Genomic DNA, 52,837 nt, shown 5'->3' on the forward strand with positions numbered 1-52,837 from the left:
GGTGAGAACGTAACCATTACCGTAGAACTGATTGCCCCGATTGCGATGGAAGAAGGTCTGCGCTTTGCGATTCGCGAAGGTGGCCGTACGGTAGGTGCCGGTGTGGTTGCTTCTGTGATTGCTTAAGAAGGATAGCGAATAAATGGCAAACCAAAAAATCCGTATCCGTCTGAAAGCTTATGATTACAGTCTGATCGACCGTTCGGCTCAGGAAATCGTTGAAACCGCCAAACGTACCGGTGCCGTGGTAAAAGGCCCGATTCCGTTGCCGACCAAGATCGAGCGTTTCAACATCCTGCGTTCTCCGCACGTGAACAAAACTTCCCGTGAGCAGTTGGAGATCCGTACCCACTTGCGCCTGATGGACATCGTGGATTGGACTGACAAAACTACTGATGCGCTGATGAAGCTGGATCTGCCGGCCGGCGTGGATGTGGAAATTAAAGTTCAGTAATCGCTGCTTGCAGATTAAAAGCCGAACGACTTTTGTTGTTCGGCTTTTTGTTTGATGGATGGCTTGGTATTTTCAGGTAGCCTCTTTATAGATGCTAGGAATTGGCTACCTGAAAACAGGTAACAGGAATGCGTGGTTGCAGAAGTTTAATGTTGCGTATGTTGCTGCCAAAGGGAAAGAGTATGAGGAAAACGGAAGTTCTTCTTGAAAAGATTAGTGAAAATGTAGTATAGTTCACAACTTGGCATTTAAAGCCGAGTTTTTTGTTTTGTCCATTGGTCGGCCAATCGTAGCTGACCCCTTGTTATATAAGGAAAAATCATGACTTTAGGTCTGGTTGGGCGCAAAGTGGGGATGACCCGCGTGTTTACCGGGCAAGGTGTTTCCGTGCCGGTAACCGTGTTGGAAATGTCTCCTAATCGCGTCACTCAGGTAAAATCCAAAGATACCGACGGCTATGCTGCCGTTCAGGTTACCTTTGGTCAGAAAAAAGCAAGCCATGTGAATAAGGCGGGTGCCGGGCATTTTGCGAAAGCAGGTGTTGAGGCAGGTCGCGGTTTGCACGAGTTTGCTTTGTCTGAAGAAAAATTGGCTGAGCTGAAAGTTGGCGATGAAGTAACTGTTGCTATTTTCGAAGCTGGTCAGTTGGTGGATGTAACCGGTACCTCTAAAGGTAAAGGTTTCGCTGGTACGATTAAACGCCATAACTTCGGTGCGCAGCGTGCTTCTCACGGTAATTCCCGTTCCCATCGTGTTCCTGGTTCTATTGGTATGAACCAAGATCCGGGTCGAGTGTTCCCTGGTAAGCGCATGGCTGGTCAGTATGGTAACACTACTTCGACTGTGCAGTGCTTAGAGGTGGTTCGTGTGGATGCGGAGCGCAACCTGCTGTTGGTTAAGGGTTCTGTGCCTGGTGCTGTCAATGGTGATGTGGTTGTGCGCCCTAGCGTGAAAGTAGGTGCATAATGGAATTGAAAGTAATTGATAGTAAAGGCCAAGTTTCAGGTAGCCTTGCTGCTTCCGATGCCCTGTTTGCGCGTGAGTATAATGAGGCTTTGGTTCATCAGCTGGTTACTGCGTTTTTGGCAAATGCCCGTTCCGGCAATCGCGCACAGTTGACTCGTGCTGAAGTGAAGCACTCTACTAAGAAACCGTGGCGTCAAAAAGGGACTGGCCGTGCTCGTGCCGGTATGACTTCTTCTCCTTTGTGGAGAGGGGGTGGTCGTATATTCCCGAATAAGCCTGAAGAGAATTTTACTCAGAAGGTAAACCGTAAGATGTATCGTGCAGGTATTGCAACGATCTTGTCTCAGCTGGTTCGGGATGAACGTTTGTACGTTATTGAAGAGCTGTCTGCTGCTACGCCGAAAACCAAAGCTTTTGCCGAGCAGGTAAAGAATTTGGGTATGGAACAGGTATTGTTTGTTACCAAGCAATTGGATGAGAATGTGTACTTGTCTTCTCGCAACCTGCCTAATGTGCTGGTTTTAGAAGCTCAACAGATTGATCCGTATAGCTTGCTGCGTTACAAAAAAGTGGTGATTACCAAAGAGGCAGTTGCGCAACTTGAGGAGCAATGGGTATGAATCAACAACGCTTGATGAAAGTAATTTTGGCTCCTGTTGTATCTGAAAAGAGCAATCTGCTGGCCGAAAAACGTAATCAGATGACTTTTAAGGTACTGCCTGATGCTACTAAAGCTGAAATTAAAGCAGCTGTAGAGTTGTTGTTTGGTGTTCAGGTAGCCTCTGTAACCACTGTTGCAATCAAAGGCAAAGTGAAACGTTTTGGCCGCTCTTTGGGTCGGCGCAGTAACGTTAAGAAGGCTTATGTTGGCTTGGCTGCCGGACAGGAGCTGGATTTGGAAGCCGTTGCAGCAGCTGTAGATAAGGAATAAATACTATGGCTATTGTAAAAATGAAGCCGACTTCTGCAGGTCGCCGCGGTATGGTGCGCGTTGTTGCAGAAGGTCTGCATAAGGGTGCACCTTATGCGCCCTTGCTAGAAAAGAAAAATTCTATTGCTGGCCGTAATAACAATGGACACATCACTACTCGCCATAAGGGTGGTGGCCATAAGCATCATTATCGTATCGTGGATTTTAAGCGTGATAAAGATGGTATCCCTGCTAAGGTTGAGCGTATCGAATATGATCCTAATCGAACTGCGTTCATTGCTTTGCTCTGCTATGCAGATGGTGAGCGCCGTTATATTATTGCGCCACGTAATGTGGAAGCAGGTGCAGTATTGGTTTCTGGTTCGGAGGCGCCGATTAAAGCAGGTAATGCTTTGCCCATCCGTAATATTCCGGTAGGTACTACTGTACATTGCATCGAAATGAAACCGGGTAAAGGTGCACAGATTGCACGTTCTGCTGGGGCTTCGGCTGTTTTGCTGGCTAAAGAAGGGATTTATGCTCAAGTTCGCCTGCGTTCTGGTGAGGTTCGTAAGATCCATATCGATTGTCGGGCTACCATTGGCGAAGTTGGCAATGAAGAGCAAAGCCTGAAAAAAATTGGTAAAGCCGGTGCTAATCGTTGGCGAGGCATTCGCCCGACGGTTCGTGGTGTAGTGATGAACCCTGTTGACCATCCGCATGGTGGTGGTGAAGGTCGTACTGGTGAAGCTCGCGAACCTGTTAGCCCGTGGGGTACGCCTGCTAAAGGTTACCGGACTCGTAATAATAAGCGTACGGATAATATGATTGTCCGCCGTCGCTACTCAAATAAAGGTTAATTGATATGGCTCGTTCATTGAAAAAAGGCCCATATGTAGACCTGCATTTACTCAAAAAGGTGGATGCTGCTCGTTCAAGCAATGATAAGCGTCCGATTAAAACATGGTCGCGCCGTTCTACAATTTTGCCTGATTTTATTGGGTTGACGATTGCTGTACACAATGGGCGTACGCATGTCCCTGTATTTATCAGCGATAATATGGTAGGACATAAGCTGGGTGAGTTTGCATTGACTCGTACCTTTAAGGGACATTTGGCTGATAAAAAAGCCCAGAAATAAGGTGAATCATGAGAGTATCTGCACAACACAAAAATGCCCGTATTTCTGCTCAAAAAGCACGGTTAGTAGCTGATTTGGTCCGTGGTAAAGACGTAGAGCAAGCCTTGAATATTCTGACTTTTAGCACTAAAAAAGGTGCTGAGTTGATCAGAAAAGTGTTAGAGTCAGCTATTGCAAATGCCGAACACAACGAAGGTGCTGACATTGATGAGCTCAAGGTTGTTACTATTTTCGTTGATAAAGGGTCTAGTCTGAAACGGTTCCGTGCAAGAGCAAAAGGTCGCGGTAATCGTATTGAGAAACAAACATGTCATATTAACGTGACGGTGGGAAACTAAGGAAAAGCTATGGGACAAAAAATTAATCCAACTGGCTTTCGCTTGGCTGTAACTAAAGATTGGTCATCCAAGTGGTTTGCTAAGAGCACGGAGTTTTCTGCTGTTTTGAAGCAGGATATTGAGGTACGTGAGTATCTGCGGAAGCGGTTAGCTAATGCCATGGTAGGGCGTGTGGTGATTGAACGCCCTGCTAAGTCTGCCCGTATTACTATTCATACTGCTCGACCGGGTGTGGTTATTGGTAAGAAGGGGGAGGATATTGAAATATTAAAGCGCGATTTGCAAGGTTTGATGGGCGTTCCTGTGCATGTGAATATCGAAGAAATTCGCAAGCCTGAATTGGATGCTCAAGTAATTGCGGATGGTATTGCACAGCAACTAGAGAAACGTGTGCAATTTCGTCGAGCCATGAAGCGTGCAATGCAAAATGCTATGAGGACTGGAGCCAAAGGTATCAAAATAATGACCTCTGGTCGGTTGAATGGTGCTGATATTGCGCGTAGTGAATGGTATCGAGAAGGTCGCGTGCCATTGCATACTCTGCGTGCGGAAGTTGACTATGCTACCAGTGAAGCTCATACCACTTATGGTGTAATTGGATTGAAAGTATGGGTGTATAAAGGTGAAGCTGGTCAAGTAGTAGAAAATTCCGACCAAGAACATAAACGCAGAAAAGGAGGTGGTCGTCATGCTACAGCCGGTTAGAATGAAATACCGTAAGCAGCATAAAGGCCGTAATACAGGTATTGCTACTAATGGATATGATGTAAGTTTTGGTAACTTTGGATTGAAGGCTATTGGGCGAGGACGATTAACTGCTCGTCAAATTGAAGCTGCTCGCCGTGCCATGACTCGTCATATTAAGCGAGGTGGTCGTATTTGGATTCGAGTTTTCCCTGATAAACCTATTACTGAAAAGCCGATTCAGGTTCGTATGGGCGGGGGAAAGGGTTCTGTTGAATATTACGTAGCCGAAATTAAGCCTGGTAAAGTACTCTATGAAATGGATGGAGTGTCTGAAGCTTTGGCTAGGGAGGCATTTGCGTTAGCTGCTGCAAAATTGCCTATTCGTACAACTTTTGTGTCTCGGCAGGTAGGTAAATAATGAAGATGCTTGAGCTAAAAGATAAATCGCGAAGCCAACTGGAAGCTGATTTGATTGATTTGTTGAAGACGCAGTTTAGCTTGCGTATGCAACATGCAACAGGCCAACTGAATAAGAATAGTGAGCTAAAAAGAATTCGTCGGGATATTGCACGAATTAAAACTAAATTGGCTGAGAAAGGGAGTTCAGAGTCATGAGTAACGCGAGAATTGTTCGGACGTTGCAGGGTAAAGTTGTCAGCGATAAGATGGACAGAACAGTGACTGTTTTGGTTGAGCGTCGCGTGAAACACCCGCTATACGGAAAAATTATCCAGCGTTCTACGAAAATTCATGTGCATGATGAGCATAACGAGTGCAAGGTAGGAGATATAGTTGTGATTGCTGAGCACCGTCCTCTTTCAAAGACAAAAGCTTGGGTAGTTGAGCGCGTGATTGAAAAATCCCAGATAATTTAGTTGTAAATTTGATGTATTTTTAGCGAGCGGGACTTGCAGCGTTTTTTGTAAGACTGTATACTCCCGCTCTCTTCACTTCTATTTTTCTTTAGAAGTCTCTCCCTAAGCGGGGCCAATACTGATTTATTTATGGTTATCAGATAAATAGATTAAGTTGGTTAGTTGATAAAGGTAAGTTAAAAATGATTCAGATGCAGACAATTTTGGATGTTGCTGACAACTCTGGTGCGCGCCGAGTAATGTGTATTAAGGTGTTGGGTGGATCCAAGCGTCGCTATGCTAGCGTGGGCGACATTATTAAAGTGTCCGTAAAAGATGCTGCGCCTCGTGGAAGGGTAAAAAAAGGCGATGTGTATAATGCTGTTGTAGTGCGCACGGCAAAGGGTATTCGTCGCCCTGATGGTGCATTGATTAAGTTTGATAATAATGCAGCTGTTCTATTGAATGCTAAGTTGGAGCCTATGGGTACGCGTATTTTTGGCCCCGTTACGCGTGAATTGCGTACGGAAAGGTTTATGAAAATTGTGTCTTTGGCTCCTGAGGTTATTTAGAAATCAGTAATCCAAGAGGTGTGGTGATGAATAAAATTATTAAAGGCGACCAAGTCGTTGTTATTTCTGGCAAGGATAAGGGGAAAAAGGGTCAAGTGCTCAAAGTTATTGGGGATAAGGTAATTGTTGATGGGGTAAGCTTGGTTAAGCGCCACCAAAAACCGAATCCGTTGCGTGGTGTGGAAGGTGGTGTGATCGTGAAGAGTATGCCGATCCATATTGCTAAGGTGGCGCTTTTAAATAAAGAAACGCAGAAGGCTGACCGTGTGACTATTAAGATTGTTGAGACTGGTGGTCAGGTCAAGCGAGTCCGGGTGTTTAAGTCAACGGGTTCTGATGTTGCGTAAAGGCAATTAAGAGGATAATTTGAGATGGCACGTTTGAAAGAGTACTACATCGATACTGTGGTTCCTGCCTTAATTAAGCAGTTTGAATATAAGTCAATTATGGAGGTACCACGGATTGAGAAAATTACCCTGAATATGGGGGTTGGGGAAGCTGTTGCAGATAAGAAGGTGATGGAGTATGCGCTTGCTGATTTGGAAAGGATTTCTGGTCAGAAGCCTATTGTGACTTTGGCAAGAAAATCTATTGCCGGTTTTAAAATACGAGATAATTATCCTGTAGGCTGTAAAGTTACTTTGCGAAAAGAGAGAATGTTTGAATTTCTGGATCGCTTAATTACTATTGCTTTGCCGCGAGTAAGAGATTTCCGTGGAGTAAATGGAAAATCTTTTGATGGGCGTGGTAACTATAATATGGGTGTTCGAGAACAGATCATTTTCCCCGAGATAGAGTATGATAAAATTGATGCTCTAAGGGGCTTGAATATCACTATTACGACTACAGCTAAGACAGATGAGGAAGCAAAGGCTTTGCTTTCCCTTTTTAAATTTCCATTTAAAGGATGATCATGGCGAAAAAGGCGCTTATTAATCGAGAGGCTAAACGCGTTGCGCTCGCTCGTAAATACTCAGCAAAAAGGGCAGAGATTTTTTCAGTGATTCATGATTCTGCTGCTACAGATCAAGAGAAGTTTGAGGCTAGGTTAAAGCTTCAATCTATTCCGCGTAATGCTGCTCCTGTAAGGCAGAGAAGGCGATGTGCATTAACGGGACGTCCGCGTGGAACATTCCGTAAATTTGGATTAGGGCGTACAAAGATCAGAGAGATAGCTATGCGTGGCGAAATTCCTGGTGTTATTAAGGCTAGTTGGTAAAGTAGAGGATAGATAACAAAATGAGTATGCATGATCCTATTTCTGATATGCTGACGCGTATCCGTAATGCGCAGCAAGCAAGGAAAACGTCTGTTCTTATGCCTTCTTCTAAGCTGAAAAAAGCACTCGCTCAGGTATTGAAAGAAGAGGGGTATATAGAGGATTTCGCGATTTTGGTGGAGGGAAAACCTACGCTAGAAATTCGTTTGAAGTATTACTTGGGTAAGCCAGTTATAGAAAAAATTCAACGGGTTTCTAGGCCTGGTTTGAGAGTGTACAAGGCAGCAGATGCTATTCCTAATGTAATGAATGGTTTGGGCATTGCTATTGTTAGTACATCAAAGGGTGTAATGACTGGCCATAAGGCTCGTGCCTCTGGTGTAGGCGGCGAGTTGTTGTGTATTGTGGCTTAAGGTGGGTCGGAGGAGCATTTTAAAATGTCTAGGATAGCAAAAAGCCCAGTGGTAATTCCTACTGGTGTTGATGTCATTGTTGATGCTGGCAAGTTGATTGTAAAGAGTAAAGAAAACCAGTTAGTCTTGGATGTGCCTCAAGGAGTTTCTGTTCAATTTATTGATAATCACCTTGTCTTTGCTGCAGTAGATGATAGGAAAGAATCTAATGCATTATCTGGTACCGTCCGGGCGACTGCTGCGAACATGGTAAAAGGTGTGCTGGAAGGCTTTGAAAAAAAACTGCAGTTAGTTGGCGTTGGTTATCGTGCTCAAGCTCAAGGGCAAGTTTTGAATTTGTCACTTGGATTTTCACATCCTGTTGTGTATTCAATGCCGGAAGGTATTGTGGTTCAAACTCCATCGCCAACAGAGATTGTCTTGAGAGGAGTTGATAAGCAAATGGTTGGGCAAGTGGCTGCAGAGATTCGTGCCTTTAGGCCGCCTGAGCCTTATAAAGGTAAAGGAGTTCGCTACTTGGATGAGGTGGTTCTTCTTAAAGAAGCCAAGAAAAAATAATTAAGGAATTGCTAATAATGGATAAATATACTAGGAGAGTTCGTCGTGCATATAAAACGCGGGCTCGTATTAGGCAGCTAGGAATGGCTAGATTATGTGTTTTCCGCAGCAATAACCATATTTATGCGCAAATAATTGATGCTAGCGGATCTCGCGTACTATCTCAAGCTTCGACATTGGACAAAGAAATTCGAGAGAAAATCCAAGCGGGAAGTAATATTCAGGCAGCATTAGAGGTTGGCAAAGTAATTGCTGAAAAGGCTAAAGCGCTTGGTATAGAAAGGGTTGCTTTTGACCGCTCTGGTTTTCAATATCATGGACGCGTAAAAGCATTGGCTAATGCTGCACGTGAACATGGGTTGAATTTCTAATCTCAGAAATTTAACTCATAAGTAAATCAATTCATTAAGGATTAGAAATAATGGCAAAGCACGATATAGAAGAGCGTGGAGATGGCCTGATTGAAAAGATGGTTGCAGTGAATCGTGTCACCAAGGTAGTGAAGGGTGGACGGATTATGGCATTTTCTGCATTGACTGTGGTTGGTGATGGTGATGGACGTATTGGCATGGGGAAGGGAAAATCCAAAGAAGTACCTGTTGCTGTGCAGAAAGCCATGGATCAGGCCCGTCGCTCTATGATAAAGGTTTCTCTAAATAATGGAACGATTTATCATGAAGTCATTGGAAAGCATGGGGCGACAAAAGTTTTTATGCAGCCAGCAAAAGAAGGTAGTGGGGTGAAAGCTGGTGGGCCTATGCGTTTAATATTTGAAGCGATGGGGATCCATAATATCTCTGCCAAAGTGCATGGCTCTACTAACCCTTATAATATTGTGCGTGCTACTTTAGATGGGTTAGCAAAGTTATATACTCCTGCTGAAATTGCAGCAAAAAGAGGTATAACTGTAGAAGATTTGGGAGTTTAAGTATGGCAGAACAAAAAAAAATTACTGTGACGTTAGAAAGAAGCTTAATTGGCACTATTGAAGCACATCGTAAATGTGCTCAAGGGTTGGGCTTGCGATATAGGCAGCATTCGGTAGAGGTTCTTGATACTCCAGAGAATCGTGGAATGATTAATAAAATAAGTTATCTTTTAAAAGTTGGAGATTGAAGATGCTCTTGAATACTATTCAACCGGCTATCGGTTCTACTAAGAAAAAGCAACGAGTTGGTCGTGGCATTGGTAGCGGATTGGGGAAAACCTGTGGACGTGGGCACAAGGGGCAAAAAAGTCGAGCTGGTGGTTTTCACAAAGTAGGATTTGAAGGTGGGCAGATGCCTTTGCAGAGACGTTTACCAAAACGTGGGTTTAAGCCTATACAGATGAAACGGGTTAAGGTAATTACTTTATCTGACTTGAATAAAGTTGTTACCCCGGAAGTAAATTTGCTGCTCCTAAAGCAAAGTGGCTTGGTTGGCTCTAATGTTTGTGCAGTTAAAGTAGTTGCTACGGGTTCACTTTCTAAAGCTGTTATTGTGCGTTCAGATGTTAAAGTGACATTAGGCGCAAAACAGTCTATAGAGGCTGCTGGCGGTTCAGTTGAGTGAAGTTAACATTAAGTTGAGCTAAATAACTAGGTGGTAGATAAACAATAAGGTTGCAGAAGTGAAGGATTTAAAGAAAAGATTGTTATTTTTGCTCGGTGCTCTTATTGTTTTTCGAATAGGGGCCCATGTTCCTGTTCCGGGGGTTGATGCAGGGAAACTTGCAGAATCATTAGGAGGAGGGGCTGGAATCATAGGGATGTTTAATCTGTTCTCTGGTGGTTCCCTACAGCGATTTAGTATTTTTGCTATAGGGATAATGCCCTATATATCTGCTTCTATTATCATTCAATTGGTTGCAGAAGTTGTACCTTCTTTGAAGGCTTTAAAAAAGGAAGGTGAGGCAGGTAGGCGAACGCTGACCAAGTATACTAGGTGGGCAACTTTAGTTTTGGCAATTGTTCAATCTTCAGCTTTCCTTGCTTTTATTTATCAGCCTTCTATTGTCACAGTTGGCCGACTTGAGTTTGTTATTTCTGCAGTTGTTTGTTTAGTCACAGGTACTATGTTTTTGATGTGGCTAGGGGAGCAAATGACGGAGAGAGGAATTGGTAATGGAATTTCATTGCTGATTACAGCAGGCATCGTTGCTGCGCTTCCTAGCGCAATTGGTCAATTACTAGATTTAGCGAAAAATAACAGTAGTGTAATGATGGTGTTGTTTGTTTTGCTGGGAAGTCTGGGTTTGATTTATCTAGTTGTGTACATTGAAAGCGCACAAAGAAAAATTCCGGTTCATTATGCTCGTCGGCAGTTGGGCAATCGAATAGTACAAGGTCAAAAAACTCATTTGCCATTTAAAATTAATATGGCAGGGGTGATCCCACCAATTTTTGCATCTAGTATTATTTTATTCCCTTCCCAGATAATCGGGTGGCTAGGTAAAAGTGCCGATAATAATACATTAATTGAGTTCGTGGTAACGAATTTATCTCCAAATAAGCCAATGTATTCTATAGTATTTGCTATAGCAATTGTTTTCTTTTGCTATTTTTATACGGCGTTGGTATTCAGTCCTCGTGAAATGGCTGAGAATTTAAAGAAGAGTGGCGCCTTTGTACCAGGTATTCGCCCAGGGGAGCAGACATCTAATTATTTAGAAAAAGTGGTGATGAGGTTAACATTATTTGGAGCTTTGTACATTACTATCATATGCTTGATCCCTGAGTTTGTTACTGGAGTGCTGGGAATACCGTTTCACCTTGGAGGTACATCGCTGTTAATTTTGGTGGTTGTAACTATGGATTTTGGTACTCAAGTTGCATCATATCGGATGAATCAACAGTATGAGCATTTAATGAAAAAAAACTCCTCTAGAAAGTCTTTGTCGCAGTGAATAATTATGGCTAAAGAAGATACTATACAGCTGCAGGGTGAGGTGTTGGAAACTTTACCTAATGCAACGTTTAAAGTTAAACTCGAAAATGGTCATGAGGTTCTTGGGCATATCTCTGGGAAGATGAGAATGCATTACATCCGGATCTCACCAGGAGATAAAGTGACTGTAGAAATGACCCCTTATGATTTATCTCGTGCCCGTATTGTTTTTCGGGCTCGCTAATTAGAAAAGGAAATTAAATGCGTGTTCAACCGTCAGTGAAGAAAATTTGTCGGAATTGCAAAATTATTCGGCGTAATCGTGTTGTGCGAGTGATTTGTACCGATCCTCGTCATAAACAGCGGCAAGGTTAATTTGCTTCAAAATGGAAAATATGCTACTTTAACTAGCTTTTGGTCTTAAAGGAAACTAAAGAATGGCTCGTGTTGCAGGGGTAAATATTCCTAATAACGCCCATGTGGTGATTGGCTTACAAGCGATCTATGGGATTGGTGCAAGTCGTGCAAAATTAATTTGTGATAATGCACAGGTAGTGCCTACTACAAAAGTAAAGGATTTAACGGAAGGTCAGTTGGATGCTTTGCGTGAACAAGTGGCGCAGTATGAGGTTGAAGGTGATTTGCGTCGAGAAGTTACGATGAGTATCAAACGGTTAATTGATATGGGCTGCTATCGTGGATTTCGTCATCGTCGCGGGCTTCCGTGCCGTGGGCAGCGGACTAGAACTAATGCTCGTACAAGAAAAGGTCCACGTAAGGCAATTGCGGGTAAGAAAGGCTAGGAGAAATTTGAATGGCTAAAGCATCTACATCTACGCGTGTGCGTAAAAAAGTACGAAAAGTTGTAAGTGATGGCATTGTTCATGTGCATGCATCTTTCAACAATACAATCATTACAATTACTGATCGTCAGGGTAATGTTTTATCTTGGGCTACCTCTGGTGGCGCTGGATTTAAAGGATCCAGAAAAAGCACCCCGTTTGCTGCCCAAGTCGCAGCTGAGGCTGCGGGCAAGGCTGCTCAAGAGTATGGCGTCAAAAATTTAGAAGTCAAAATTAAGGGGCCGGGACCTGGTCGAGAGTCTTCTGTTCGTTCCCTGAATGCTATGGGTTTCAAAATTGTAAGCATTACAGATGTTACTCCATTGCCTCATAATGGATGTCGCCCTCCCAAAAAACGTCGTATTTAATCTGGAGTAATTAAGTTATGGCACGTTACATCGGCCCTAAATGTAAGTTGGCTCGTCGTGAAGGCACTGATCTTTTTTTGAAGAGTGCTCGTCGCTCACTTGAGTCTAAATGTAAGCTGGAAAATGCACCAGGGCAGCATGGTGCAAGAAAAGGTCGTCTTTCTGATTACGGCATTCAGTTGCGTGAAAAGCAAAAAATTCGCAGATTGTATGGTGTTTTAGAGAGACAATTCCGTCGCTATTTTGTTGAAGCTTCACGTCGTAAAGGTGCAACAGGTGAGCTTTTGCTACAATTGCTGGAATCACGCTTGGATAATGTGGTATACCGGATGGGGTTTGGTTCCACTCGTACTGAAGCTAGACAATTGGTATCTCACAAGTCTATTCTGGTGAATGGCCAGCTTGTTAATATCCCTTCTTATCAAGTTAAGGTTGGTGATGTTGTTTCTGTTCGCGAGAAAGCCAAGAAACAGGTTCGTATTCAGGACTCCTTGCAATTGGCAACGCAGATTGGTTTGCCGGGTTGGGTTTCTGTAGATGTTGATAAGCAGGAAGGCGTGTTTAGAAATGTACCGGATCGCGCTGACTTGTATAGTGATATTAACGAGCAGTTAGTGGTTGAATTCTATTCGAAATAATTTCATTGGCTCAAAAAAGGGGCAGTTAAATGCAAAACAGCACCTATGAATTTCTGAAGCCGCGACAAATTGATGTGGATGCTTTATCTGCAACGCGTGCGAAAGTTTTTATGGAGCCATTTGAGCGGGGTTTTGGTTATACATTAGGCAATGCGTTACGCCGCATATTGTTATCGTCAATGAATGGTTTTGCACCAACAGAAGTGGCGATTGATGGTGCATTGCATGAATATTCTACATTAGATGGTGTTCAGGAAGATGTGGTAGATATCTTGTTGAACATTAAGGGAGTGGTTTTTAAGCTGGAAGGACGCGACTCAGTTCAGGTCAGCTTGAATAAGGCTGGTAGCGGGGAAGTTACGGCTGCCGACTTGGAATTGCCCCATGATGTGGAAGTGATTAATCCAGAACATGTAATTTGCCGCTTATCAGATAATGGCAAAATTAATTTAACCATTACGGTTGAGAGGGGTCGTGGCTATCAGACGGTTGGTAGCAGGCACGACGAGCATAAGCAAATTGGTGCGATCCATTTGGATGCCAACTTCTCTCCTGTTCGTAGAGTGAGCTTTGAAGTACAGCCCGCTCGTGTGGAACAGCGTACTGACTTGGATTGCTTGATTTTAGATATTGAGACCAATGGTGCGATTGAGCCGGAAGAGGCAGTTCGTCGGGCAGCACGGATCTTGATTGATCAAATGTCGGTATTTGCGGATTTGCAAGGTACGCCGGTTGAAGAATCAAAAGAAGAGGCTCCTCCGATTGACCCCATCTTGTTGCGTCCGGTTGATGATTTGGAGTTAACGGTTCGGTCTGCCAATTGCTTGAAAGCCGAAGATATCTACTATATTGGTGATTTGATTCAGCGTACCGAGACCGAGTTGTTGAAAACGCCGAATCTTGGCAGAAAATCTTTGAATGAAATCAAAGAGGTTCTGGCTTCCAAAGGGTTGACTTTGGGTTCGAAATTGGATGTGTGGCCACCGGTTGGTTTGGATAAGCCGTAATATTTGTTTATAAAGGATAATAAAGTTATGCGTCATGGTAATGCTAACCGCAAATTGAACCGTACCAGCAGTCATCGTGCGGCAATGTTGCGCAATATGGCCAATTCACTTTTGACTCATGAGTCAATCGTGACTACTCTGCCGAAAGCCAAAGAGCTGAGAAGAGTGGTTGAGCCCTTGATTACTTTGGGTAAGAAGCCCTCTCTGGCGAACCGCCGCACTGCATTCAATCGTACCCGCGACAGAGATGTGGTAGTGAAGCTGTTTGACGAGCTGGGTGGTCGTTTTGCCAATCGCAATGGTGGTTATGTTCGTATTTTGAAATACGGCTTCCGCAAAGGCGACAATGCTCCGCTGGCTTTGGTGCAGCTGACTGATTTGGCTCCCACTGATGTGGCAGCAGAGTAATATCACGCTGCTGCATTAAGCCTGCTGTGATTTAAAGCTGAATTTTATGTGTTTGCATAGAATTCAGCTTTATTAATTTTTACAAGTTATGCCATGAACACGCCCCACACCTTATCCGAATTCCGACGCGGTATCAAAGAGGCCGCCCCCATCATCATCGGAATGATACCGTTTGCCTTGATCTTGGGGGCACAGGCAGCACGGAAAGGCATGAGCTGGTTGGAAACCATCTTGATGATGGGTTTGAACTTTGCCGGCGGTTCAGAATTTGCGGCAGTTGGTTTGTGGCATAGCCCCTTGCCGGTGCTGCTGATTATCGGCACCACGCTGTTGATTAACAGCCGGCATATCCTGATGGGCATCGCTTTTATCCCCTTCATCCGGCACTTGCCGTTGAAGCAGCTTTTGCCCGCCTTGTTTGTGATGACCGATGAAAGCTGGGCAATGAGCCTGACTGACGCCCGGAAACGTCAGAAGGCAGGCCTGCCCGCATTCAGCCTGCCTTATTATTTCGGCACGGCGCTTCCGCTTTATGCCTTATGGGTGTCTTGCGGTTTTATCGGTGCCAGGTTTGGTTATTTGCTGGGCAATGTGGAAAAACTCGGTTTTGGCATGGCCTTCCCTGCCGTGTTTTTGGTGCTAATACGCAGCATGTGGACAACCTGGCGGGCTGCCGTGCCGTGGCTGGTGAGCTTGGTTGTTGCCGCTGCCAGCTATTTGATGCTGCCGCACAGCGGCTGGTATGTTTTGTTCGGCACCTTTGCCGGGCTGCTTGCTGCATCGTTCGGGCAGGGAGGCGAAGTAGAATGATTAGCTGGGCTTCCTTTTTCACCATCCTGGGCATGCTCGCCGTAACTTATTCCACCCGCCTGCTCGGCTTTTTCGCCTTCCGTAACCGCGTGCTTTCGCCGCGCGCCAAACGCGTGATGACTGCCGCGCCAGGCTGCGTGCTGATTTCCGTGATCGCCCCCAACTTCGTTTCCAATAAACCACACGAACTGATTGCCCTTGCCATCACCCTGCTTGCCGCCAGCCGCCTTCCCATGCTGCCCACCGTGCTGATTGGCGTGGCCAGCAGCGGCATACTGGGCTGGCTGATGGCTTGATTCTGCCTAAACGCGTCGGCTTTGCCGCGCCAAATTTTCAGGTAGCCTCTGCTACACCTCATCCCTCCCCCTCGGTATAATTCCTGCATAACATTTCATCCGGCCCAGCCGCCCATTCAAGGAAACACCATGCCCCGTCAAGAATCTCCGCCTCACTCTCCTCACCCCGCACGACCTGCCCCTGCATTGCGGCGGCCCCAACCACGAAACCTGGAACGGCCACCCCCGCGTGTTCCTGCCCATTGCCGACAACGGCCGCATCGAATGCCCCTATTGCGGCAGCATCTATCAGCTCCAAGGCGAAGCCAAAGGGCACCACTAATCCGGCAGCACACGCCTTACCCGCCCATAAAGGCTACCTGAAAATTCTCTAGCCGAAGCCCGCATGCCCCAAACCATCCTCATCATCTCCCCCTCCTGGATCGGCGACTGCGTGATGACGCAGCCGCTCTACCGCCGCCTGCACGAGCTCCATCCCGGCTGCCGGATTGATGTGTTCGCGCCCAAATGGTCGATGGCCGTATTTGAGCGGATGCCCGAAATCAGCCAAATCCTGGAAAACCCGTTTGCCCACGGCGCCCTGCAGCTGCGCCGCCGCTGGCAGCTGGGCAAAGCGCTCGGGCAGCGCGGCTACGACCAAGTCATCGTGCTGCCCGGCTCCTTCAAATCCGCGCTCATCGCCCGCGCCAGCCGCATTCCCCTGCGCACCGGCTACGTGGGTGAGAGCCGCTATCCGCTGCTCAACGACATCCGCAAGCTCGACAAAGCCGCCCTGCCGCTGATGGTAGACCGCTATACCGCGCTGGCCTACCCGAAACACCAGCCCTTCGAGCCGCGCCCCGATTTCCCCCGCCTTGCCATCGACAAAGCCAGCCGCCAAGCCGCCCTCGCCAAACACGGGCTCAACGCCGAACGCCCCATCGCCGCCTTCTGCCCCGGCGCCGAATACGGCCCGGCCAAGCGCTGGCCGCCGCGCCACTTTGCCGAGCTGGCCAAACGTTATGCCGCCGAGGGCTGCCAAATTTGGCTGTTCGGCTCGGCCAAAGATTTCCCGATTGCCGAAGAAGTGCAGCAGCTTTCAGGTAGCCTGTGCGTGAACTTGTGCGGGCAAACCAGCCTGTCGGAAGCAATCGATTTGCTCTCGCTGGCGCACATCGTGGTGTGCAACGACAGCGGTCTGATGCACCTTGCCGCCGCACTGGATCGCCCGCTGGCCGCCGTGTATGGCTCGTCCAGCCCCGAGCACACGCCGCCCCTGAGCCCGCATGCGCAAGTGGTGAGCCTGCGCCTGGAGTGCAGCCCCTGCTTCAAGCGCGAATGCCCGCTCGGCCACACCAACTGCCTCAACCAACTCCTGCCCGATTTGGTGCACCAGGCCGGCTGCCGCGCCATCCAATCCCACTCCGCCGACACCCCCGATCATGACTGAAACCACCCTGGTTTGGTTCCGCCGCGATTTGCGCACTGACGACCAGCCCGCCTTGCAGCTGGCCGCGTGCGCCGGCCGGCCGCTGGTGGGCGCCTATGTGTGGCCGCCGCAAGAAGGGCTCACGGCGCAGCGGCGCTATTTTATTTGGCAATGCTTGCAGGATTTGGCTGCCCGGCTGGCCGAGGTTGGCATACCGCTGTATGTGCAGGAGGGCAGGGCGGATCAGGCGCTGGCCGGTTTGGCGGCGCGTTGCCGGGCGGCGGCGCTGGTGTGCGCGGCAGATGCCGATTTGCCGCCATCCCTGCCGGCGGCTTTGGCGGCGCAGGGCTGCGCGCTGCACACGGTGGCCGACGGCTTGTTGCAGCAGCCGCACCAGTTTGCGCTGCCGCCGTATTTAGACGAAGCGGCCTTTGCCCATTTTCAGGTAGCCTGGCAGGCAGCCTGCGCCGAACAATACGCGCATTGGCAGGCGTCCGCCTGGCCGCCGCCGGGTTTGGCCGAACAGCAAAACAGGCTACCTGAAAACCTGCGCCATGCCCCGCCGTTGCCCGCTGTGCCCGCCGCGCGATTGGCCATTCACGGCGGTGAAACGGCGGCGCGGCGGCAGTGGGCAGAATTTTTGCCCAAGCTGGCGCACTATGCCGTGCTGCGCGATTTGCCGGCGCAGCACGGCGGCTCGCAGCTTTCCCCGCATTGGCACTTCGGCACGCTGTCGCCGCGGCGGGCGTGGTCGGAGGCGGCGCACTTGCCCGAAGTGGCGGCATGGCTGAAGGAATGGGCGCGGCGCGAGTTTTTCGTGCACTATTTCCGCCAGTATCCCGCAGCAGGGCAAAGGCTGAGGCTACCTGAAAGCGAGTGCAACGAGTTTCGCCAAAACGAGCAGACTGCCGGGGAAAACAGCGAACGGCTGATCAGCGCCTGGCAGCGCGGTGAAACCGGCTATCCGCTGGTAGATGCCTCCATGCGCCTGCTGCACGACACCGGCTGGCTGCCGCCCAGCTTGCGCCGATTGTGCGCACTGTTTTTCTGCCGCGTGTTGCTGTGCGACTGGCAGCGGGGCGCGGATTGGTTTGCGCGGCGGCTGCTGGATTTCGAGCCGGCGGTGAACCGGGGCAACTGGCTGCTGGCGGCGGGCTTGGGCGGTCGGCCGGCGCAGTCGCAGCCGTTCAATCCGGTGGTGTGGTCGCAAAAGCTCGACCCGAGCGGGCAGTTTATCCGCCGCCACCTGCCGCAGCTGGCGCATTTGGACAGCCGCGACATCCACGCGCCGTGGCGCTCGGCGGCGGAAGTGAACACCCACGGCTATCCCGTGCCGGTGGCGGATTTCCGTGCGGCACAAGAGCGTTGGCGCGAGAGAGGGGCTACCTGAAAATATAGTGGATTAACAAAAACCAGTACAGCGTTGCCTCGCCTTGCCGTACTACTTGTACTGTCTGCGGCTTCGTCGCCTTGTCCTGATTTTTGTTAATCCACTATAGGATAACCGCCGGAACAGTCTAGCCGTTCCGGCGGTTTGGTTTTTAGCTTACGTTGAGGCTCGCGTTTTTGCTGTGCAGAAACTCGCTACACTCGTTTTCAGGTAGCCTGAAGCGGCGGCTTTGGCAAATGCGGGCAAATCGGGCATGATTCGGTTTGAGTGAAACTGGTAAACAGGAAAAAGGCAGATGGAAATTTATCTGGTGGGCGGCGCGGTGCGCGATGCTTTGTTGGGCAATCCGGTGAAAGACCGCGATTGGGTGGTGGTGGGGGCGGATGCGCCGGCCATGCTGGCGGCGGGCTACCGGCCGGTGGGCAAGGATTTTCCGGTGTTCCTGCACCCGGAAACGCAGGAGGAATACGCGCTGGCGCGCACCGAGCGTAAAACCGGCCGCGGCTATGCCGGCTTCACTTTCCACGCCGAGCCGGACGTTACCCTGGAGCAAGACCTGCAACGCCGCGACCTCACCATCAACGCCATCGCACAAAGCGCCGACGGGCAGATTATCGACCCCTTCGGCGGGCAGGCCGATTTGGCCGCCGGCATCCTGCGCCACGTCTCCCCCGCCTTCGCCGAAGACCCTGTGCGGATTTTGCGCACGGCGCGCTTTGCCGCCCGCTACGGTTTTCAGGTAGCCCCCGAAACCTTGGCGCTGATGCGCGAAATGGTGCAAAACGGCGAGGCCGACGCGCTGGTGGCTGAGCGCGTGTGGCAGGAATTTGCACGCGGGCTGATGGAGGCGCGGCCGGTGCGCATGATGGAAATTCTGCGCGAATGCGGCGCGCTCGCCGTGCTGCTGCCCGAGGTGGACGCCCTGTTCGGCGTGCCGCAGCGGGCGGATTACCACCCCGAAATCGACTGCGGCATCCACGCCCTGCTGGTGCTGCAAAGCGCCGCCGATGCCGGCCTGAGCCTGCCCGAACGCTACGCCGCGCTGCTGCACGATTTGGGCAAGGCCAAAACCCCGCCCCATATCCTGCCCTCGCATTATGGCCACGAAGAAGCCGGCGTGCCGCTGGTGCAGGCGGTAAACCGGCGCTGGAAGGTGCCCAAAGCCTGCGCCGAGCTGGCCTTGCAGGTGTGCCGCTGGCACGGGCGGCTGCACAGCGTGGCCGAGCTGCGGCCGCAAACCGCCGCCAAAATTTTGCAGCACACCGATGCCTACCGCCGGAGCGAGCGCTTCGCCGCCATGCTCAACGTGTGCCGCGCCGACGCGCAAGGCCGCCTCGGCTTCGAGCACGCCGCCTACCCGCAGCGCGAACACTGGCTCGCCCTGCTTGCCGCTGCGCAGCAAACCGACACCGCCGCCATTGCCGCCGCCCATGCTGAGCAGCCGCAGCGCATCGCCGAAGCCATCGCTGCCGACCGCTTGGCGCGGATCAAGCCCTTGCAGGAAGCGTATCGGCAGGCAAACAGGAAGTCCGGAGGGAGCTAGGGCAGGGGGTTTCTAGCCGCGCTGAAGCCGGAATTTTCAGGTAGCCTGCACGCAGGAGAAAGGCTACCTGAAAATGAAGTGAAAACGGGCAGAGGGATAATAGGATGAAATCGAAAGGGAAAATATGTTGAATAAATCAGATGTGAAAGCGTTTTGTATCCGATTGGCGGAGGAGCACCCCGGCTGGGAATATAAGGCGAACATTTTCAAGAATAAGACATTGAAGCATTCGGAGATTTGGATTGATCCGGGTTGGGTGTTACACCTATCAGCCATGCCACATGTGCTTGTTTTCAATAAATCTGTTACTAAAATCGTTAGAGAAAGTTTTCAGGGCATACATATGCCAAAATGGACTACTGGAATGGCTATTCTTAGCCCTGATGCGCACAATCATGCCATGATTTATCAGAAATTGGTGCATACCTTACCTGTTGCTGAAGTTTATATTCATGATTTTTTTAAGCGTGGTTTGGATTTGGTTGAGCGTTATTTCAGTAATCCGGATGAAAAAGAATTCTTGACTAACTACCCTATCTATGGAGAATTTCCTGAACCATGCAGTATGTATGGTTACGAAGGGCTGGGTGATTGTATTGCTCGGGCAGTTGCATTAGATTTTGAATATGTAGAACATTTTATTAATGATGATTTTCCAATGATTCGAGCAATTTGCGAGACTCGACGCGAACGCGTAGCCCAATGGCTGCCCATATGGAAAGAACGCGCCGCCGAAACTGGCAGCATCCTGCCACCGAAGAAGCAATAAAGTCGGCCGGGTATTGCAGGAATATTTTTCAGGTAGCCTGTATTCGGTATGGGCTACCTGAAAATTTTTGGTTTGCTTATTTCAAGCCTGCCGTTTGATCAAACCGGCGTTTTATCCAAGCTTGGCGGGCAGGAAAGAGGCTACCTGAAAAAGTTTGCCGTATTGGGGCGCTCATTTTTAACTTCGTTGAAGCTCACGCTTTCAGGTAGCCTTTTGCCGTGCCGAAAGCCGACGCCGCCGTTTCTTGGAATAGCAACGGCGGCGTTTCCTTTATCCGCGCGCATTCGGCGGCGCGGCGGCTGCGGCTATAAGCAGGCCAGCTCGCCGGCGAGCATGTCGGTGATTTGCTCTCGCGCTCGGACGAGGCGGAATTCGCTGCCGTTCACCAACACTTCGGCGGCGCGGGCGCGGGTGTTGTAGTTGCTGGCCATGCTGGCGGCGTAGGCGCCGGCGCTGTGCACCACCAAAAGGTCGCCGGCTTGGGCGGCGATGCGGCGGTTTTGCGCGAGGAAGTCGCCGGTTTCGCACACGGGGCCGACGATGTCGGCGGTGAAGGGCGCGCCGGGCTGGGGGTTGGTGTTGTCGATGTGGTGGTAGGCCTGATAGAGGGCGGGGCGCATCAGGTCGTTCATGGCGGCGTCGGCGATCACGAAGTGTTTGTCGCCGTTGCGTTTGACGCGCTCCACGCGGGTGAGCAGCAGGCCGGCGTTGCCCACCAGGCTGCGCCCGGGCTCGAGGATGAGCGAGAGCTTTCTGCCGCCGAGCAGTTGGCGCAGGGCTTGGGCGTAGGCGGGCAGGTCGGGCGGGGTTTCGTCGTGATACACGATGCTGATGCCGCCGCCGAGGTCGATGTGTTCGAGCTCGATGCCTTGCGCGGCGAGGCGGTCTACCAGGGCGAGCATGCGTTCGCAGGCTTCCACCAGCGGGGCGAGGTTGGTGAGCTGGGAGCCGATGTGGCAGTCGATGCCGGTGATGCGCAGATGCGGCAGGGAGGCGGCATGGCGGTAGGCGGCTTCGGCGTCTTCCATGGCGATGCCGAATTTGTTGGCTTTGAGGCCGGTGGAGATATAGGGATGGGTTTGCGCGTCCACATCGGGGTTGATGCGCAGCGACACGGGCGCCACCGTGCCTAAGCCGGCGGCGGCTTCGTTGAGCTGGTCGAGCTCGGGCAGGCTTTCCACGTTGAAGCACTTGATGCCGGCTTCCAAGGCATACACCATCTCGGCGCGGCTTTTGCCCACGCCGGAGAAAATGGTTTTGTCGGCGCGGCCGCCGGCGGCCAGCACGCGCGCCAGCTCGCCGCCGGACACGATATCGAAGCCGCTGCCCAATCGGGCAAAATGGCGCAGGATGCTCAGGTTGCCGTTGGCCTTCACGGCGTAGCACAGCAGGGGGTTCAGCCCGGAAAAGGCGGCGGTGTAGCTTTGGTAGGCTTCGGTGAGCGCGGCCTGGCTATACACATACAGCGGCGTGCCAAACTGTTCGGCCAGCGCGTCGAGGGAAACGTTTTCGCAATATAAAGACATGGTTATTTGCTTTGGGGGAGGGGAGGCTGCTCAACATCGGGCATGGGCGCGATGGGGGTGAATTGCAGGCCGGTTTGCACCGGGGCGAAACGGGCGCGGTCGCCTTCTTTGGGCAGGTAGAGGTCGCCTTTATAGCCGCAGGCGCTCAAAAGCAGCACGGCGGCGAGGGCGGGGAAAAGGGTGCGTGTCATCATGGTTCGAAATTGCCTGAAACAGGCGGCTGTGGCAAGATGGCGAATCTTAAACAAAAACGCCGGCAGATACAAACCATCATGACCGAAACCGAATTTTTGCGCTATTCCGACCAACTGTTTGCCCACATCGAAGACCAGCTCGACCAGTGCGGCGCCGATTTCGACTGCGAGCACAACGGCAACGTGCTCACCATCGAAGCCGACGACGGCACGCAGATTATCGTAAACCGCCACACGCCGAACCAGGAATTGTGGATTGCCGCCAAAAGCGGTGGCTACCACTTCGCCCTGCGCGACGGGCAATGGCGCTCCACCCGAGACGGTAGCGGCTTTTTCGCCGTGCTGAACGAAGTGCTGGGCGCGGCGGCGGGGCAGGCGGTGGAGATTGTGGCGTTATAATTTCAGGTAGCCCCTGCATGAGCGGCGGGCGTAGGGCAGGCTACCTGAAAAATGGTTTTCAGGTAGCCTGCATAGACTTAAGGAGAGAGAAAATGCGGAAATTTCTAGCGGTATCGTTGGTGCTGGCGTGCGGTTTGGCTCAAGCGGCGCCGGCCGAACGGGCGTATCGGTTTGCCGATTACCCCAGCCCAATTTATCAGGGCGCCCGCCACCCTGTGCAGCTGACGCAGCAATGGCGCGATATGCGCACGCGGATTAGGGAAGGCTACCAGTCTGGCAAAATCGGTTTTGCCGGAAGCTATGTTGCTGTGACGTGGGGCTGCGGAACGCAATGCCTGAATGGAGCGCTGGTGGACGCGCGCAGCGGGAAAATCTATGAGCTCACGCCCTTGTCCACCGACCACCCTTTGAACGCCTGCTATCGGGCAGACGGCTCGATGGAGCCGGATATATTCCACTATCAGGCCGGCAGCCGCCTGTTTATCACCGAAAATTGCCATTATGCCGATATAGCGGGGCGCGAGGATGTGGTTACCCAGTTTAAAACCATTTATGTGTATCAATGGCTGGAGCAGCAGAAGCGGTTTGAACTGTTGAGCAAAACCGTGCAGCGGAGCAGCGTGCCGGCCGAGGCAAGGTATTAGGCAGCGGCACAGTGCAGATGGTTTTGCGGTGATGGCATCGGCAAAGGCTACCTGAATGGTTTTCAGGTAGCCTTTGCCATTTAAGGCCGCTGCTTGATTTTATGCAATACCATGCCGATAACGATGGCGCAGAGCAGCAGGCCGAAGGCCGCCGGCAGGACAACGGCGTAGCCCGCTGCCTGGCTGTAACGGATACCCCACAGGATTTTGCCTGCGGCGGCCGCGGCTAAGCAGAGCAGCCCAAGGCGCGGTTTGCGCTGCCAGAATGCGGCGGCAATCAGCGTTAGGCTCAGGACAACCATGCCCGATGCCAAGATTTTGGCCGTATTCCAGCTGCCGAGCAGGAAGTTTTGCTCCATGGCCAAAAACGGCCGGATACGTTCGTTTGGGGTGGCGGGTGGGGGAAACCAAAACATACTGCTGAGCAGCAGCAACAAGGTGGCCCAAATACCGGCGTGGCTTCGGCGGTAGGCAGCGAGACAGAAAGGGATGAGGAATAGCGGGCGGATATACCAGCTCAGGGGATTGTGATGCCGTGCGAATGCCCAATGGAAAAAGCGGCTGTCGGTAAAAAAAAGTGGTAATTAGGGCAGTGCCGAGCAGGGCGAATAGGATGGCGGCAGCACGATCGATGGTGGGTCGGTTCATGGGGTGTTTAATATAAAAGGCTACCTGAAAACGGTTTGGATGCTTTCAGGTAGCCTTTGCTTTAGCGGTGTTGGATGGTCCAGCAGCGGTGGATTTTGCGGTTGCGGAAGTCTTCGGGCACGGATTGGCGGCTGATTTCCGATATGGCGTAGCGTTCGGCCAGGGCGGGCTCGAGCTCGAAGCTGCGCAGGTTGTTGGAGAAATAAAGCGTGCCGCCGGGCTCGAGCAGCTGCATGGTGTCGCGGATGAGACGGGGGTGGTCGCGCTGGATGTCGAGGATGTCGAGCATTTTTTTGCTGTTGGAAAAGCTGGGCGGGTCCATCACGATGAGGTCGAAGCGCTTGCTTTCGGCGGCGTTTTGCAAATATTGAAATACGTCGGCGCGGATGATTTGGTGCTGTTCGGGGGGGATGTTGTTGAGGGCGAAGTTGCGGCGGGCCCAGTCGAGGTAGGTGTTGGAGAGATCGACGGTTTCGCTGGAGGCCGCGCCGCCGGTGGCGGCATACACGCTGAAGCTGCCGGTGTAGGCGAAAAGGTTGAGGAAGCGTTTGCCGGCGGCTTGGCTGCCTACCAGGGCGCGGGTGTTGCGGTGGTCGAGGAAGAGGCCGGTGTCGAGGTATTTGTCGAGGTTTACCCAGAAGGCGCGGCCGTGTTCGTGCACGATGAAGTCTTCGCCGCTGCGGCCGGTTTTTTCGTATTGGCTGCTGCCGCGCTGGCGGCTGCGTTGTTTGAGGTGGATGTGTTCGGCGGGAAAGCCGGTGATGAAGCGCACGGCTTCGACTACTTCGGCAAGCCAGGCTTGGTAGTCGGCTTCCTGCATGATCCAGCCGGTGTCGTATTCCTGCAAATGAACGTGTTCGTCGTAAATGTCGATGGCGAAGGGGTATTGCGGGATGTCGCGGTCGTAGAGGCGCCAGGCTTCTATATGATGCCGCCGCGCCCATTTGATGAGGTGTTTGGCGTTTTTGCCGAGGCGGTTGGCGAAGGCGGTGATTTCGCTCATGGAAGGCTACCTGAAAAATAAAAGGGCTATTTTATCGCCAAGCGGCGGGGCGCTCCAAACGGATGCCGGCGCATTTTCAGGTAGCCTGAAGTGTATGGCCGTGTAAACCCGAAGATTTTGCTTGACCGCCTGCGGGCAAACGCCTAATATGCCGCCTCTTTTTGTTCGAAGCCATCGTCTTCAGCCCACCAGCCTTCCGGCTGCGTCTGTTTGCCGCCTTGCGCGCGCAATCCTTCTCTGCTTCGCAGGTTGTCGCCGATGCCACCCAAGCGCCATGCTTGTGACAATCTTGTGCGTAACTCCCATAGTGGTTGCCCAAACTTCCGCTGCCGCGTTAGCCCGCCGGTATCGGAAGCGAATGGAACCCGCTGTTTCCCGTTAGCGCATTCCTTTGCTTCACGGCTGCCCGTTTGCGCGGGCGGAAAGTATTGTTGCCCCTTTTGGAAACACATGACCATCCAATTCAGCGACCTGCTACATGATAAAAACCTGCTCGCCGCCCTGCGTTCCGCCGGCTATGCCGAGCCCACACCCATCCAAACCCAGGCCCTGCCCGCCGCCATCGAAGGCCGCGACATCATGGCCTCGGCGCAAACCGGCTCCGGCAAAACCGCCGCCTTCTTGCTGCCCAGCCTCCAGCGCATCACCCGCCGCAGCGACAAGTCCGGCAAAGGCCCGCGCATCCTCGTGCTCACTCCCACGCGCGAGCTGGCAGCGCAAGTAGAGAAAAACGCCAAAATCTATGCCCAAAACATGAAATGGCTGCGCACTGTCACCCTGGTGGGCGGCTCCTCTTTCGGCTTTCAAATCAAATCGCTGGCCAAGCCGATTGATTTGGTGGTGGCCACCCCCGGCCGCCTGATGGACCACATGCGCTCCGGCCGCATCGATTTCGACCGCCTCGAAGTGCTGGTGCTCGACGAAGCCGACCGCATGCTCGACATGGGCTTTATCGACGACATCGAAACCATCGTGGCCGCCACCCCCGCCAGCCGCCAAACCCTGCTCTTTTCCGCCACCTGGGACGGCGCCGTGGGCAAACTTGCCCGCCGGCTCACCAACAATCCCGAAGTGATCGAAATCGAGCGTGAAGACAACCAAGGCAAAATTGACGAGCAGCTGCTTTATTGCGACGACAAAAACCACAAAAACCGCCTGCTCGACCACATCCTGCGCGACACCAACATCGACCAGTGCATCATCTTCACCAGCACCAAAGCCATGAGCGAGCAGCTGGCCGACGCGCTATACGAAAAAGGTTTCGCCGCCAACTACCTGCACGGCGACATGCCGCAAAACTGGCGCAACCGCACCTTGATGGATTTGCGCAAAGGCCGCATTAAAGTGCTGGTGGCCACCGACGTGGCCGCACGTGGCATCGACATCCCCAGCATCACCCACGTGATCAACTACGACCTGCCCAAACAGGCCGAAGACTACGTGCACCGCATCGGCCGCACCGGCCGCGCCGGCCGCCACGGCCTCGCCCTCACCTTTGCCGAAGTAAACGAATACATGGCCGTGCACAAAATCGAAAAATACCTCGGCCGCAAACTGCCCGAATTCGCCATCGAAGGCATGGAGCCCACCCGCAAACGCAGCAAAGCCCCGCGCAAAGCCAAAGGCGGCGGCTGGAAACCCAAAGGCGGCCGCAAGCCCAACGGCAGCGGCAAATCCTACGGCCGTCCCGCCGGCCACTCGCGCGGCAAAGAGCGCAAACCTGCCGCCCAAGGCCGCCGTGCCGGATAGTTCGCCGCCTGCAGCCGTCATTGAATAGAGGCTACCTGAAAGCGTGAGCTTCAACGGAGTTAAAATTTCGTGGCGCAGAAATGCCGCCGTATCCTATTAGCGAATCAAATTGGCTTTCGATACCAAGCAGCGAGCCGCAGACAGTACAGGAGTACGGCAAGGCGAGCTAACGCTGTAACGAAAGTTAAGTTGATTCGCTAATTTTCAGGTAGCCTCTGGTTTGCACTAAATAGATGATTGGCTTGTTTACCTGGCTTCCAGTAAGATGGCTGCCGCATGGAAGGCTGCCTGAAAATGAGCGGGGCGAATTTCGCTAAAACGAGATTTCCGCAGGGAACAGAGTTTCTGCGAAGCTAAAAATATTTCTCCATAATCAAACAACACCACATCATGGCCAAAAAATTCCCTATCCACCCCAAACACCCCGAACGCATCTGCTGGGGCTGCGACAAATACTGCCCCGCCGCCGACCTGCAATGCGGCAACGGCTGCGAACGCATCCAACACCCCATCGAAACCGACGGCCCCGATTGGTATAAAACCGGCGACTGGAGCAACCTTCTCAGCGAAGCCCAACAAATCGAACTCGGCCTCAAACCCGCCCCCACGCCCGAACCCCCGCCCGCCAAACCCCACATCAAACTCCCCCGCAAACAGCATTAGCCAAAAAATTCAGGTAGCCCCAATCAAGGCTACCTGAAAACCAAAAGCCGTGCCGCCGGAAACACATCCGGCGGCACGGCTTTCATTTGGGCAACAGATTACTTACGCAGGTTCAGGCGGGTAATCACATCGCGGTAGGTGTCCACATCGGTGTTGCGCAGGTAGGCCAGCAGGCGGCGGCGGGCGCTCACCATTTTCAGCAGGCCGCGGCGGCTGTGGAAATCTTTCGGGTTGGCTTTGAAGTGCGGAGCCAAATCGTTGATGCGGAAAGTCAGAAGGGCGATTTGCACTTCAGAAGAGCCAGTGTCGCCTTCTTTGCGCTGGAAATCTTTGATGATTTGCGCTTTTTGTTCTACGGTCAGTGCCATAATAAAACTCCAAAAAATATGCCTTGCGGCGGACAAGCTGGCCGAGCCGGAAACCCGAGCCAACTCCTCAATACCCGGCTTTCCAGCCAGGCAGGGCGCGGATTATGACACAAAACCGCCGCCGAAAACAGCCAAATGCGCAAACCCGCCCCAATCTGACACCGCCACGCAACCAAAAGGCTACCTGAAAGCCGTTTCCGCCAAGCTAAAATTTTCAGGTAGCCTTTTGATGCTTCCCACCACATCACAACCGCTGCCGCATCTGCTCAAACAGGCACACCGTTGCCGCCATCGCCACGTTCAGCGATTCGGTTTGCGCCGCCATCGGGATATGCACGCAGCGCTCAGCCTGCGCCAGCATCACCTCGCTCACGCCCGCACCCTCGTTGCCAAACAGCCAGGCGGCGGGCGCGCGCAAATCGCAATCGTAAAGGCTCACGCTATCGCGGTGCAGCGCCGTAGCCAAGAGCGGCACGCGGCATTGCGCACGCCACGCCGTCAAATCCGCCGCCGTGTGTAGGCGCAGCGCAAAATGCGCCCCCATGCCCGCGCGCAGCACCTTGGGCGACCACACATCGGCGCAATCTGCCGACAGCACCACCTGCCCCACGCCCGCCGCCGCCGCGCTGCGCAGAATCGTGCCGATGTTGCCCGGGTCTTGGATGCGCTCCAGCACCACGCAATCGGCATCGGCATCGAACGGCGCATTCGGCGGCAGCCCAATGAGCGCGGTGATTTCTTCGGCATCGGTGAGGCTGGTGATTTTCTGCAAGGCCGCGCCCGAGGTTTGCACCACGCGCTCGGGCGGCAGCTGCGCCAGCAGCCGCGCGGTTTCCGGCTGCCGCATTTTGCCCGCCGGCACATAGGCTTGCCGCACCTCGCCGCCGGCCTGCAAATAGGCGGCCAGCAAATGTGCGCCTTCCAGCACGGCCTGTTGGCTTTCGCGGCGCGCGCGGGCGCTGCGCAGCAGTTTGGCCAAATGCTTAAGCGCGGGGTTTTGGGCGGATTCGATGGTGTTCATGGCGAGGCCTTAACTGTTAATTTTGCTAATCGCTATTTTATCCGACTCATTACGCAAATCGATATAGAGCGTACTCACCGAGCAATCCGGCAAATCATAGTCTTCGGCAGCAAAATCAAGATTCGCCATCACTGTTAGAAATATTTTCCCTTCACCAGCATTCAGTCGGATACCGGCCACCTGCCAAACATAATCCTCACATCCGGCCTGCCGATAAGCCGACCAAACATCAGGAAACGCCCGTGCACAATACTGAAACAAACTCTGTTTTATCTCATCCGCCGCAGCGCATATCGTCTGTATTTGCCGCATCCATTCAGGCCCGATTCTTTCGGGCACGGGCTGGCCTGGGGCATGTGGGCACCAAATCAGCACGTTGCCTGCCTGATATTCTATACACTGCTCATACACGCCCAATACGCCCGCTTGGGAAAAAACCGACATTTCTGGCAATAATGCAGGCTCTTGCAGCAAAATATCCGTTCCCAAAATATTACTTACTGCTGCCAATGCCCGTTCACGGCCGTCGGCAAGCGATAAACAAATAATGGCATCATCTGTGTCGCCCGCCAGGATTTGCCGATCTGCCCATTCGCTTAAACAGGAATATGGCAATTGTTCCCGCACGACTTGGCTATACAATTGATGCAACTTCAATTTATTTCGCATTTTCATCTTCAATGTCAGTAATCAAGGCTACCTGAAAACATCGCCAACTATTTTCAGGTAGCCTATTGGCCGAAGGGCTTATTCCAGCGTCCACTTCAGCTGCTCGTGCAATTTCAGGTAGCCTTCGCTCGGAAACGGGTGTTCGCCCCAGCGCCGCAGGTATTCCGCTTCGCCGATGTGGCAGTAGAGATGGTGCAGAATCCGGTGGATTTTCCCGGCCAGCTCATGGCGCGGCACCCGCCCCCGCCACAGGGTTTCCTGCCCTCGGGCAGTGAAGCCGAAGCTGAAAAACCAATCGGCAGAATGCAAAAGCAGCAGCTCGGCATCGGGGCTGCCTTCTTCCGCATACGCCAGCAGCGCCAGCTCGCCCGGCTCGTCGAGAAACAGCACTTTCTGCTCGGTGATGCGCCCGCCATTTTGCAGCGCCACGCCCAAAGCAGCCAAATCGCCGAGCGAATCGTGCAGGTAGGAAACCGCCTGCTTGAAGCTTTGGCCGTTATACGCCACGCTCACGCTGGCCCAGCCCGCATCGTGCAATTCATAAGCAATATCGAAACCGCCGCCCATCCTTCCTCCCGCATTCCATCCAAACCGATAGCCAAGGCTACCTGAAAATGGTTTTCCCGTTTTCAGGTAGCCTCTTCTGCTACACATCAATCCGGTAATCTTCCGGCGCAATCCATTTGAGCCGGCCCACAAACAGCCAATCCGCCGCATACGCCCCGGCCACCGGCACCACCACAAACACCAGTACAGCCACCGCCAGCTGCCCCGCGCCCCAGCCCGCCAGCTTCAAATGGTTCACCGGGCCGATGAGGCCGCTGATGCCGAAGCCCGCGCTAAACTCCGTGCCCTGAATATGGAACAACGAAGCCAGCGCCCCCGCCATCGCCGCATTGAGCATAATCGGCAGCAAAAGCTTGGGCTTGGCCACGATATTGGGCATGGAAAGCTTGGGAGAGCCCACAAAATGCGCCGCGCAAGTGCCCAAAGAGTTCATCCGCCGCCCCGCCACCGCCAGCGAAAACGCGCAGGCGCAAATGCCCAAATTAGCCGCGCCCGAGCCCACCCCCGCCAGATGAATCGCCGTGGCAATCCCCACCGACGACACCGGCGACACAATCAGGCAGGCAAACGCCACCGCAATCAGCACCGCCATCAGCGTTTGCTCCAGCGTGAGCAGGTGCGCAATCCACGAGCCCAAGAGCTGCGAAAAAGCCATGAAATACGGAAACGCCAGCCGCCCCAGCGTGCCCGCCGCAAACAGACACACCGTCGGAATCACCAAAATCGCATAGCCGCGCACCCGACTTCTCAGCAGCAAAATCAAGCCTGCTGCAATGCCCGCGGTGAACACCATGGTGAAAATATCGCCCGTGCCCTTGATTTGGATGCCGCTTTCCGCAAAGCGCACCGCCCCGCCGGCAATCATCACCGCCAGCCCCACCGAAATCGACTCAATCGGCGTGAACTTAAACAAATAGCCGATGGCCACGCCCACGGCAATGCCGACCATGGCATTGGTGGCGCCTATCATCTGCGTGAGCACTGAAAGCGGCTCGTAATACGGCGCGAGCGCCTTCACCAGCTCTCCCAACAGCGCACCGGGCACCAACGCCACCACAATGCCCAAGGCCGAGCCGTTGAGCAGGTTCATCATAAAGGATTTGGCTGTGAGCTTGTCCATATTCTCCCCTTTTCATCCAAGCCGTTATGTTGCCGGGCACTATAACGCCGCCGGCAAAAACGCGTCAAATACGCAACCTCCCAATGAAGGCTACCTGAAAATCAAAATCCGCCCCAAGCCGGAAAACTTTTTCAGGTAGCCTCATCCGGCTGGCCTCCCTGCCCAACTGGCGCAAAAAAACACGCCGGAAAAATCCGGCGTGACTGATGATGATTTCAGCTAGCCCGAAGGGAGGGAAAAGGCTACCTGAAAACGTCGGCCAGGCGGCAGGCGGAGGCTGTGCCCGCCACCCGGCCAAACTCTTGGCCTAGGCCACTTTGCGCCATTTCTGCTTCTGTTGCGCTTCGCGGTGGTAATGCCTGAGCGCGTGTTCTTTGCGACGACCGCTACTGAATGCGGATACGCGTTTCAGGTAGCCGATGACGCGGGTGCCGTAGTCGATGTCGTGGCTGCCGCAGGCGGAACAGGCGTGCAGGGTGCGTTTGTCGATGTGGCCGCATTCATTGCAGATGGTGATGCGTACGTTCACGCAGAAGTAGTTGCAGCCGGTTTGTGCGGCGATGTCCAAGAGCGAGCGGTAGCCGGATTCGGGCAGGGCTTCGTCGAGGTTCAGGTGCAGCGCGGAGCCGCCGTCGAGCCAGTCCACCAGTTCTTTGCCGTGCAGCAGGAATTTGTCGAGCGCGTTGGTTTCTTCGTCTTCGACGACGTAGAAATAGGAGTTGTAGCAGTCGCGGCTGACTTTGTAGCCGTCGGCTTTGTCCCATTTGGCGTTTTTCACGCCGAGGTTTTCGGCGGGGACGAACTCGGTGTTGAACTTCACGCCGTAATGTTTGCCGGCGGCTTGGTTCGCCTCAAATATGGTTTTCAGACGACCTTGGACGAAGTGGATGTAGTCGTCGTTGTAGCCGACTTTGATGCCTTGCGATTCGGCGGCTTCCGCCATGCCGTTGATGCCGATGGTGAGGAACTGTTTGTCCAGCGTGATGAAGCCTGCGTCGTAAACAGGCAGCATTCCGGCGGCTTGGTATTCTTCCATCAGTTTGCGGTAGGCGTATTGGTATTTGTGGATTTTGGCGACTTCGGCGGCAAGGTCGCGCCCGTCTTGTTCCAGCCGGTTCATGTTGATGGTGATGACGTTGATGGAACCGGTCGCTACGCCGCCCGCGCCGAGGGTGTAGCTGAAAGTGCGGTCTTCAATGGCGTTGCGCAGGCGGCAGCAGGAAGCCAGCGAGTCGGGATTATCGGAAAGATAGACGAAGAAGGAATTGCCCTCCGCCAACTCTTTTGCCATTTCGTCGGCAAACACGGTGTCTTTGCATTTGCCGCCGTCGGTCAGCATGGCGGCGGTAACGACGGGGAAGGTCAAAACGGCTTTGGTGCGCTCCTGATTGAACCATTTGAGGAAGAAGTTTTGCAGCTTCGCCACGCTCGCCCACACCGGTTTGCTGAAATCGGGGAAGACGAAATCGCCGAACATCGCATCGAAATAGTATTGATCGTAAACGGAAATATTCCAAAATACGCTCTGATAGCCGCGTGCGGCAGCGGGCTGGTTGATGCTGTACACCACCTGCTGCATATGGTTGGCAATTTCTTTGCCGTGCGTCTCCAAATAGTCGTCGCCGTAGTCTTTACGGGCGAAGTAGTCGAAATAGGTCAGAAATTCCACCGTCGCCACCGCGCCGGCAAACTGTGCGCTGATGGCAAACACGAGGTTGATAAACGAGCCGCAAAACGATGCCAGATGCTGCGGTGCTTTGGATTCGCCGCCAAGTTTACTTAACCCGTCAAGCAGGAAGGGATACAGCGTAACCGACACACAATAAGGCTTGAGGCTGGTTTCGTCGTGCACGTAGATTTCGTGCGCTTCGATTTGGCGCAGATATTCATCGGCCACGGATTGGTCAAACACTTCGGCGATTTTGCGCGACACCTGGGCGCGATTGATCTGCACGAAAAAGTCTTTCATCAATTCGGCTTCCATCGTGGCGATGTTTTTCTGCGTCACGTTGGCGTTGGCGTCCAATTTGGAGCCGTCGGCCGCGTTGTGTGCGCTGATGTAGTCGCTCATGAATTGCAGTTTGCCGTTGAGCTGCTCGGTATCCAGCCGGATCATAGGTTTACTCTCCTGGTTTTTATGGTCGGGTGGGTGAAAAATTGCCGGCTAGGCCGGCTGGGGATGGGCGCCTTGGGCGGCCAGCGGCGGGCGTTGCACCAAGGGGATAACGGGGCGGCGAGGCGCGGCCTGCTCGTTGACAAACAGGTGGTTGAGCACTTCGCCCGTGCGCAAATCAATAAAGCGCTGGTTGGTATCGGGGCTGTCGAGGCCGCCCAGTTCCATCTTCCAGCGGCCGGTTTTGAGATAGGTGAGCTGCGGGATGATGGCGATGGAGGCGCGCTCCAGCTCGTCTTGCTCCAGGCCGGTGTAGAGACAGCTGTGCAGACCGGCTTCGCGCACGGCTTGTAAAAGCGGCAGCAGTTTTTCAGGTAGCCACTCGCCGCCCATAAACAATACGCAGGTAATCAGGCCGCGATAGCGCGCCAGGCGGCTTTGCAGGTATTCTGGCGTTAATTCGGTGCCCAAACCGCCCTTCCAGCTATCAGCGCTGTGGCAGCCTTTGCAGCGCAGCGGGCAGCCGGAAAACAGAAACGCCAGCGACACTTCGCCCGGCACTTCCTGCCACACCACCTGCTCCCGGGTAAATTTCAGCGTTTCCATAGACCTATCCTTAAAAATACAACATATAGTGCTTAAATTTTTCTCAAACACTATATGTTGTGGTGGATTGTCGTGCTTTGGCCGGGAAAACGCAAGCGGTTCGGCCGTTAATTTGAGTTAAAATGCGAGTGATTATCAGATGAAACCGGCAACTGTTTCCTTTGCCGGATTTTTGTGTGAACCAAGATTTGAGGCGCTTTCGGCGGCGTTGGGCCAAGCGATTGTTTCCTTCTTAACCGATAGCGCCGCCGCCATAGGTTTTGATTTGGCGCAAAAGTGTGCCGGCTTGCCGAAGCACCCCCGCGCCACAAGACAAAGGCTACCTGAAAATACTTTTTCAGGTAGCCCTATAAACCAAGCGTTTGCCCGTATTCCTGCGCAAAAACCCATTGGAAAACTTAACGCAATTAGGCATAATACCGCACGCTTTTGCGTAAGCACACATTTCCTTTACTTGAAAGGTTTCTCAATGAACAAACTCGCCCTGCTGCCGATTTTGGCCGCCCTCTCCCTCCCCGCCTTCGCCGCCGACGGCTATCTTACCGAACAGGCTTCGCGCCACAGCGAAACCATCAAAGGAGAAGACCCTGCCGCCAGCCTACTGTTTGAGCGCACCGTGCGCATTGAAGAAGGCCAGAGCAACACCACCCCGCTCGATGTGAAAGCCGGGCAGGTTTATACCGTGTTTGCCGACTGCGCCGCCAACTGCGGCAACATCAGTTTCAGCGTTACCCAAGGCCGCAACACCCTGTTCCGCAAATCACGCGGCGACGGCGCCCGCTACACCTGGCAGGCCGAGCGCGACGGCCGCGTGGAGCTCAACACCGAAATGAAAGACTGCAACCGCAGCCGCTGCCGCTCCATGGTGCAAGTGTTCACCGGCGGCAAAGTGGGCAACAGCGACAGCGCCGGCACCCTGGCCGACGCTCAAAAACGCAACCGCGAGCAAATTCAAGAGCTCGATAAAGACAGCCGCGAGCTGCCCATCATCAGCGGCAGCCTGGCCGACGGCCAAAGCCGCAGCATCGATCTCGAACTTGCCGCCAACAAGTATTACCACATCCGCGCCAACTGCGACGCAAGCTGCGAAGACATCGACCTTGCCCTGAGCGCCAACGGCAAAGCCATCGCCGCCGACACCGACAGCGACAACGTGCCCGCACTCAGCTTCAAAGCTGAGCAAAGCGGCCGCCACCAGCTCAAAATCAGCATAGAAGACTGCGACGCCGACACCTGCGCCTATTCCGTCCAAGTCTTCGAAGGCAGCAGCAACACCGATCCCACCCTGCTGCGCGCCCATCGCACCAACATAGAAGCCGTGCACAACCGCGACCCTGAAGCCCGCGTGTTCCTCCTGCGCCCGCTGAGCCTGGCCCAAGGCCAAAGCCACACCGAGCAGCTCAACCTCACCGCCGGCAAAGTCTATACCTTCTACGGCGACTGCGACGCCCAATGCTCCGACATCGACCTCACCCTGCGCCTCAACGGCCGCATCGTGAAGCAAGACGTATTGGGTGACAGCGTGCCCCTGTTCAGCTACCGCGCCCCGCGCAGCGGCCGCTACAGCGTTACCCTGCCCATGAAAGAATGCAGCAGCACCACCTGCGCCGCCAGCATTCACATCTTCGAAGGCAGCAAAATGGTGTACGACCGCCAATAAGCTCCAACAGGCTACCTGAAATGAGCGTAGCGAAGTTTCTGCGAAGCCAAAAATTTCAGGTAGCCCCTTCCCAAAAGGCTACCTGAAAACCGCACAGCCCAATTTTCAGGTAGCCTCTAGGCAAGCCGAGCATTATCCCCATCATCACACGAAAGGAATCACCAAATGAACAAATTTGCCACCCTCGCCCTGATTGCCGCCATCGCCGCCCCCGCCGCCTTGGCCAACGACCTGCAAAACGAGCACAACACCAACCGCGAAATCGTCAGCAATGTCGACCCCCGCGCCCGCGAACTGCTGCTGCGCCCCGCCCGCATCCACCAAGGCCGCACCTACACCCTGCCCGTTAGCCTGCGTGCCGGCAAGTTCTACACCTTCTTCGGCGACTGCGACAACAATTGCAACAACATAGACATGAACCTGATTGCCGCCAACGGCGCCCGCGTGGCCGGCGACAACCTGCCCGACAACGCCCCGCTGTTCACCTTCCACGCCACCCGCAGCGGCAACTACCGCGTTGTGCTCAGCATGAAAAACTGTGACGACCGCAACGGCTGCAAAGCCTCCATCCACGCCTTCGAAGGCACCCGCCGCGTGTACGACACCTTTATCCGCGCACAATAACCCGCACGGCAAAACCGCCCGCAACCACATTGCAGGCGGTTTTGCCTATTTCCCCGCACATCCCCGCGCAAACCAAACCGAAAGTCCAAAAATTAGCATTTCCTGCCAAGCAGCATCCACCCTCCCCCAATCTTTGCCAAACCCACTCCCCGCCATAGCTATTTTCAATTCCGCCCTCGCCCGCTTTCAGGTAGCCTAGCTCCCCATTTCCACCCGCGCAACCGACACCGCCATGCCCCGCCCAGCCGCACTCCTGCCCATCCTCCTCCTGCTCCTCGCCATCCCCGCTCACGCCGGCGGCTGGCTGCACCAAGCCCAGCGCATGAACCGCGAAGCCGTGCGCAAAGAAGACCGGCAGGCACGGCAGCACAAGCTCTTCCAAGGCCGCCTCTCCCAAGGCCAGGCCCAGCCCAGGCAAGTTACCCTGAGCGCCGGCAAACACTACACCTTCTTCGCCGACTGCGACCGCCACTGCACCAATATCGACCTCACCCTCCTGCTCGACGGCCGCACCATCGCCGCCGACACCGACCCGCACGACGCCCCCATGTTCGGCTGGTACGCCCGCGAAAGCGGCAACTACACCCTCACCCTCACCATGCCCCACTGCTCCGACGAGCAATGCGCCTACAGCATCCAAGTATTCGAAGGCCGCAAGCCCATCCTGTAAACATCCCAATCCGCCAAACTTTTTCAGGTAGCCCCTGCCACACGCCAAAGGCTACCTGAAAAATGCCAACAGCCGCATCACACACCCCCGCCGACGCCCCAACCCTTCCCATCTTAATTAACCCAACTTCACACAACCAGCCGCACACCATTCCACGCAGCCGCCCGCTCGCAGCACAAAGCGCCAAACCCTTTGCGCTGGTTCTCTTTTCCCACGGTATTTTCAGCGCAAACGGGCAAAACGTGCCAATCGGCGCGGGGAGTATTATAATGTTAATTATCTTTAATTCCGAAAGGCTGTGTATGTCACAAACAGGCATGTCGAGAATGGCCAAGGGGATTATTGCGGCCGTGGTCTCCAATATTTTGTTCGGCTCGCTGTTTATGTTTGGCCCGTGGATGCGCCCGATGACCGGCACGGATGTGTTTGCCTGGCGTATTATCGGCACCTTTGCCTGCGCGCTCTCCGTGATGATGCTCACTTCGGCCAAACACGATGCGGCCGCCTTCCTACGCGAAATCGGCGGCAATGTGCGCCGCTGGGTGCTGGTGCTGCTGCCCGCGCCGATTATGATCGGCCAGATTTGGCTGTATATGTGGGCGCCGGTAAACGGCAAGGGTGTGGATGTGTCGATGGGCTATTTCCTGTTTCCGCTCTCGATGATGGTGGGCGGGGTGATGGTGTTCCGCGAGCGGCTGGACAGGCTGCAAATGGTGGCCGTGCTGCTGGCTTCGGCGGCGGTGGCGCTGGAAATCTGGCACAGCGGCACGTTTTCCTGGGTAACCATCGCGGTGTTCGCCACTTTCCCGATCTACTACATCATGCGCCGCCAGCAGGGCGTGCCGCCGCTCTTGGGGCTGCTGATGGATTTGATTTTGGCGCTGCCTTTTGTGATTTGGTATTTGGTGATGTATTCGCCCAGCCCGGCCATGATTGAGGCCAAGCCGATCCTGCTGCTGTTTGTTGTGCTGCTGGGGCTCAACGGCGCGGTGTCGATGCAGATCAACCTCACGGCCAACGAGCTTTTGCCGGTGGTGCTGTTTGGCATGCTGAGCTATTTGGAGCCGGCGCTGCTGTTTTTGCTCTCGGTGTTTGTGTTGGGCGAGCATTTGGATTGGGTAACAATGGTGAGCCACAGCCTGATTTGGGCGAGCATTATCGTGATGCTGTATCACGGCATCCAAGCCATGCGCCGCGAAAAGGCAGAACAGGCTACCTGAAAAATCTGCACCCGCTGCAATGCAATCAACACCAGGCTTCCCGCGCGGAAGCCTTTCTCTTTCCGGCAAAAACGGCATGGGCGTAATGTGTTATAATCGCGCGTTAGATTTCAGGTAGCCTGAAACCGCATTGAACACACATCATTTCCCGATATAACAATACCTTTCATCACCACCCATGCCAAACGAAATCGCCGACATCAGCTACGAAATCCTGGAAAACGAAAACGGCCAAGAAACCCCCGCCCTGTTTATCGCCTGCAATATCAACAACGAAGCAGAAGCAGAGGCATTCGTGGCCGAAGTGCAGCAGGCCGTTTCCAGCCAGCTTTTGATGCCCTGCCAAGAGGCCAAACTCCTGATGATCACCATCATCGGCGGCATCGAGGCCGAAGCCTTCCGCCGGCTTTGGCTGCCGCGCATGGAAGCAGACAAATTATTCGCCGCACTCATGGATAGGCTGGAAACCGCCGTGGTGGTGCACGGCACGCCCGCCGGCGAAATCGTCGGCCAAGCCTCCCTGCTGGCCTAACCGGCTGCCGGTTAAACCTCCTAATTTGCGCTGCCATTTTTCAGGTAGCCTCAACTCATTCTAATCACAGCAAAACCATCATGACAGAACAAACCCAGCAAGAATACGGCGCCGACAGCATCCAAGTCCTCGAAGGATTGGAAGCCGTGCGCAAACGCCCCGGCATGTATATCGGCGACACCCAAGACGGCTCCGGCCTGCACCACATGGTGTTCGAAGTGCTCGACAACGCCATCGACGAAGCCCTGGCCGGCCATTGCGACAACATCACCGTGGCCATCAACGCTGACGAATCCATCACCATCGAAGACAACGGCCGCGGCATCCCCACCGGCATCCACCCGAAAGAAGGCCGCTCCGCCGCCGAAGTCATCATGACCATCCTGCATGCGGGCGGCAAGTTCGACAACAACAGCTACAAAGTCTCCGGCGGCCTGCACGGCGTGGGCGTATCCGTGGTGAACGCGCTTTCTGATTGGTTAAAACTGACGATTTGGCGCGAAGGCAAAGAGCACTTCGTAGAATTCCGCCGCGGCGAAACCGTGGCCCCGCTCAAAGCCGTGGCCGATTGCCCTGCCGACAAACACGGCACGCGCGTGCAATTCCTCGCCAGCGAAGACACCTTCGGCCTCGTGCAATACAAATTTGAAACGCTGGCCAAACGCATCCGCGAATTATCGTTCTTGAACAACGGCGTGAAAATCGAGCTCTTCGACAAGCGCGACGGCAAGCACGAAAACTTCGCCGAAAGCGGCGGCGTGGCCGGCTTCGTGCGCTACACCACCGGCAGCAAAAAACCGCTGCACGACAAAATCTTCTATACCATCGGCGAAAAAGACGGCATGACCGTGGAATGCGCCATGCAGTGGAACGACAGCTATCAGGAATCCGTGCAGTGCTTCACCAACAACATCCCGCAGCGCGACGGCGGCACGCACCTCACCGCCCTGCGCGCCGCGATGACGCGCACGATTAACCAATACATCGAAGCCAACGAAATCGCCAAAAAAGCCAAGGTGGACACCAGCGGCGACGATATGCGCGAAGGCTTGGTGTGCGTGCTTTCCGTGAAGCTGCCCGACCCGAAATTCTCCTCCCAAACCAAAGATAAGCTCGTTTCCAGCGAAATCGCGCCCGTGGTGAACGAAGTGCTCAGCCAGGCGCTGCACGAATTTCTGGAAGAAAACCCGGCAGACGCCAAAATCATCTGCGGCAAAATCGTGGATGCCGCCCGCGCCCGCGAAGCCGCCCGCAAAGCCCGCGAAATCACCCGCCGCAAAGGCGTGATGGACGGCTTAGGCCTGCCCGGTAAACTGGCCGACTGCCAAGAAAAAGACCCTGCGTTATCCGAGCTTTATCTGGTGGAGGGCGATTCTGCCGGCGGCTCCGCCAAGCAGGGCCGCGACCGCAAATTCCAAGCCATCCTGCCGCTGAAAGGCAAAATCCTCAACGTGGAAAAAGCCCGCTTTGAGAAAATGCTCGCCAGCCAGGAAGTGGCCACCCTGATTACCGCGCTGGGCACCAGCATCGGCAAAGAAGAATTCAACTTGGAAAAACTGCGCTACCACCGCATCATCATCATGACCGATGCCGACGTGGACGGCGCCCACATCCGCACCCTGCTGCTCACCTTCTTCTACCGCCAAATGCCCGAACTGGTGGAACGCGGCTACATCTACATCGCCCAGCCCCCACTGTATAAAGCCAAATACGGCAAGCAGGAACGCTACCTGAAAGATGACATGGAAAAAGACGAATTCCTGCTCGGGCTCGCTGTGGACAAAGCCAAAATCGTATCCGGCAGCCGCACGCTGGAAGGCCAAGAGCTGGAGCGCGCCGCCAAGCAGTTCCTGCGCGCCCGCAGCACCATCGAGCAAGAAAGCCGCATCATCGACGGCCTCGTGCTGCGCACCCTGCTCGACACCGACCCCATCGACCTCACCAGCGCCGAAAGCACCGACGCCGCCATCGCCGCGCTCAACCCCCTGCTGCACAGCGAGCAAGTGGCGCTCGAACGCCTCGACGGCCACGAAGGCGGCCATTTCGTGAAAATCACCCGTCAGCTGCACGGCAACGTGATGGTTTCCTACCTTGATCAGAAGTTTATCGACAGCAAGGCCTACCAAACCATCAGCCGCACCGCCGAGCAGCTCAAAGGCCTGGTGCAGCCCGGCGCCCTGCTCTACAAAGGCGAAGCCGAGCCGCAGCCCGTAAACAGCTTCGAGCAGGCCATCGACATCCTGCTCGCCGGCGCGCAAAAAGGCATGACCATCCAGCGCTACAAAGGGCTGGGCGAAATGAACGCCGAGCAGCTGTGGGAAACCACCATGGATCCCGAAGTGCGCCGCCTCTTGAAAGTGCGCATCGAAGACGCCATCGCCGCCGACGAAGTATTCGTCACCCTCATGGGCGACGAAGTGGAGCCGCGCCGCGAGTTTATCGAAACCAACGCCCTGATTGCGCAGAATATCGACGCGTAACCAGCCGCACATTTTTCAGGTAGCCTTCTCTTTCCCTACCTATTCATCAACTTGACCTGAATATTTATATAACAAATCGCAAACATAGTTTTGATAGTTAAAATTTTTGGATATAGTGCAGCCCATAGCAAGACATGAGGAATTTCCTCCCAACCATCGCAAAAGGAATGCAAACCATGACCCAAAAATGCCCCGTTACCCACCTCACCATGAACAACGGCGCGCCCGTTGCCGACAACCAAAACAGCCTGACCGCCGGCCCGCGCGGCCCGTTGCTGGCGCAGGATTTGTGGCTGAATGAAAAACTCGCCGACTTCGTGCGCGAAGTCATCCCCGAACGCCGTATGCACGCCAAAGGTTCGGGCGCGTTCGGCACGTTCACCGTAACGCACGACATCACGAAATACACCCGAGCCAAAATCTTCAGCGCAGTCGGCAAGAAAACCGAGATGTTCGCCCGCTTCACCACCGTGGCAGGCGAGCGCGGCGCAGCCGATGCAGAACGCGACATCCGCGGCTTTGCGTTGAAGTTCTACACCGAAGAAGGCAACTGGGATATGGTCGGCAACAACACGCCCGTGTTCTTCCTGCGCGACCCGCGCAAATTCCCCGACCTGAACAAAGCCGTCAAACGCGACCCGCGCACCAATATGCGCTCCGCCACCAACAACTGGGACTTCTGGACGCTGCTGCCCGAAGCCCTGCACCAAGTTACCATCGTCATGAGCGACCGCGGCATCCCCGCCAGCTACCGCCATATGCACGGCTTCGGTTCGCATACGTACAGCTTCTGGAACGAAGCGGGCGAGCGTTTTTGGGTGAAATTCCACTTCCGTACCCAACAAGGCATTAAAAACCTGACCGACAAAGAAGCGGCAGACATCATCGCCAACGACCGCGAAAGCCACCAGCGCGATTTGTACGAAGCCATCGAACGCGGCGAGTTTCCGAAATGGACGATGTACGTCCAAATCATGCCCGAGGCGGACGCGGAAAAAGTGCCGTATCATCCTTTCGACCTGACCAAAGTTTGGCCGAAAAAAGACTATCCGCTGATTGAAGTGGGCGAATTCGAGCTGAACCGCAATCCCGAAAACTTCTTCGCCGATGTGGAACAATCCGTCTTCGCACCGAGCAACCTCGTTCCCGGCATAGGCGCCAGCCCCGACAAAATGCTGCAAGCCCGTTTGTTCAACTACGCCGACGCGCAACGCTACCGCTTGGGGGTGAACTTCCGCCAAATCCCGGTAAACCGCCCGCGTTGCCCCGTCCACAGCAACCAGCGCGACGGGCAAGGCCGCGCCGACGGCAACTATGGCAGCCTGCCGCACTACGAACCCAACAGCTTCGGCCAATGGCAGCAGCAGCCCAACTTCGCCGAACCGCCCCTGAAAATCAACGGCGACGCAGCGCACTGGGACTACCGCCAAGACGATGACGACTACTTCAGCCAACCGCGCGCCTTGTTTAACCTGATGAACGACGCGCAGAAACAGGCTTTGTTTAGCAACACTGCCGCCGCCATGGGCGACGCGCCAAACTTCATTAAATACCGCCACATCCGCAACTGCCACCGTTGCGACCCCGCCTACGGCGAAGGCGTGGCAAAAGCCTTGGGGCTGACCGTGGCCGACGCGGTGAAAGCCCGCGAAATCGACCCCGCGCTCGGCCAAGGCGGCTTGCTATAAAACGCCCGGCAAACCATCATCCGGCCATTATCAAAGGCTACCTGAAAATTTTCAGGTAGCCTTTTTTGCCCGCGCCCATTCCAAAGCCACCGCCCAAACGTTAAAATCCATCCGTTTTCCCATTCCCTCCCAACACAGAAAGGACAAGCCATGCTCCGCCGCCTCACCGCCCTCCTCGCCCTCAGCCTCGCCGGCCAAGCCTACGCCGCCACCTTCATCGCCGACAGCATCCCCTACGCCCCCGACGCCAAAGTGGCCGACCGCATCAGCACCGAATGCACCGATTTAGGCAAAACCTTCAGCCAAGAAATCATCAGCCAAGCCAAAGCCCAAGGCATTGAGCTGCAAGCCGCCCCCGCCGGCAGCCTCGCCGAACAGCCCGACCGCATCGACATCCAAATCACCGACATCCGCAGCTACGGCAGCGCCTTCACCGGCCACTACAAATCCATCAACCTCCAGCTCACCCGCTACCAAAACGGCCAGCCCACCGCCAGCACCAAACTCAGCCGCCGCTCCCTCGGCGGCATGGGCGGCATGTTCAAAAGCTCCTGCTCCGTGCTCGACCGCGTAACCGGCACCCTCTCCCAAGACATCGCCGCCTGGCTCAAAGCCCCCGCCGCCGCCGCCGAAACCCCGGCCGGCACCGAAGCCGCCAGCCAAGCCCAATAAGCTGTTTTCAAACAGGCTACCTGAAAAATAGCCCGCACAACAAAAGATACCGTAATCGAAAGTCAAGCACTTTTTAAAAACGCAAGCAACAGTAAGGCAGCGGCAATCTTCGGATGCCGCTTTTTCGCAACAGTTCAAAACTGCTGTTTTACGCCTGTTTGTGCCGGTTCTCGTCAAACGGCTGGCCGGATTTGATGACGGCGTAAGCGTATTTGATGATTTTGCACATCATCAAGACGTAAATTTGCTTGGGGTGTTTGCCCTGTTTCAGCTTTTGTTCAAACCAAGGCCGCCAAAGTTTGCTCCTTAGGCAGGCTGCCCGGGCGGGATAGTAAAGTGCTTTGCGCACCATCTTATCGCCCATTTTGGATATCTTGACGTATTTCACGCTTGTGCCGGAATCTTTGATAAGCGCATCCAGAATCTGCTCCATCTGCTGCAAGCGCTGCAACAAGTGCTGCTGAAGCTGGGCGCCTTCGCGGCTGCGCGCCTGATTGAAGCTCTCCAGCACTTCGTTGATCAGGCGCAGCACGCTTTCGTCCAAATCGCCCGCCTCTTCCGCCGGCGCGGCCAGCACGCCAGGGAAGGCGAGGATGTCGGCCACACCCAGGCGGTTGATGTCGGGGTGTTTGCGGCAGATTTTGTTGTTGATCTTCGCCAACTGCGACACCAGCTTTTTGTTCAGCTGCAAGCTGCGGGCGGCCGGCTGCGTGTCGTGCTGGAGCTGGATGCGGCATTCGATTTTGCCGCGTGCGGCGCGGGCGGACACGGCTTCGCGCAGCGCACCTTCGAGGTGGCGCAGGTCTTCGGGCATTTTGAATTGGATGTCGAGGTAGCGGTGGTTGACCGCGCGCAATTCGAGATAGAGGCGTTTGCTGCCGTGTTCGGCGCTGCCGTTGGCAAAGCCGGTCATGCTGTTGATCATGTTTTTTCCTTTAAATACAGTGGATAAATTTTTAGCTGCGTTGAAACTGGCGTTTTAACTTCGTTGAAGCTTGCGCTTTCAGGTAGCCTCAAGCTTGGTTTACCTGCCTTTGGCGAAACTGCCGAGCACGCCGGCGCCCACAATCACCAGCATGCCGGCGATTTCGTGCCAGCTGATGCTATCGCCGAGCCAGAAAATGCCCAGCAGGGTGGAAAACACCACGGTGAGGTAGGAGAGCGAAGCCACGGTGAGCTTGCGCCCCACCTGGTAGGCGCGGGTCATCGCCAGCTGGCCGAGCGTGCCGGCGGCGCCCAGGCCGAGCAGATAGGGCAGCGATTGGGCGCTGGGCGGCTGCCAGCCTTGAATGCAAGCCAAAGTGCCGGCCATGGCCGTGCCCACGCAGCAGAAGTAAAACACCACGCGCCAGCTCGGCTCACCCAGCTTGGAAAGTTCGCGCACCTGCAAATACGCCCAGCCGGAGCACACGCCGGAAACCAGCCCGACCAAGCCGGCGGCTCGCTGCTCGGAAGCAAAAGTGGGCTGCAGCAGGATGATGATGCCACCAAAGCCCATCAGCAGCGCGGCCAACATCAGCGGCGCGATTTTTTCTTTGAGAAATAAGAAAGAGAGCAGCGCCAAAAACAGCGAGGAGGTGTAGTTTAGCGTGATGGCGGTGGCCAGCGGCAGGCGGGTGAGCGCGTAGAACGAGAGCAGCAGCGCCACCGTGCCGGTAATGCTGCGGTTGAAGTGGGATTTCAGGTGCGGCGTGCGGAAGGCCTGCCCGCGCCACCAGATGGGCAGCCCGATGGCGGCGAGCCCAAACAGCATGCGCCAAAACACCAGCTCGTTGAAACTGAAGCCGAAACGGCTGCCGGCGGCTTTGGCAAATGCGCCCATCAGGGCAAACAGGGCGGCGGAAATCACCATCCAGCCGGAGCCCAGGCGGTCGGCAGGCGGGGAGGAGTGGCTCATGATGGCTTCAATCGGGTTGCGGAAATATTTTCAGGTAGCCTCTTGCGGCAAGCAGGCTACCTGAAAAACTATTGAAACATATTATTCGGCAGCCGTTTCGCCTTCGGCCGCGGCGGCTTCGGAGGCGGGCAAGATGCGGTAATACACTTCGCCCGGGCCCACGTAGCCCAGCTCGGTGCGGGCGATTTCGGCAATCGCGTCTTGGCCGTTGCGCAGGTTTTCCACTTCGGCCTTCAAAGCCTGATTGCGCCACACCAGGGCTTGGTTGGCCTCGCGCCGGCGCTCGGCTTGGGATTCCAGCCGCCACATATCGCGCCAGCCGCCTTTGGCCAGCCACAAATCCTGTTGCAGCCACACCAGCGCCAAGGCCAGCACCACGGTTACCCATTTCATTTTTCAGGTAGCCTTTAGCGCGCCAGGTGGTAGAAAGCGGCTTGGCCGGGGTAATAGGCGGCGCTGCCCAACTCTTCTTCGATGCGCAAAAGCTGGTTGTATTTGGCCATGCGGTCGGAGCGGGAGAGCGAGCCGGTTTTGATCTGCATGCAGTTGGTGGCCACGGCCAGGTCGGCGATGGTGCTGTCTTCGGTTTCGCCGGAGCGGTGGCTCATCACGCTGGCGTAGCGGTTGCGCTTGGCCAAATCCACGGCTTTCAGGGTTTCGCTCAAGGTGCCGATTTGGTTCACTTTCACCAGCAGGGCGTTGGCAATACCGTCTTTAATGCCTTCGGCCAGAATCTGCGGATTGGTCACAAACAAATCGTCGCCCACCAGCTGCACTTTGCCGCCCAACTTTTGGGTGAGCAGCTTCCAGCCTTCGCGGTCGTTTTCGTCCATGCCGTCTTCGATGGAGATAATCGGATAGCGGGAAACCAGGTCGGCCAAGTAATCGGCAAATTCGGCATTGGTGAGCGCTTTGCCTTCGGCGGAGAGGTGGTACTTGCCTTCGCGGTAAAACTCACTGGAGGCGCAGTCGAGCGCCAGCAGCACGTCTTTGCCGGCTTCGTAGCCCGCGGCTTTCACGGCTTCCAGAATCAAATCCAGCGCTTCGGCGTGGCTGCCCAAATTGGGGGCGAAGCCGCCTTCGTCGCCCACGGTGGTGGGGAAGCCCTTGTCGTGGCAGATTTTCTTCAAGTGGTGGAACACTTCCGCGCCGCAACGCAACGCATCGCGGAAGCTCTCCGCGCCCACCGGCATAATCATGAATTCCTGAATATCCAGGCTGTTGTTGGCATGTTCGCCGCCGTTGATCACATTCATCATCGGCACCGGCATCGCCATCGGCCCGGCGCCACCCAAATAGCGGTAGAGCGGCAGGCCGGCATCTTCGGCGGCCGCACGCGCCACGGCCATGGATACGGCCAAAGTGGCATTAGCGCCGAGGCGGCCTTTGTTGTCCGTGCCGTCGAGCTCCACCAGCACGCTGTCGATATAGCTCTGCTCGGAAGCATCAATGCCGATTATGGCTTGAGCGATTTCGTTGTTCACATTCTCCACCGCCTTGAGCACGCCTTTGCCCAAATAGCGCCCGGCATCGCCGTCGCGCAGTTCCAAGGCTTCTTTCTGACCGGTGGAAGCGCCGCTGGGCACGGCCGCGCGCCCCATCACGCTGCTTTCCAGCAACACATCGCATTCTACGGTGGGATTGCCGCGCGAATCGAGAATCTCGCGGGCGAAAACATCAATAATGGCGCTCATGCATTCTGCTCCAAAAGTTAGTTGGCTGAAGAAACGGCGGCTTACCCGCCAAAACGGCGGGATTATACCCTGAAACGGATGGCCTTAGAAACGCAACGGCAGTCGGGCATGGCCAGCCGCCGCCGGCAATGCCGCAACACGCGGCAACGCATCTGCCCGCACTTGACAAAACCCGCGTTTGGGCATTAAATACGCCCCACTTCTTTACGCCGATTTGATACAGCTTGCGGGCGTTAAAACAGCTAAAGCGTACCCCTAGCGACACGCACCATCTGTTTTAAGCCCATTGCCGATTCAATGGGCTTTTATGTTTTCAATAAATTATGATTATTCTGGATTCCGTTTGCAAAAGCTACCACCACGGCAAAAGCAACCAATTCATGGCCGTGCACCCCTTGAGCCTGAGCATCGAGCAAGGCGAGGTGTTCGGGCTGATGGGCTATTCCGGTGCGGGTAAATCCACCCTGCTGCGCCTGATTAACCTGTTGGAACGCCCCGACAGCGGCAAAGTGCTGGTGGACGGCCAAGACCTTACTGCCATGAACCCCGTCCAGCTGCGCGCCGCGCGGCAGAGCATCGGCATGGTGTTCCAGCAGTTCAACCTGCTGGCCAACCGCACCGTGGCCGGCAATGTGGCCTTCCCTCTGGAAATCGCCGGCTGGAGCAAAGACAAAATCAACGAGCGCGTGGGCGAATGCTTGCAGATTGTCGGCCTTTCCGACCGCGCGCAGCACTACCCCGCCCAGCTTTCCGGCGGGCAGAAGCAGCGGGTGGGCATTGCCCGCGCGCTGGCGCCCAATCCGAGCGTGATTCTGGCCGACGAGCCCACTTCCGCGCTCGACCCGGCCACCACCCGCAGCGTGCTCGACTGCCTGCAAGACATCAACCGCCGCTTCAACGTAACCATCGTGATCGTAACCCACGAAATGAGCGTGATCCGCCGCCTGTGTAGCCGTACCGCCCTGCTGCACCAGGGGCACCTGCTGGAAGTGGCCGACGTGCGCGATAAGCAGATTCTGGCGCACACCGACATCGGGCGCGAATTGGTACAGGAGGATTAAGCATGGGGCAGCAATACGATATTTGGGAAAACCTGATGCGCCTGCGGCCGGAGTTTTACAAATCCTTTTGGCAAACGGCGGTGATGCTCGGCATTTCCGTGCCCGTGAGCGTACTGATTGGCGGGCTGCTGGGCGTGTGGCTGTTTACCACCAACCGCAACCAGATTTTCGCCAACCGCCGCGTGAACCACTTTCTCGGTTTCACCATCGACTTCATCCGCGCCTTCCCCTTCGTTATCCTGATGATTGTGATGATGAAGCCCACCCGCATGATTATGGGCACCACCTTCGGCCCGGTGGCCGCCTCCATTTCGCTCAGCGTGGCCGCCATGTTTTACTTTGCGCGGCTGGTGGAGCAGAATTTGGCCGAAGTGCCCAAAGGCGTGGTGGAAGCCGCGCTGGCGATGGGCGCCAAGCCTTCCACGATTATCACCAAAGTGCTGCTGAACGAAGCGCGTGCCGGCTTGGTGCGCAGCATCGCCATCCTGATTATCGCCACGCTGGGCACCAGCGCTGCGGCCGGCTTAATCGGCGGCGGAGGCGTGGGCGACCTCGGCATCCGCTACGGCCACCAGCGCTATATGGCCGACGTGCTGTGGACAGTAGTTGCCCTGCTTTCGGCCTTGGTGGTCTGCATTCAATCGGTTGGCAACTATCTGGCCGCCCGTTTGGACAAACGCTAGTTTATGATTTCTTCCCAACCTGTTTATCCATTAATAAGGAGACACACAATGAAAGCTTTATGGAAACTCACCCTCGCCGCCGTGCTGGGCATGACCCTGGCCGCCTGCGGCGGACAAGACAGCGGCGCCGGCCAGGCATCGGCCGCTTCTTCCGGCAGCCAGCCCGCTGCCGAAGCCAAACGCGAAATCCGCTTCGGCACCACCCCGGGCGACTTTGCCGACATGATTAAAGACCAAATCCAGCCGATTCTGGAAAAACAGGGCTACACCGTAACCCTCACCGAATTCCCCGACTACGTTACCCCCAACCAAGCGCTGGGCGAAGGCGCCATCGACATCAACATCTTCCAGCACAAGCCCTATCTGGATTCCTTCAAAGCCGAGCACAACCTCGATCTGACCGAAGTATTCCAAGTGCCCACCGCCCCGCTGGGCATCTACCCGGGCAAACTCACCGCGCTGGACCAAGTGAAAGACGGCAGCACCGTTTCCATCCCCAATGATCCTTCCAACCTGGCCCGCGCCCTGGTGATGCTCGACAACCTGGGCTGGATCAAGCTGAAAGAAGGCGTTGACCCGCTGCGCGCCGCCCGCACCGACATCGCCGAAAACACCAAAAACATCGAATTCGTGGAAATGGAAGCCGCCAACCTGCCGCGCAGCCGCCAAGACGTGGACTTCGCCATCGTAAACGGCAACTACGCCATGTCTTCCGGCATGAAACTGGCCGAAGCCCTGTTCCAAGAGCCCAGCTTCGCCTACATCAACTGGTCTGCCGTGCGCACCGCCGATAAAGACGCGCAATGGGTGCAAGACGTAACCGCCGCCTACAACTCCCAAGAGTTTAAAGACTACGCCCACAAACGCTTCGTCGGCTACAAATACCCCGCCGTTTGGGGCGAAGGCGCCGCCGCAGCTTCAGCCGCCTCTGCCGCTTCCGCCGCCAAATAATCCGCGCGGATAAAGCAAACAGCAGCCGTTTCAGCCAGCCTGAAGCGGCTGTTTGTTTGGGGCGGACGACAAACCGGTTTTCAGGTAGCCCTGCGCATTCAGGCTACCTGAAAACGAGCGAAGCGAGTTTCTGCAAAGCTAAAACGTGAACTGCAACGCAGCAAACATACCGGCTTTCACGAAACAGCCAAACCAAGCCCCAATATTTTTCAGGTAGCCTTTCCAAGCAGAGGCTACCTGAAAAAAGCAGGCAGCCCGCAAACCGTTTAAGCGCAGTAAAGGCTACCTGAAAAACACCCCGCCCAACCCAAAACATTTGGCAGCCCTGCCAAACTCCGCTACACTGCGCCCCTTTTTTCACACCACACAAGGAAACATCATGGCACTCATGGACAACCTGATGAACGCCGCCACCCAAATGCTCGGCGGCAAAGACAGCAACGGCGCCGGCTCGCTGAGCGACATGGCGATGGACTTGGTCAAACAGCAAGGCGGTGTGGGCAACCTCATCAACCAATTACAGCAAGGCGGCCTGGGCGACGCCCTGAGCAGCTGGGTATCCAACCAAGCCGGCAACCTGCCCGTGTCCGGCAGCCAGCTGCAACAAGCCCTCGGCAGCGACACCGTAAACCAGCTCGCCCAAAAATTCGGCGTCGATGCCTCGTAGGCAAGCGACATGCTGGCCAAAATCCTGCCCGACCTGGTAGACAAAGCCACCCCCAACGGCAGCGCCCAAGATGCCGACGGCTTCGGCTTAGACGACATTGCCTCCCTGCTGCTGCGCAACTTCATGAAATAACCAAAGGCCGTTTGCCCCCGCAAACGGCCTTTTCCACCACGGCTCAACGGGCGCAGGGGCTACCTGAAACCCTCCCGCGCCCGGCGCAAATATTTTCAGGTAGCCTCCCTGCCCCGCTCCACCACCACGCCCACCTCGACCACGCCCGGCAAAATCCCCGGCTTCACCGCCTTCACCCGCACGCTCTCGCAGGCAAACTGCCTGAGCAGCAGCTGCGCCACATGCCCCGCCAGCGCCTCCAGCAGGAAAAACTGCTGCCCCGCCAGCGAAGACACCACCCGCTCCGCCACCTCGGCATAGCTGATGGTGTCCGCCACATCGTCGCTCGCTTCGGCCGCGCGCAAATCCGCTCTAATATCAATATCCAGCAGCACGGTTTGCGCTCGGCGGCGCTCCCAGTCGAAAACGCCGATCAGGGTTTGGGCTTTGAGCCCGTGCAGAAAAACAGTATCCATGTTGCGCTTGTCCTCGTGATAAAATCCGGCTCGTTTGTTTGAATGTGAAGCAATGTTATGGCTGACATCTTGTCTGTTTGGGGGCTGGCCGCCGTGGCTGCGTCTTATCTAATCGGCTCGCTCTCGTTTGCCGTGATCGTGTCGAAATGTTACGGGCTTGACGACCCGCGCAGCTACGGCTCGGGCAACCCGGGCGCCACCAATGTTTTGCGCACCGGCCGCAAGAAAGCCGCCGCGCTCACGCTCTTGGGCGACGCGCTCAAAGGCCTGCTTGCCGTGCTGCTTGCCCGCTGGCTGCAAGCGCGTTTCGGCCTGGCCGACGAAACGGTGGCGGCGGTGGCGGTGGCGGTGCTCGTGGGGCACATGTGGCCGCTGTTTTTCGGCTTCAAGGGCGGCAAGGGCGTGGCCACCGCGCTGGGCGTGCTGCTGGCGCTGTCTTGGCCGGTGGCGCTGATTTGCGCGGCGGTGTGGCTGCTGATGGCCTTCGGGCTGAAAATCTCTTCGCTGGCGGCGCTCACGGCCACGGTGCTCAGCCCGCTGGCGGCGGCGTTTCTGGTGCCGCAGCCTTCCTGGCAGGCGGCCATCGCGGTGATTGCCGCGATGGTGCTGCTGCGCCACCGCAGCAATATCCAAAACCTGCTCAGCGGCAAAGAAAGCAAAATCGGCTCGGGCAAATAGCGGCCTGCCGAGTGGCTGATTGGAGGCTACCTGAAAAATCAAATTGGTTTTTCAGGTAGCCTTTAATGTTTCGGGTAGGTCGGGCATTCATGCCCGACAATCCATATCACGCCCATGCCGACCTACCGCCGATTGCCTTCCAGAACTACTTGAAATTCAATCCAAACATTTTTCAGGTAGCCTTTTGGCATTCTTCCCAAGGCTACCTGAAATCCACACCAGCCTTTTCAGGGAGCCTGTTCCCAGCCCGCATCTTTCAGCAGCAATGCCGCCGCCTGCCGCCCGCTCTGCACCGCCGCTTCCAGCGTGGCGGGGTAGCGCGGGTGCAGGTAGTCGCCGGCGAGATAAATGCGCTGGTGGCGCAGCCAGGCGGTGGGGATGGCGGGGCGGCTCGTGCAGCTGGCGGCGGTGGCGCGTTTTTCGGTGATCACCTGCGCGGATATGGGGCGCGGCTGGTGCGGGCAGAGGCGCAGCAAATCTTGGTGCACGCGTGCCACCCATTCTTCGCTGCCGAGCCGGCCCAGGCGTTCCGACAGCGAAATCACGGCCGACACCTCGCCGCGCCCGAAGCCCAACGCGTCACGGTTGATCAGCCATTGCGCCGTGCCTTCGGCGAAGCCGGTAATCGGCGCGGGCAGCGCGGGCGGGTTGGCATAGCGCAGATACACGGTGGTGATGGCGTGGTAGGCCAATGCATCCAGCGCGGCGGCAATCTCGGGCGGCGCGGCCTCGGGCAGCAGCGCGGGCACATGGTAGGGCGCCACGGCCAGCACGGCGGCGTCGAACGCCTCGCCGTTGATCAACAGACTGCCCGAAAGCGCCTGCGCCAGCCGCGGCACGCGCGTTGCCAAGCGGATTTCCGCGCCATGCTTGTGCAAACGGCGGCACACCGGCTCGGCAAACAGCCGCCCCAAATCCTGCTTGGGCAGCAGAAAATCACTGGCTGCCCGCTCTGCCCACACGCCGTCGCGCAGCACGTTTTGCAGGCGTTGCAGCGAGGCCTGCTCCAAATCCGTGTTCATCGCGCCCCACACCAGCGGCTGCCAAAACTGCTGCTGCAAACGGTGCGACACCCGCCGCTGCCGCAGCCAGCCTGCCACGGGCACGTCTGTTTCCAGCCGCAAGCCCTGCAAAGCGCGCATTTGGCGCAGCAGCGCGGTTTTTTCGCCCCAGCCGATGCCGCGCGCGCGCAGCACGCCGGCGAGCAGGTGCAGCGGCGCAGGCAGGCGGCGGGCGGCAAATTGCAGGCCGTCGGCCATGTGCCACTGCAAGGGTAGGCGCAGAAACGCCTCTTCCTCGCGCACGCTGCAGCGCGCCAGCACATC

At 55.2% G+C, this 52,837-nt stretch carries 72 protein-coding genes and 1 pseudogene (1 of these 73 cut by a window edge); 54 read left to right on the forward strand and 19 right to left on the reverse strand.

Annotation, left to right across the window (positions count from 1 at the left end; all coding sequences use genetic code 11):
• The 37 genes from A7P95_RS11780 to A7P95_RS10015 all read left to right on the forward strand — a co-directional run.
• On the forward strand, positions 1-126 hold a 126-nt coding region (locus A7P95_RS11780; protein WP_082890679.1), incomplete at its 5' end, for an EF-Tu C-terminal domain-related protein.
• Positions 127-142: 16 nt separating this feature from the next.
• Positions 143-454: a 30S ribosomal protein S10 gene (gene rpsJ / locus A7P95_RS09865; RefSeq protein ID WP_002642322.1), complete on the forward strand. Its 312-nt coding sequence runs from the start codon at positions 143-145 to the stop codon at positions 452-454.
• 321 nt (positions 455-775) lie between these two features.
• On the forward strand, positions 776-1,420 hold the full coding sequence (gene rplC / locus A7P95_RS09870) for a 50S ribosomal protein L3 (RefSeq protein ID WP_067594750.1): 645 nt from the start codon (positions 776-778) through the stop codon (positions 1,418-1,420).
• The gene (rplD, locus tag A7P95_RS09875) at positions 1,420-2,040 is read left to right on the forward strand and encodes a 50S ribosomal protein L4 (RefSeq protein ID WP_067594753.1); all 621 of its coding nucleotides are present in this window, start codon (positions 1,420-1,422) and stop codon (positions 2,038-2,040) included. The genes rplC and rplD overlap by 1 nt, the downstream gene beginning before the upstream one ends.
• Entirely contained in the window at positions 2,037-2,351 is a 315-nt protein-coding gene (gene rplW, locus A7P95_RS09880) for a 50S ribosomal protein L23 (protein ID WP_179945919.1), read from the forward strand. The genes rplD and rplW overlap by 4 nt, the downstream gene beginning before the upstream one ends.
• A 5-nt stretch (positions 2,352-2,356) precedes the next feature.
• The gene (gene rplB / locus A7P95_RS11285; protein ID WP_082890796.1) at positions 2,357-3,190 is read left to right on the forward strand and encodes a 50S ribosomal protein L2; all 834 of its coding nucleotides are present in this window, start codon (positions 2,357-2,359) and stop codon (positions 3,188-3,190) included.
• Positions 3,191-3,195: 5 nt separating this feature from the next.
• The gene (rpsS, locus tag A7P95_RS11290; protein ID WP_082890797.1) at positions 3,196-3,471 is read left to right on the forward strand and encodes a 30S ribosomal protein S19; all 276 of its coding nucleotides are present in this window, start codon (positions 3,196-3,198) and stop codon (positions 3,469-3,471) included.
• A gap of 8 nt (positions 3,472-3,479) precedes the next feature.
• Positions 3,480-3,809: a 50S ribosomal protein L22 gene (gene rplV / locus A7P95_RS09890; RefSeq protein ID WP_067594762.1), complete on the forward strand. Its 330-nt coding sequence runs from the start codon at positions 3,480-3,482 to the stop codon at positions 3,807-3,809.
• Between the two features lie 9 nt (positions 3,810-3,818).
• Complete coding sequence (rpsC, locus tag A7P95_RS09895; protein WP_067594766.1) at positions 3,819-4,514, forward strand: 30S ribosomal protein S3; 696 nt, start codon at positions 3,819-3,821, stop codon at positions 4,512-4,514.
• Positions 4,498-4,914 (forward strand): 50S ribosomal protein L16, encoded by a 417-nt coding sequence (rplP, locus tag A7P95_RS09900; protein ID WP_067594769.1) that lies wholly within the window; start codon positions 4,498-4,500, stop codon positions 4,912-4,914. Before rpsC ends, rplP begins: the two co-directional genes overlap by 17 nt.
• On the forward strand, positions 4,914-5,111 hold the full coding sequence (rpmC, locus tag A7P95_RS09905) for a 50S ribosomal protein L29 (RefSeq protein WP_067594772.1): 198 nt from the start codon (positions 4,914-4,916) through the stop codon (positions 5,109-5,111). The genes rplP and rpmC overlap by 1 nt, the downstream gene beginning before the upstream one ends.
• A complete protein-coding gene (gene rpsQ, locus A7P95_RS09910) occupies positions 5,108-5,371 on the forward strand; it encodes a 30S ribosomal protein S17 (protein ID WP_067594775.1) in 264 nt (87 codons plus the stop codon). Before rpmC ends, rpsQ begins: the two co-directional genes overlap by 4 nt.
• Positions 5,372-5,553: 182 nt before the next feature.
• On the forward strand, positions 5,554-5,922 hold the full coding sequence (rplN, locus tag A7P95_RS09915) for a 50S ribosomal protein L14 (RefSeq protein ID WP_067594778.1): 369 nt from the start codon (positions 5,554-5,556) through the stop codon (positions 5,920-5,922).
• 26 nt (positions 5,923-5,948) lie between these two features.
• Complete coding sequence (gene rplX / locus A7P95_RS09920; RefSeq protein ID WP_067594781.1) at positions 5,949-6,269, forward strand: 50S ribosomal protein L24; 321 nt, start codon at positions 5,949-5,951, stop codon at positions 6,267-6,269.
• 24 nt (positions 6,270-6,293) lie between these two features.
• Positions 6,294-6,833, forward strand: a complete 540-nt coding sequence (gene rplE, locus A7P95_RS09925) for a 50S ribosomal protein L5 (protein WP_067594784.1) — start codon at positions 6,294-6,296, stop codon at positions 6,831-6,833.
• A gap of 2 nt (positions 6,834-6,835) precedes the next feature.
• Positions 6,836-7,141 (forward strand): 30S ribosomal protein S14, encoded by a 306-nt coding sequence (gene rpsN, locus A7P95_RS11295; protein ID WP_082890798.1) that lies wholly within the window; start codon positions 6,836-6,838, stop codon positions 7,139-7,141.
• A gap of 20 nt (positions 7,142-7,161) precedes the next feature.
• Positions 7,162-7,554 carry a 30S ribosomal protein S8 gene (gene rpsH, locus A7P95_RS09930; protein ID WP_067594787.1) on the forward strand — a complete coding sequence of 131 codons (393 nt, stop codon included), beginning with the start codon at positions 7,162-7,164 and terminating at the stop codon, positions 7,552-7,554.
• 24 nt (positions 7,555-7,578) lie between these two features.
• The gene (rplF, locus tag A7P95_RS09935; protein ID WP_067594790.1) at positions 7,579-8,112 is read left to right on the forward strand and encodes a 50S ribosomal protein L6; all 534 of its coding nucleotides are present in this window, start codon (positions 7,579-7,581) and stop codon (positions 8,110-8,112) included.
• A 17-nt stretch (positions 8,113-8,129) separates the two neighbouring features.
• A complete protein-coding gene (gene rplR, locus A7P95_RS09940) occupies positions 8,130-8,483 on the forward strand; it encodes a 50S ribosomal protein L18 (RefSeq protein WP_067594794.1) in 354 nt (117 codons plus the stop codon).
• A gap of 50 nt (positions 8,484-8,533) precedes the next feature.
• Positions 8,534-9,040: a 30S ribosomal protein S5 gene (gene rpsE / locus A7P95_RS09945; RefSeq protein ID WP_067594797.1), complete on the forward strand. Its 507-nt coding sequence runs from the start codon at positions 8,534-8,536 to the stop codon at positions 9,038-9,040.
• A 2-nt stretch (positions 9,041-9,042) separates the two neighbouring features.
• Entirely contained in the window at positions 9,043-9,228 is a 186-nt protein-coding gene (rpmD, locus tag A7P95_RS11300; protein WP_082890799.1) for a 50S ribosomal protein L30, read from the forward strand.
• 2 nt (positions 9,229-9,230) lie between these two features.
• Positions 9,231-9,665 carry a 50S ribosomal protein L15 gene (gene rplO, locus A7P95_RS09950; protein ID WP_067594800.1) on the forward strand — a complete coding sequence of 145 codons (435 nt, stop codon included), beginning with the start codon at positions 9,231-9,233 and terminating at the stop codon, positions 9,663-9,665.
• A 58-nt stretch (positions 9,666-9,723) separates the two neighbouring features.
• Positions 9,724-10,998, forward strand: coding sequence for a preprotein translocase subunit SecY (secY, locus tag A7P95_RS09955; RefSeq protein ID WP_179945920.1), 1,275 nt, complete (start codon positions 9,724-9,726; stop codon positions 10,996-10,998).
• Between the two features lie 6 nt (positions 10,999-11,004).
• Entirely contained in the window at positions 11,005-11,223 is a 219-nt protein-coding gene (gene infA, locus A7P95_RS11305; RefSeq protein WP_082890800.1) for a translation initiation factor IF-1, read from the forward strand.
• A 17-nt stretch (positions 11,224-11,240) separates the two neighbouring features.
• The gene (gene rpmJ, locus A7P95_RS11310) at positions 11,241-11,354 is read left to right on the forward strand and encodes a 50S ribosomal protein L36 (RefSeq protein WP_003697674.1); all 114 of its coding nucleotides are present in this window, start codon (positions 11,241-11,243) and stop codon (positions 11,352-11,354) included.
• Positions 11,355-11,416: 62 nt separating this feature from the next.
• Complete coding sequence (gene rpsM / locus A7P95_RS09960) at positions 11,417-11,782, forward strand: 30S ribosomal protein S13 (protein WP_067594806.1); 366 nt, start codon at positions 11,417-11,419, stop codon at positions 11,780-11,782.
• Between the two features lie 11 nt (positions 11,783-11,793).
• Positions 11,794-12,189 (forward strand): 30S ribosomal protein S11, encoded by a 396-nt coding sequence (rpsK, locus tag A7P95_RS09965; protein WP_067594809.1) that lies wholly within the window; start codon positions 11,794-11,796, stop codon positions 12,187-12,189.
• A gap of 17 nt (positions 12,190-12,206) precedes the next feature.
• Complete coding sequence (gene rpsD / locus A7P95_RS09970) at positions 12,207-12,827, forward strand: 30S ribosomal protein S4 (protein ID WP_067594813.1); 621 nt, start codon at positions 12,207-12,209, stop codon at positions 12,825-12,827.
• Between the two features lie 29 nt (positions 12,828-12,856).
• Positions 12,857-13,834, forward strand: coding sequence for a DNA-directed RNA polymerase subunit alpha (locus tag A7P95_RS09975; RefSeq protein WP_067594817.1), 978 nt, complete (start codon positions 12,857-12,859; stop codon positions 13,832-13,834).
• 27 nt (positions 13,835-13,861) lie between these two features.
• Positions 13,862-14,242: a 50S ribosomal protein L17 gene (rplQ, locus tag A7P95_RS09980; RefSeq protein ID WP_067594818.1), complete on the forward strand. Its 381-nt coding sequence runs from the start codon at positions 13,862-13,864 to the stop codon at positions 14,240-14,242.
• A gap of 93 nt (positions 14,243-14,335) precedes the next feature.
• The gene (locus tag A7P95_RS09985; RefSeq protein WP_067594821.1) at positions 14,336-15,052 is read left to right on the forward strand and encodes an AzlC family ABC transporter permease; all 717 of its coding nucleotides are present in this window, start codon (positions 14,336-14,338) and stop codon (positions 15,050-15,052) included.
• Entirely contained in the window at positions 15,049-15,348 is a 300-nt protein-coding gene (locus A7P95_RS09990; RefSeq protein ID WP_067594824.1) for an AzlD family protein, read from the forward strand. Before A7P95_RS09985 ends, A7P95_RS09990 begins: the two co-directional genes overlap by 4 nt.
• Positions 15,349-15,523: 175 nt before the next feature.
• A complete protein-coding gene (locus A7P95_RS09995; protein ID WP_245636611.1) occupies positions 15,524-15,670 on the forward strand; it encodes a zinc-finger domain-containing protein in 147 nt (48 codons plus the stop codon).
• A 63-nt stretch (positions 15,671-15,733) separates the two neighbouring features.
• Positions 15,734-16,777: a lipopolysaccharide heptosyltransferase II gene (gene waaF / locus A7P95_RS10000; protein ID WP_067594831.1), complete on the forward strand. Its 1,044-nt coding sequence runs from the start codon at positions 15,734-15,736 to the stop codon at positions 16,775-16,777.
• Entirely contained in the window at positions 16,770-18,146 is a 1,377-nt protein-coding gene (locus tag A7P95_RS10005) for an FAD-binding domain-containing protein (RefSeq protein ID WP_067594833.1), read from the forward strand. The genes waaF and A7P95_RS10005 overlap by 8 nt, the downstream gene beginning before the upstream one ends.
• 295 nt (positions 18,147-18,441) lie before the next feature.
• A complete protein-coding gene (locus A7P95_RS10010; RefSeq protein WP_067594836.1) occupies positions 18,442-19,689 on the forward strand; it encodes a multifunctional CCA addition/repair protein in 1,248 nt (415 codons plus the stop codon).
• Positions 19,690-19,813: 124 nt separating this feature from the next.
• Positions 19,814-20,458, forward strand: a complete 645-nt coding sequence (locus tag A7P95_RS10015; RefSeq protein WP_067594839.1) for a hypothetical protein — start codon at positions 19,814-19,816, stop codon at positions 20,456-20,458.
• Between the two features lie 305 nt (positions 20,459-20,763).
• On the opposite strand, the gene lysA is transcribed toward A7P95_RS10015, so the two are convergent.
• Positions 20,764-21,984, reverse strand: coding sequence for a diaminopimelate decarboxylase (gene lysA / locus A7P95_RS10020; protein WP_067594842.1), 1,221 nt, complete (start codon positions 21,982-21,984; stop codon positions 20,764-20,766).
• Between the two features lie 2 nt (positions 21,985-21,986).
• Complete coding sequence (gene lptM, locus A7P95_RS10025; RefSeq protein ID WP_370632680.1) at positions 21,987-22,178, reverse strand: LPS translocon maturation chaperone LptM; 192 nt, start codon at positions 22,176-22,178, stop codon at positions 21,987-21,989.
• Between the two features lie 75 nt (positions 22,179-22,253).
• Here lptM and cyaY point away from each other — a divergent pair, with 75 nt between their 5' ends.
• Both cyaY and A7P95_RS10035 read left to right on the forward strand, forming a co-directional pair.
• The gene (gene cyaY / locus A7P95_RS10030) at positions 22,254-22,577 is read left to right on the forward strand and encodes an iron donor protein CyaY (protein WP_067595248.1); all 324 of its coding nucleotides are present in this window, start codon (positions 22,254-22,256) and stop codon (positions 22,575-22,577) included.
• A 92-nt stretch (positions 22,578-22,669) separates the two neighbouring features.
• The gene (locus A7P95_RS10035) at positions 22,670-23,221 is read left to right on the forward strand and encodes a hypothetical protein (protein WP_156503581.1); all 552 of its coding nucleotides are present in this window, start codon (positions 22,670-22,672) and stop codon (positions 23,219-23,221) included.
• A gap of 80 nt (positions 23,222-23,301) precedes the next feature.
• Here A7P95_RS10035 and A7P95_RS11315 read toward each other — a convergent pair whose 3' ends face one another.
• From A7P95_RS11315 to A7P95_RS11785, 3 genes are all read right to left on the reverse strand, one after another.
• Positions 23,302-23,637, reverse strand: coding sequence for a hypothetical protein (locus tag A7P95_RS11315; RefSeq protein WP_156503582.1), 336 nt, complete (start codon positions 23,635-23,637; stop codon positions 23,302-23,304).
• 293 nt (positions 23,638-23,930) lie between these two features.
• Entirely contained in the window at positions 23,931-24,872 is a 942-nt protein-coding gene (locus A7P95_RS10045; RefSeq protein ID WP_067594848.1) for a class I SAM-dependent methyltransferase, read from the reverse strand.
• Between the two features lie 143 nt (positions 24,873-25,015).
• Complete coding sequence (locus A7P95_RS11785) at positions 25,016-25,159, reverse strand: hypothetical protein (protein ID WP_156503583.1); 144 nt, start codon at positions 25,157-25,159, stop codon at positions 25,016-25,018.
• 163 nt (positions 25,160-25,322) lie between these two features.
• Here A7P95_RS11785 and A7P95_RS10050 point away from each other — a divergent pair, with 163 nt between their 5' ends.
• Positions 25,323-26,621 (forward strand): DEAD/DEAH box helicase, encoded by a 1,299-nt coding sequence (locus A7P95_RS10050; RefSeq protein WP_067594851.1) that lies wholly within the window; start codon positions 25,323-25,325, stop codon positions 26,619-26,621.
• Between the two features lie 390 nt (positions 26,622-27,011).
• Positions 27,012-27,284 (forward strand): DUF3079 domain-containing protein, encoded by a 273-nt coding sequence (locus tag A7P95_RS10055; RefSeq protein ID WP_067594854.1) that lies wholly within the window; start codon positions 27,012-27,014, stop codon positions 27,282-27,284.
• Between the two features lie 98 nt (positions 27,285-27,382).
• Here the strand turns inward: A7P95_RS10055 and rpsO are convergent, their stop codons facing one another.
• The 8 genes from rpsO to A7P95_RS11790 form a co-directional block, all read right to left on the reverse strand.
• Positions 27,383-27,652 carry a 30S ribosomal protein S15 gene (gene rpsO, locus A7P95_RS10060; RefSeq protein ID WP_003823508.1) on the reverse strand — a complete coding sequence of 90 codons (270 nt, stop codon included), beginning with the start codon at positions 27,650-27,652 and terminating at the stop codon, positions 27,383-27,385.
• A 244-nt stretch (positions 27,653-27,896) separates the two neighbouring features.
• Complete coding sequence (locus A7P95_RS10065) at positions 27,897-28,673, reverse strand: TrmH family RNA methyltransferase (protein ID WP_067594857.1); 777 nt, start codon at positions 28,671-28,673, stop codon at positions 27,897-27,899.
• Between the two features lie 9 nt (positions 28,674-28,682).
• Positions 28,683-29,342 (reverse strand): hypothetical protein, encoded by a 660-nt coding sequence (locus A7P95_RS10070; protein WP_156503584.1) that lies wholly within the window; start codon positions 29,340-29,342, stop codon positions 28,683-28,685.
• A 78-nt stretch (positions 29,343-29,420) separates the two neighbouring features.
• The gene (locus tag A7P95_RS10075; RefSeq protein ID WP_067594862.1) at positions 29,421-29,909 is read right to left on the reverse strand and encodes a hypothetical protein; all 489 of its coding nucleotides are present in this window, start codon (positions 29,907-29,909) and stop codon (positions 29,421-29,423) included.
• A 79-nt stretch (positions 29,910-29,988) separates the two neighbouring features.
• Positions 29,989-31,029 carry a PTS sugar transporter subunit IIC gene (locus A7P95_RS10080; protein ID WP_067594865.1) on the reverse strand — a complete coding sequence of 347 codons (1,041 nt, stop codon included), beginning with the start codon at positions 31,027-31,029 and terminating at the stop codon, positions 29,989-29,991.
• 307 nt (positions 31,030-31,336) lie between these two features.
• Positions 31,337-33,187 carry an anaerobic ribonucleoside-triphosphate reductase gene (gene nrdD, locus A7P95_RS10085; RefSeq protein WP_225748378.1) on the reverse strand — a complete coding sequence of 617 codons (1,851 nt, stop codon included), beginning with the start codon at positions 33,185-33,187 and terminating at the stop codon, positions 31,337-31,339.
• 6 nt (positions 33,188-33,193) lie between these two features.
• Positions 33,194-33,748: an anaerobic ribonucleoside-triphosphate reductase activating protein gene (gene nrdG, locus A7P95_RS10090; protein WP_067594871.1), complete on the reverse strand. Its 555-nt coding sequence runs from the start codon at positions 33,746-33,748 to the stop codon at positions 33,194-33,196.
• 135 nt (positions 33,749-33,883) lie between these two features.
• Positions 33,884-34,189 (reverse strand): hypothetical protein, encoded by a 306-nt coding sequence (locus A7P95_RS11790; RefSeq protein ID WP_156503585.1) that lies wholly within the window; start codon positions 34,187-34,189, stop codon positions 33,884-33,886.
• Positions 34,190-34,217: 28 nt separating this feature from the next.
• On the opposite strand from A7P95_RS11790, the gene A7P95_RS10095 reads away from it, so the two are divergent.
• From A7P95_RS10095 to A7P95_RS11795, 8 genes are all read left to right on the forward strand, one after another.
• Positions 34,218-35,408: a hypothetical protein gene (locus tag A7P95_RS10095; RefSeq protein WP_067594874.1), complete on the forward strand. Its 1,191-nt coding sequence runs from the start codon at positions 34,218-34,220 to the stop codon at positions 35,406-35,408.
• Positions 35,409-35,573: 165 nt separating this feature from the next.
• Positions 35,574-36,032 carry a hypothetical protein gene (locus A7P95_RS10100; RefSeq protein ID WP_067594877.1) on the forward strand — a complete coding sequence of 153 codons (459 nt, stop codon included), beginning with the start codon at positions 35,574-35,576 and terminating at the stop codon, positions 36,030-36,032.
• A gap of 232 nt (positions 36,033-36,264) precedes the next feature.
• A complete protein-coding gene (locus A7P95_RS10105; protein WP_067594880.1) occupies positions 36,265-36,702 on the forward strand; it encodes a hypothetical protein in 438 nt (145 codons plus the stop codon).
• A 302-nt stretch (positions 36,703-37,004) separates the two neighbouring features.
• Positions 37,005-37,922: an EamA family transporter RarD gene (gene rarD, locus A7P95_RS10110; protein WP_225748354.1), complete on the forward strand. Its 918-nt coding sequence runs from the start codon at positions 37,005-37,007 to the stop codon at positions 37,920-37,922.
• Positions 37,923-38,100: 178 nt separating this feature from the next.
• Positions 38,101-38,454, forward strand: a complete 354-nt coding sequence (locus A7P95_RS10115) for a hypothetical protein (RefSeq protein ID WP_067594886.1) — start codon at positions 38,101-38,103, stop codon at positions 38,452-38,454.
• Positions 38,455-38,534: 80 nt separating this feature from the next.
• Positions 38,535-40,934 carry a DNA topoisomerase (ATP-hydrolyzing) subunit B gene (gene gyrB, locus A7P95_RS10120; protein WP_067594889.1) on the forward strand — a complete coding sequence of 800 codons (2,400 nt, stop codon included), beginning with the start codon at positions 38,535-38,537 and terminating at the stop codon, positions 40,932-40,934.
• Between the two features lie 176 nt (positions 40,935-41,110).
• The gene (gene katA / locus A7P95_RS10125; protein ID WP_067595251.1) at positions 41,111-42,622 is read left to right on the forward strand and encodes a catalase KatA; all 1,512 of its coding nucleotides are present in this window, start codon (positions 41,111-41,113) and stop codon (positions 42,620-42,622) included.
• Positions 42,623-42,772: 150 nt separating this feature from the next.
• The gene (locus A7P95_RS11795) at positions 42,773-43,294 is read left to right on the forward strand and encodes a hypothetical protein (RefSeq protein WP_067594892.1); all 522 of its coding nucleotides are present in this window, start codon (positions 42,773-42,775) and stop codon (positions 43,292-43,294) included.
• 148 nt (positions 43,295-43,442) lie between these two features.
• Here the strand turns inward: A7P95_RS11795 and A7P95_RS10135 are convergent, their stop codons facing one another.
• From A7P95_RS10135 to eno, 4 genes are all read right to left on the reverse strand, one after another.
• Positions 43,443-44,219 (reverse strand): YicC/YloC family endoribonuclease, encoded by a 777-nt coding sequence (locus A7P95_RS10135; RefSeq protein ID WP_067594895.1) that lies wholly within the window; start codon positions 44,217-44,219, stop codon positions 43,443-43,445.
• A gap of 99 nt (positions 44,220-44,318) precedes the next feature.
• Positions 44,319-45,191 carry a DMT family transporter gene (locus A7P95_RS10140; RefSeq protein WP_067594898.1) on the reverse strand — a complete coding sequence of 291 codons (873 nt, stop codon included), beginning with the start codon at positions 45,189-45,191 and terminating at the stop codon, positions 44,319-44,321.
• A gap of 81 nt (positions 45,192-45,272) precedes the next feature.
• A complete protein-coding gene (gene ftsB / locus A7P95_RS10145; RefSeq protein ID WP_067594901.1) occupies positions 45,273-45,584 on the reverse strand; it encodes a cell division protein FtsB in 312 nt (103 codons plus the stop codon).
• A gap of 14 nt (positions 45,585-45,598) precedes the next feature.
• Positions 45,599-46,885 carry a phosphopyruvate hydratase gene (eno, locus tag A7P95_RS10150; RefSeq protein WP_067594905.1) on the reverse strand — a complete coding sequence of 429 codons (1,287 nt, stop codon included), beginning with the start codon at positions 46,883-46,885 and terminating at the stop codon, positions 45,599-45,601.
• Between the two features lie 323 nt (positions 46,886-47,208).
• Between eno and A7P95_RS10155 the strand changes: the two genes are divergently transcribed.
• The 4 genes and pseudogenes from A7P95_RS10155 to A7P95_RS10170 all read left to right on the forward strand — a co-directional run bounded on the left by A7P95_RS10155 (position 47,209) and on the right by A7P95_RS10170 (position 50,379).
• On the forward strand, positions 47,209-47,946 hold the full coding sequence (locus tag A7P95_RS10155) for a methionine ABC transporter ATP-binding protein (protein WP_067594908.1): 738 nt from the start codon (positions 47,209-47,211) through the stop codon (positions 47,944-47,946).
• 2 nt (positions 47,947-47,948) lie between these two features.
• On the forward strand, positions 47,949-48,629 hold the full coding sequence (locus A7P95_RS10160; RefSeq protein ID WP_067594911.1) for a methionine ABC transporter permease: 681 nt from the start codon (positions 47,949-47,951) through the stop codon (positions 48,627-48,629).
• A 48-nt stretch (positions 48,630-48,677) separates the two neighbouring features.
• Positions 48,678-49,580, forward strand: a complete 903-nt coding sequence (locus A7P95_RS10165; protein ID WP_067594914.1) for a MetQ/NlpA family ABC transporter substrate-binding protein — start codon at positions 48,678-48,680, stop codon at positions 49,578-49,580.
• A 379-nt stretch (positions 49,581-49,959) separates the two neighbouring features.
• A pseudogene (locus A7P95_RS10170) lies at positions 49,960-50,379 on the forward strand (YidB family protein).
• 95 nt (positions 50,380-50,474) lie between these two features.
• Here the strand turns inward: A7P95_RS10170 and A7P95_RS10175 are convergent.
• The gene (locus tag A7P95_RS10175; protein ID WP_067594917.1) at positions 50,475-50,834 is read right to left on the reverse strand and encodes a dihydroneopterin aldolase; all 360 of its coding nucleotides are present in this window, start codon (positions 50,832-50,834) and stop codon (positions 50,475-50,477) included.
• Between the two features lie 57 nt (positions 50,835-50,891).
• Here A7P95_RS10175 and plsY point away from each other — a divergent pair, with 57 nt between their 5' ends.
• Positions 50,892-51,512, forward strand: coding sequence for a glycerol-3-phosphate 1-O-acyltransferase PlsY (gene plsY / locus A7P95_RS10180; protein WP_067594920.1), 621 nt, complete (start codon positions 50,892-50,894; stop codon positions 51,510-51,512).
• A 227-nt stretch (positions 51,513-51,739) separates the two neighbouring features.
• On the opposite strand, the gene hpnE is transcribed toward plsY, so the two are convergent.
• Positions 51,740-52,837, reverse strand: the 3' portion of a protein-coding gene (gene hpnE, locus A7P95_RS10185; protein WP_067594923.1) for a hydroxysqualene dehydroxylase HpnE. 207 nt of this gene lie beyond the right edge of the window; the window shows 1,098 of its 1,305 coding nt (coding positions 208-1,305); its start codon lies off the right edge, out of view — the gene reads right to left on this strand; its stop codon occupies positions 51,740-51,742.

Source organism: Eikenella longinqua (genome assembly GCF_001648355.1).
Classification (GTDB): Bacteria; Pseudomonadota; Gammaproteobacteria; order Burkholderiales; family Neisseriaceae; genus Eikenella; species Eikenella longinqua.

Coding starts and splice junctions, on each gene's coding strand:
- rpsJ (WP_002642322.1), top strand. CDS start 143: ATGGCAAACCAAAAAATCCGTATCCGTCTGAAAGCTTATGATTACAGT.
- rplC (WP_067594750.1), top strand. CDS start 776: ATGACTTTAGGTCTGGTTGGGCGCAAAGTGGGGATGACCCGCGTGTTT.
- rplD (WP_067594753.1), top strand. CDS start 1,420: ATGGAATTGAAAGTAATTGATAGTAAAGGCCAAGTTTCAGGTAGCCTT.
- rplW (WP_179945919.1), top strand. CDS start 2,037: ATGAATCAACAACGCTTGATGAAAGTAATTTTGGCTCCTGTTGTATCT.
- rplB (WP_082890796.1), top strand. CDS start 2,357: ATGGCTATTGTAAAAATGAAGCCGACTTCTGCAGGTCGCCGCGGTATG.
- rpsS (WP_082890797.1), top strand. CDS start 3,196: ATGGCTCGTTCATTGAAAAAAGGCCCATATGTAGACCTGCATTTACTC.
- rplV (WP_067594762.1), top strand. CDS start 3,480: ATGAGAGTATCTGCACAACACAAAAATGCCCGTATTTCTGCTCAAAAA.
- rpsC (WP_067594766.1), top strand. CDS start 3,819: ATGGGACAAAAAATTAATCCAACTGGCTTTCGCTTGGCTGTAACTAAA.
- rplP (WP_067594769.1), top strand. CDS start 4,498: ATGCTACAGCCGGTTAGAATGAAATACCGTAAGCAGCATAAAGGCCGT.
- rpmC (WP_067594772.1), top strand. CDS start 4,914: ATGAAGATGCTTGAGCTAAAAGATAAATCGCGAAGCCAACTGGAAGCT.
- rpsQ (WP_067594775.1), top strand. CDS start 5,108: ATGAGTAACGCGAGAATTGTTCGGACGTTGCAGGGTAAAGTTGTCAGC.
- rplN (WP_067594778.1), top strand. CDS start 5,554: ATGATTCAGATGCAGACAATTTTGGATGTTGCTGACAACTCTGGTGCG.
- rplX (WP_067594781.1), top strand. CDS start 5,949: ATGAATAAAATTATTAAAGGCGACCAAGTCGTTGTTATTTCTGGCAAG.
- rplE (WP_067594784.1), top strand. CDS start 6,294: ATGGCACGTTTGAAAGAGTACTACATCGATACTGTGGTTCCTGCCTTA.
- rpsN (WP_082890798.1), top strand. CDS start 6,836: ATGGCGAAAAAGGCGCTTATTAATCGAGAGGCTAAACGCGTTGCGCTC.
- rpsH (WP_067594787.1), top strand. CDS start 7,162: ATGAGTATGCATGATCCTATTTCTGATATGCTGACGCGTATCCGTAAT.
- rplF (WP_067594790.1), top strand. CDS start 7,579: ATGTCTAGGATAGCAAAAAGCCCAGTGGTAATTCCTACTGGTGTTGAT.
- rplR (WP_067594794.1), top strand. CDS start 8,130: ATGGATAAATATACTAGGAGAGTTCGTCGTGCATATAAAACGCGGGCT.
- rpsE (WP_067594797.1), top strand. CDS start 8,534: ATGGCAAAGCACGATATAGAAGAGCGTGGAGATGGCCTGATTGAAAAG.
- rpmD (WP_082890799.1), top strand. CDS start 9,043: ATGGCAGAACAAAAAAAAATTACTGTGACGTTAGAAAGAAGCTTAATT.
- rplO (WP_067594800.1), top strand. CDS start 9,231: ATGCTCTTGAATACTATTCAACCGGCTATCGGTTCTACTAAGAAAAAG.
- infA (WP_082890800.1), top strand. CDS start 11,005: ATGGCTAAAGAAGATACTATACAGCTGCAGGGTGAGGTGTTGGAAACT.
- rpmJ (WP_003697674.1), top strand. CDS start 11,241: ATGCGTGTTCAACCGTCAGTGAAGAAAATTTGTCGGAATTGCAAAATT.
- rpsM (WP_067594806.1), top strand. CDS start 11,417: ATGGCTCGTGTTGCAGGGGTAAATATTCCTAATAACGCCCATGTGGTG.
- rpsK (WP_067594809.1), top strand. CDS start 11,794: ATGGCTAAAGCATCTACATCTACGCGTGTGCGTAAAAAAGTACGAAAA.
- rpsD (WP_067594813.1), top strand. CDS start 12,207: ATGGCACGTTACATCGGCCCTAAATGTAAGTTGGCTCGTCGTGAAGGC.
- A7P95_RS09975 (WP_067594817.1), top strand. CDS start 12,857: ATGCAAAACAGCACCTATGAATTTCTGAAGCCGCGACAAATTGATGTG.
- rplQ (WP_067594818.1), top strand. CDS start 13,862: ATGCGTCATGGTAATGCTAACCGCAAATTGAACCGTACCAGCAGTCAT.
- A7P95_RS09985 (WP_067594821.1), top strand. CDS start 14,336: ATGAACACGCCCCACACCTTATCCGAATTCCGACGCGGTATCAAAGAG.
- A7P95_RS09990 (WP_067594824.1), top strand. CDS start 15,049: ATGATTAGCTGGGCTTCCTTTTTCACCATCCTGGGCATGCTCGCCGTA.
- waaF (WP_067594831.1), top strand. CDS start 15,734: ATGCCCCAAACCATCCTCATCATCTCCCCCTCCTGGATCGGCGACTGC.
- A7P95_RS10005 (WP_067594833.1), top strand. CDS start 16,770: ATGACTGAAACCACCCTGGTTTGGTTCCGCCGCGATTTGCGCACTGAC.
- A7P95_RS10010 (WP_067594836.1), top strand. CDS start 18,442: ATGGAAATTTATCTGGTGGGCGGCGCGGTGCGCGATGCTTTGTTGGGC.
- A7P95_RS10015 (WP_067594839.1), top strand. CDS start 19,814: ATGTTGAATAAATCAGATGTGAAAGCGTTTTGTATCCGATTGGCGGAG.
- lysA (WP_067594842.1), bottom strand. CDS start 21,984: ATGTCTTTATATTGCGAAAACGTTTCCCTCGACGCGCTGGCCGAACAG.
- lptM (WP_370632680.1), bottom strand. CDS start 22,178: ATGATGACACGCACCCTTTTCCCCGCCCTCGCCGCCGTGCTGCTTTTG.
- A7P95_RS10035 (WP_156503581.1), top strand. CDS start 22,670: ATGCGGAAATTTCTAGCGGTATCGTTGGTGCTGGCGTGCGGTTTGGCT.
- A7P95_RS11315 (WP_156503582.1), bottom strand. CDS start 23,637: ATGTTTTGGTTTCCCCCACCCGCCACCCCAAACGAACGTATCCGGCCG.
- A7P95_RS10045 (WP_067594848.1), bottom strand. CDS start 24,872: ATGAGCGAAATCACCGCCTTCGCCAACCGCCTCGGCAAAAACGCCAAA.
- A7P95_RS10050 (WP_067594851.1), top strand. CDS start 25,323: ATGACCATCCAATTCAGCGACCTGCTACATGATAAAAACCTGCTCGCC.
- A7P95_RS10055 (WP_067594854.1), top strand. CDS start 27,012: ATGGCCAAAAAATTCCCTATCCACCCCAAACACCCCGAACGCATCTGC.
- rpsO (WP_003823508.1), bottom strand. CDS start 27,652: ATGGCACTGACCGTAGAACAAAAAGCGCAAATCATCAAAGATTTCCAG.
- A7P95_RS10065 (WP_067594857.1), bottom strand. CDS start 28,673: ATGAACACCATCGAATCCGCCCAAAACCCCGCGCTTAAGCATTTGGCC.
- A7P95_RS10070 (WP_156503584.1), bottom strand. CDS start 29,342: ATGCGAAATAAATTGAAGTTGCATCAATTGTATAGCCAAGTCGTGCGG.
- A7P95_RS10075 (WP_067594862.1), bottom strand. CDS start 29,909: ATGGGCGGCGGTTTCGATATTGCTTATGAATTGCACGATGCGGGCTGG.
- A7P95_RS10080 (WP_067594865.1), bottom strand. CDS start 31,029: ATGGACAAGCTCACAGCCAAATCCTTTATGATGAACCTGCTCAACGGC.
- nrdG (WP_067594871.1), bottom strand. CDS start 33,748: ATGGAAACGCTGAAATTTACCCGGGAGCAGGTGGTGTGGCAGGAAGTG.
- A7P95_RS10095 (WP_067594874.1), top strand. CDS start 34,218: ATGAACAAACTCGCCCTGCTGCCGATTTTGGCCGCCCTCTCCCTCCCC.
- A7P95_RS10100 (WP_067594877.1), top strand. CDS start 35,574: ATGAACAAATTTGCCACCCTCGCCCTGATTGCCGCCATCGCCGCCCCC.
- A7P95_RS10105 (WP_067594880.1), top strand. CDS start 36,265: ATGCCCCGCCCAGCCGCACTCCTGCCCATCCTCCTCCTGCTCCTCGCC.
- rarD (WP_225748354.1), top strand. CDS start 37,005: ATGTCACAAACAGGCATGTCGAGAATGGCCAAGGGGATTATTGCGGCC.
- A7P95_RS10115 (WP_067594886.1), top strand. CDS start 38,101: ATGCCAAACGAAATCGCCGACATCAGCTACGAAATCCTGGAAAACGAA.
- gyrB (WP_067594889.1), top strand. CDS start 38,535: ATGACAGAACAAACCCAGCAAGAATACGGCGCCGACAGCATCCAAGTC.
- katA (WP_067595251.1), top strand. CDS start 41,111: ATGACCCAAAAATGCCCCGTTACCCACCTCACCATGAACAACGGCGCG.
- A7P95_RS11795 (WP_067594892.1), top strand. CDS start 42,773: ATGCTCCGCCGCCTCACCGCCCTCCTCGCCCTCAGCCTCGCCGGCCAA.
- A7P95_RS10135 (WP_067594895.1), bottom strand. CDS start 44,219: ATGATCAACAGCATGACCGGCTTTGCCAACGGCAGCGCCGAACACGGC.
- A7P95_RS10140 (WP_067594898.1), bottom strand. CDS start 45,191: ATGAGCCACTCCTCCCCGCCTGCCGACCGCCTGGGCTCCGGCTGGATG.
- ftsB (WP_067594901.1), bottom strand. CDS start 45,584: ATGAAATGGGTAACCGTGGTGCTGGCCTTGGCGCTGGTGTGGCTGCAA.
- eno (WP_067594905.1), bottom strand. CDS start 46,885: ATGAGCGCCATTATTGATGTTTTCGCCCGCGAGATTCTCGATTCGCGC.
- A7P95_RS10155 (WP_067594908.1), top strand. CDS start 47,209: ATGATTATTCTGGATTCCGTTTGCAAAAGCTACCACCACGGCAAAAGC.
- A7P95_RS10160 (WP_067594911.1), top strand. CDS start 47,949: ATGGGGCAGCAATACGATATTTGGGAAAACCTGATGCGCCTGCGGCCG.
- A7P95_RS10165 (WP_067594914.1), top strand. CDS start 48,678: ATGAAAGCTTTATGGAAACTCACCCTCGCCGCCGTGCTGGGCATGACC.
- A7P95_RS10175 (WP_067594917.1), bottom strand. CDS start 50,834: ATGGATACTGTTTTTCTGCACGGGCTCAAAGCCCAAACCCTGATCGGC.
- plsY (WP_067594920.1), top strand. CDS start 50,892: ATGGCTGACATCTTGTCTGTTTGGGGGCTGGCCGCCGTGGCTGCGTCT.